This window comes from Pedobacter sp. Leaf41, assembly GCF_001422545.1.
Classification (GTDB): Bacteria; Bacteroidota; Bacteroidia; order Sphingobacteriales; family Sphingobacteriaceae; genus Pedobacter.
This window is the reverse complement of record NZ_LMLE01000004.1, coordinates 1-57,671: the sequence shown is the minus strand read 5'-3', so window position 1 is coordinate 57,671 and position 57,671 is coordinate 1. Positions and strand designations below refer to the sequence as shown.

46 protein-coding genes are annotated in these 57,671 nt (G+C 37.0%); 26 read left to right on the top strand and 20 right to left on the bottom strand.

Annotation, left to right across the window (positions count from 1 at the left end; all coding sequences use genetic code 11):
* Positions 1-159: 159 nt before the first annotated feature.
* The 11 genes from ASE92_RS07130 to ASE92_RS07080 all read left to right on the top strand — a co-directional run bounded on the left by ASE92_RS07130 (position 160) and on the right by ASE92_RS07080 (position 12,546).
* Positions 160-1,104 (top strand): outer membrane protein assembly factor BamD, encoded by a 945-nt coding sequence (locus ASE92_RS07130; RefSeq protein ID WP_056849431.1) that lies wholly within the window; start codon positions 160-162, stop codon positions 1,102-1,104.
* 7 nt (positions 1,105-1,111) lie between these two features.
* Complete coding sequence (locus ASE92_RS07125; protein ID WP_025145617.1) at positions 1,112-1,438, top strand: DNA-directed RNA polymerase subunit omega; 327 nt, start codon at positions 1,112-1,114, stop codon at positions 1,436-1,438.
* A gap of 77 nt (positions 1,439-1,515) precedes the next feature.
* The gene (coaBC, locus tag ASE92_RS07120; protein ID WP_056849430.1) at positions 1,516-2,712 is read left to right on the top strand and encodes a bifunctional phosphopantothenoylcysteine decarboxylase/phosphopantothenate--cysteine ligase CoaBC; all 1,197 of its coding nucleotides are present in this window, start codon (positions 1,516-1,518) and stop codon (positions 2,710-2,712) included.
* Entirely contained in the window at positions 2,709-3,602 is an 894-nt protein-coding gene (locus ASE92_RS07115) for a DUF4835 family protein (protein WP_056849429.1), read from the top strand. Before coaBC ends, ASE92_RS07115 begins: the two co-directional genes overlap by 4 nt.
* A 278-nt stretch (positions 3,603-3,880) precedes the next feature.
* Entirely contained in the window at positions 3,881-4,216 is a 336-nt protein-coding gene (locus ASE92_RS07110; RefSeq protein WP_369817397.1) for a BlaI/MecI/CopY family transcriptional regulator, read from the top strand.
* Between the two features lie 84 nt (positions 4,217-4,300).
* Complete coding sequence (locus ASE92_RS07105) at positions 4,301-6,082, top strand: M56 family metallopeptidase (protein WP_056849427.1); 1,782 nt, start codon at positions 4,301-4,303, stop codon at positions 6,080-6,082.
* A gap of 95 nt (positions 6,083-6,177) precedes the next feature.
* Positions 6,178-7,830: a DNA repair protein RecN gene (gene recN, locus ASE92_RS07100; RefSeq protein ID WP_056849426.1), complete on the top strand. Its 1,653-nt coding sequence runs from the start codon at positions 6,178-6,180 to the stop codon at positions 7,828-7,830.
* A gap of 128 nt (positions 7,831-7,958) precedes the next feature.
* Positions 7,959-9,194, top strand: coding sequence for a carboxypeptidase-like regulatory domain-containing protein (locus ASE92_RS07095; RefSeq protein WP_056849425.1), 1,236 nt, complete (start codon positions 7,959-7,961; stop codon positions 9,192-9,194).
* Positions 9,195-9,264: 70 nt separating this feature from the next.
* Positions 9,265-10,515, top strand: coding sequence for a carboxypeptidase-like regulatory domain-containing protein (locus ASE92_RS07090; RefSeq protein ID WP_056849424.1), 1,251 nt, complete (start codon positions 9,265-9,267; stop codon positions 10,513-10,515).
* A 52-nt stretch (positions 10,516-10,567) separates the two neighbouring features.
* Positions 10,568-11,629 (top strand): PA0069 family radical SAM protein, encoded by a 1,062-nt coding sequence (locus ASE92_RS07085; protein ID WP_056849423.1) that lies wholly within the window; start codon positions 10,568-10,570, stop codon positions 11,627-11,629.
* A 35-nt stretch (positions 11,630-11,664) separates the two neighbouring features.
* A complete protein-coding gene (locus ASE92_RS07080) occupies positions 11,665-12,546 on the top strand; it encodes a RimK family alpha-L-glutamate ligase (protein WP_056849422.1) in 882 nt (293 codons plus the stop codon).
* A 52-nt stretch (positions 12,547-12,598) separates the two neighbouring features.
* Here the strand turns inward: ASE92_RS07080 and ASE92_RS07075 are convergent, their stop codons facing one another.
* Complete coding sequence (locus tag ASE92_RS07075) at positions 12,599-13,126, bottom strand: CAP domain-containing protein (protein ID WP_157255672.1); 528 nt, start codon at positions 13,124-13,126, stop codon at positions 12,599-12,601.
* 184 nt (positions 13,127-13,310) lie between these two features.
* Positions 13,311-15,863, bottom strand: coding sequence for an ATP-dependent Clp protease ATP-binding subunit (locus tag ASE92_RS07070; protein ID WP_056849420.1), 2,553 nt, complete (start codon positions 15,861-15,863; stop codon positions 13,311-13,313).
* 718 nt (positions 15,864-16,581) lie between these two features.
* Between ASE92_RS07070 and ASE92_RS07065 the strand changes: the two genes are divergently transcribed.
* The 3 genes from ASE92_RS07065 (at position 16,582) to ettA (ending at position 20,283) form a co-directional block, all read left to right on the top strand.
* On the top strand, positions 16,582-16,899 hold the full coding sequence (locus ASE92_RS07065) for a hypothetical protein (protein WP_056849419.1): 318 nt from the start codon (positions 16,582-16,584) through the stop codon (positions 16,897-16,899).
* A gap of 53 nt (positions 16,900-16,952) precedes the next feature.
* Positions 16,953-18,476 carry a DUF4394 domain-containing protein gene (locus tag ASE92_RS07060; protein ID WP_056849418.1) on the top strand — a complete coding sequence of 508 codons (1,524 nt, stop codon included), beginning with the start codon at positions 16,953-16,955 and terminating at the stop codon, positions 18,474-18,476.
* A 127-nt stretch (positions 18,477-18,603) separates the two neighbouring features.
* A complete protein-coding gene (gene ettA, locus ASE92_RS07055; protein WP_056849417.1) occupies positions 18,604-20,283 on the top strand; it encodes an energy-dependent translational throttle protein EttA in 1,680 nt (559 codons plus the stop codon).
* Positions 20,284-20,329: 46 nt separating this feature from the next.
* Here ettA and ASE92_RS07050 read toward each other — a convergent pair whose 3' ends face one another.
* From ASE92_RS07050 to ASE92_RS07025, 6 genes are all read right to left on the bottom strand, one after another.
* Positions 20,330-20,722, bottom strand: coding sequence for a hypothetical protein (locus ASE92_RS07050; RefSeq protein ID WP_056849416.1), 393 nt, complete (start codon positions 20,720-20,722; stop codon positions 20,330-20,332).
* Positions 20,723-20,740: 18 nt separating this feature from the next.
* Positions 20,741-21,088 (bottom strand): hypothetical protein, encoded by a 348-nt coding sequence (locus ASE92_RS07045; RefSeq protein ID WP_056849415.1) that lies wholly within the window; start codon positions 21,086-21,088, stop codon positions 20,741-20,743.
* A gap of 176 nt (positions 21,089-21,264) precedes the next feature.
* The gene (locus ASE92_RS07040) at positions 21,265-21,993 is read right to left on the bottom strand and encodes a GDSL-type esterase/lipase family protein (protein ID WP_157255671.1); all 729 of its coding nucleotides are present in this window, start codon (positions 21,991-21,993) and stop codon (positions 21,265-21,267) included.
* Between the two features lie 18 nt (positions 21,994-22,011).
* Positions 22,012-22,242 (bottom strand): DUF1456 family protein, encoded by a 231-nt coding sequence (locus tag ASE92_RS07035; protein WP_056849414.1) that lies wholly within the window; start codon positions 22,240-22,242, stop codon positions 22,012-22,014.
* A gap of 326 nt (positions 22,243-22,568) precedes the next feature.
* Complete coding sequence (locus ASE92_RS07030) at positions 22,569-23,873, bottom strand: DEAD/DEAH box helicase (protein ID WP_056849433.1); 1,305 nt, start codon at positions 23,871-23,873, stop codon at positions 22,569-22,571.
* Positions 23,874-23,916: 43 nt separating this feature from the next.
* Positions 23,917-24,135: a hypothetical protein gene (locus ASE92_RS07025; RefSeq protein ID WP_157255670.1), complete on the bottom strand. Its 219-nt coding sequence runs from the start codon at positions 24,133-24,135 to the stop codon at positions 23,917-23,919.
* A gap of 242 nt (positions 24,136-24,377) precedes the next feature.
* Between ASE92_RS07025 and ASE92_RS07020 the strand changes: the two genes are divergently transcribed.
* Genes ASE92_RS07020 through ASE92_RS07010 form a run of 3 tightly spaced genes read left to right on the top strand, consistent with a single transcriptional unit; the run spans position 24,378 to position 25,926 of the window.
* Positions 24,378-24,851, top strand: coding sequence for a ribonuclease H-like YkuK family protein (locus ASE92_RS07020; RefSeq protein ID WP_056849412.1), 474 nt, complete (start codon positions 24,378-24,380; stop codon positions 24,849-24,851).
* 48 nt (positions 24,852-24,899) lie between these two features.
* Entirely contained in the window at positions 24,900-25,427 is a 528-nt protein-coding gene (locus ASE92_RS07015; protein WP_056849411.1) for a TlpA disulfide reductase family protein, read from the top strand.
* 31 nt (positions 25,428-25,458) lie between these two features.
* On the top strand, positions 25,459-25,926 hold the full coding sequence (locus ASE92_RS07010; RefSeq protein ID WP_056849410.1) for an SRPBCC family protein: 468 nt from the start codon (positions 25,459-25,461) through the stop codon (positions 25,924-25,926).
* Position 25,927: 1 nt separating this feature from the next.
* Here the strand turns inward: ASE92_RS07010 and ASE92_RS07005 are convergent, their stop codons facing one another.
* From ASE92_RS07005 to ASE92_RS06985, 5 genes are all read right to left on the bottom strand, one after another.
* The gene (locus ASE92_RS07005; protein WP_056849409.1) at positions 25,928-26,503 is read right to left on the bottom strand and encodes a DUF4468 domain-containing protein; all 576 of its coding nucleotides are present in this window, start codon (positions 26,501-26,503) and stop codon (positions 25,928-25,930) included.
* A gap of 82 nt (positions 26,504-26,585) precedes the next feature.
* On the bottom strand, positions 26,586-27,602 hold the full coding sequence (locus tag ASE92_RS07000) for a porin (protein WP_056849408.1): 1,017 nt from the start codon (positions 27,600-27,602) through the stop codon (positions 26,586-26,588).
* 37 nt (positions 27,603-27,639) lie between these two features.
* On the bottom strand, positions 27,640-29,028 hold the full coding sequence (locus ASE92_RS06995) for an ammonium transporter (protein ID WP_056849407.1): 1,389 nt from the start codon (positions 29,026-29,028) through the stop codon (positions 27,640-27,642).
* A 344-nt stretch (positions 29,029-29,372) separates the two neighbouring features.
* The gene (locus tag ASE92_RS06990; RefSeq protein ID WP_056849406.1) at positions 29,373-30,320 is read right to left on the bottom strand and encodes a TIGR01212 family radical SAM protein; all 948 of its coding nucleotides are present in this window, start codon (positions 30,318-30,320) and stop codon (positions 29,373-29,375) included.
* A 433-nt stretch (positions 30,321-30,753) separates the two neighbouring features.
* A complete protein-coding gene (locus ASE92_RS06985; protein WP_056849405.1) occupies positions 30,754-32,193 on the bottom strand; it encodes an APC family permease in 1,440 nt (479 codons plus the stop codon).
* Between the two features lie 307 nt (positions 32,194-32,500).
* Between ASE92_RS06985 and ASE92_RS06980 the strand changes: the two genes are divergently transcribed.
* From ASE92_RS06980 to ASE92_RS06965, 4 genes are all read left to right on the top strand, one after another.
* Positions 32,501-34,747, top strand: coding sequence for a sodium-translocating pyrophosphatase (locus ASE92_RS06980; protein ID WP_056849404.1), 2,247 nt, complete (start codon positions 32,501-32,503; stop codon positions 34,745-34,747).
* A gap of 130 nt (positions 34,748-34,877) precedes the next feature.
* The gene (locus tag ASE92_RS06975) at positions 34,878-36,335 is read left to right on the top strand and encodes an amino acid permease (protein WP_056849403.1); all 1,458 of its coding nucleotides are present in this window, start codon (positions 34,878-34,880) and stop codon (positions 36,333-36,335) included.
* A 95-nt stretch (positions 36,336-36,430) separates the two neighbouring features.
* Entirely contained in the window at positions 36,431-37,768 is a 1,338-nt protein-coding gene (locus ASE92_RS06970) for a hypothetical protein (protein WP_056849402.1), read from the top strand.
* Positions 37,769-37,826: 58 nt separating this feature from the next.
* On the top strand, positions 37,827-38,408 hold the full coding sequence (locus ASE92_RS06965) for a MarC family protein (RefSeq protein WP_056849401.1): 582 nt from the start codon (positions 37,827-37,829) through the stop codon (positions 38,406-38,408).
* 336 nt (positions 38,409-38,744) lie between these two features.
* Here the strand turns inward: ASE92_RS06965 and ASE92_RS06960 are convergent, their stop codons facing one another.
* The 5 genes from ASE92_RS06960 to ASE92_RS06940 all read right to left on the bottom strand — a co-directional run bounded on the left by ASE92_RS06960 (position 38,745) and on the right by ASE92_RS06940 (position 44,896).
* Entirely contained in the window at positions 38,745-39,911 is a 1,167-nt protein-coding gene (locus tag ASE92_RS06960) for an RNA methyltransferase (RefSeq protein ID WP_056849400.1), read from the bottom strand.
* A 21-nt stretch (positions 39,912-39,932) separates the two neighbouring features.
* Positions 39,933-41,147: an ABC transporter substrate-binding protein gene (locus ASE92_RS06955; RefSeq protein ID WP_056849399.1), complete on the bottom strand. Its 1,215-nt coding sequence runs from the start codon at positions 41,145-41,147 to the stop codon at positions 39,933-39,935.
* Between the two features lie 111 nt (positions 41,148-41,258).
* Positions 41,259-42,788 (bottom strand): glutamine-hydrolyzing GMP synthase, encoded by a 1,530-nt coding sequence (gene guaA, locus ASE92_RS06950; RefSeq protein ID WP_056849398.1) that lies wholly within the window; start codon positions 42,786-42,788, stop codon positions 41,259-41,261.
* A 139-nt stretch (positions 42,789-42,927) separates the two neighbouring features.
* A complete protein-coding gene (locus ASE92_RS06945) occupies positions 42,928-43,401 on the bottom strand; it encodes a dCMP deaminase family protein (protein ID WP_056849397.1) in 474 nt (157 codons plus the stop codon).
* Positions 43,402-43,462: 61 nt separating this feature from the next.
* Complete coding sequence (locus tag ASE92_RS06940; RefSeq protein WP_056849396.1) at positions 43,463-44,896, bottom strand: MFS transporter; 1,434 nt, start codon at positions 44,894-44,896, stop codon at positions 43,463-43,465.
* Between the two features lie 144 nt (positions 44,897-45,040).
* Between ASE92_RS06940 and ASE92_RS06935 the strand changes: the two genes are divergently transcribed.
* On the top strand, positions 45,041-45,667 hold the full coding sequence (locus ASE92_RS06935) for a LysE family translocator (protein ID WP_056849395.1): 627 nt from the start codon (positions 45,041-45,043) through the stop codon (positions 45,665-45,667).
* 9 nt (positions 45,668-45,676) lie between these two features.
* Here the strand turns inward: ASE92_RS06935 and ASE92_RS06930 are convergent, their stop codons facing one another.
* Complete coding sequence (locus tag ASE92_RS06930; protein WP_157255669.1) at positions 45,677-46,240, bottom strand: hypothetical protein; 564 nt, start codon at positions 46,238-46,240, stop codon at positions 45,677-45,679.
* Between the two features lie 231 nt (positions 46,241-46,471).
* The gene (locus tag ASE92_RS06925) at positions 46,472-48,373 is read right to left on the bottom strand and encodes a class II glutamine amidotransferase (RefSeq protein WP_056849393.1); all 1,902 of its coding nucleotides are present in this window, start codon (positions 48,371-48,373) and stop codon (positions 46,472-46,474) included.
* A gap of 211 nt (positions 48,374-48,584) precedes the next feature.
* Here ASE92_RS06925 and ASE92_RS06920 point away from each other — a divergent pair, with 211 nt between their 5' ends.
* From ASE92_RS06920 to ASE92_RS06905, 4 genes are read left to right on the top strand one after another with little or no spacing between them, the layout of a single operon-like run.
* Complete coding sequence (locus ASE92_RS06920) at positions 48,585-51,380, top strand: TonB-dependent receptor (protein WP_157255668.1); 2,796 nt, start codon at positions 48,585-48,587, stop codon at positions 51,378-51,380.
* Between the two features lie 10 nt (positions 51,381-51,390).
* Complete coding sequence (locus ASE92_RS06915) at positions 51,391-52,716, top strand: DUF4876 domain-containing protein (protein WP_056849391.1); 1,326 nt, start codon at positions 51,391-51,393, stop codon at positions 52,714-52,716.
* A 46-nt stretch (positions 52,717-52,762) separates the two neighbouring features.
* The gene (locus tag ASE92_RS06910; RefSeq protein ID WP_056849390.1) at positions 52,763-54,319 is read left to right on the top strand and encodes a DUF6850 family outer membrane beta-barrel protein; all 1,557 of its coding nucleotides are present in this window, start codon (positions 52,763-52,765) and stop codon (positions 54,317-54,319) included.
* Positions 54,320-54,323: 4 nt separating this feature from the next.
* Positions 54,324-55,463, top strand: a complete 1,140-nt coding sequence (locus ASE92_RS06905) for a cytochrome-c peroxidase (protein ID WP_056849389.1) — start codon at positions 54,324-54,326, stop codon at positions 55,461-55,463.
* The last annotated feature ends 2,208 nt before the right edge of the window (positions 55,464-57,671 follow it).

Here is a 57,671-nt window from a genome sequence, read left to right as displayed (position 1 = left end):
AGTTTTCAAAAATGAATATGTATAGCATATATATTACAGGAGTAGAACTAATGTGTATGTTAAAAATTGTTAACTATATATATGTAGTGGGTTGTATTGCATAGCTTAGCGGCGAATTGTTTTTATTGATGTTATCGTATTATTAATTATCTTTGCAGAATGTTTAAAGTTAAACACTTAATTATTTTAGTATTTGTTGCCGCATTGGGTATTGCGGGTTGTAAAAGTCGTTTTGAAAAATTGAGAGCGAGTAACGACGTTGCGAAAAAATATCAGGAGGCACTTCGTTTATATAATAAGAGAGATTACAGTAAAGCATTAGTGCTTTTCGAAGATCTTTCGCAGAAATATCGTGGACGTGCAGAAGCTGAAGATCTAAACTATTATTATGCTTATACCTTATATAGATTAAGCGATTATACCACGGCCAGATATCAGTTCAAAAGCTTTGCAGATACTTATCCGGCGAGTAAAAATGCTGAAGAGGCTCGCTATATGGGCGCTTATTGCTATTACCTGGAATCACCTGCTTTTTCATTAGATCAAGAAAACACTTATAAGGCTATTGATGCATTGCAATTATTTATCAATTTATACCCAACGAGTGATCGTGCCGCTGCTGCAGGTAAATACATTGCGACATTGCGAGGGAAATTGGAAGATAAGGCTTTTGAGAATGCCAAAATGTACCTGACTACTGGTCCAAGTAATGTTGATAATTACAGAGCTGCTGTTATCGCTTTAAAAAATGCACAACGAGATTATCCAGATATTAAGTATGCAGAAGAGATGGATTATCTCATGATAAAAGCTCAGTATCTGTATGCAAAAAATAGCTATATTATCCGCCAGGAAGATCGTTATAATGAAGCTATAGAACTTTATACAGAATTTACAGAAAACCATCCTGAAAGCAAGTTTACTAAAGAAGCTAAGCAACTTAAACAAGATGTTGAAGATGGCATTGCTACTACCAAACAAGAGCTGGCTTTATATGCGGCTGACCAAGAAAAATATAAGCAAATGTTGATTAGAACTGGTAGATTAAAAGATACCGTTTCTTTAAAACCAACTACTGCCGATAACACAAATATTAAAAATTAATCAATACATGAATACTAACAAACCTGCTGTACCGAACACTACAGTGACTAGAAACGTTCACGATTTAGATAAAACTACAGATAACTTATATGAATCTTTAGTTGTAATTGCCAAAAGAGCAAATCAGATTTCTAACAACGTGAAAGAAGAGCTTCACGGTAAATTGGCAGAATTTGCATCGAGCAACGATAACTTAGAAGAGATTTTTGAAAACCGTGAGCAAATTGAAATCAGCAAGCACTATGAGCGTATGCCAAAGCCTGTTTTGGTTGCAATTGATGAATTTTTAAACGAGAAAATTTATCACAGAAATCCTGCTAAAGAACAAAAATAATTAGCGAAGAGCAAGGGGCATAGCGCTTTCTTAAGCATGTTTAGTGCTCTAAGTCTAAGCTTTATGCCAAACAGTTCATGCTAAAAAATAAAAATATTATCCTTGGCGTTTGCGGTAGCATTGCAGCTTATAAGTCGGCCATTCTGGTTAGATTACTGGTTAAAGCTGGTGCAAACGTTAAGGTTATCCTCACCTCCGATGGCGCAAATTTCATTACGCCACTTACCCTTGCTACGCTTTCTAAAAACCCTGTTTATACCCGATACTTCGAAGAGGAAACCGGTGTTTGGAGCAACCATGTTGAATTAGGTTTATGGGCCGATTTAATTATCATTGCACCTATTAGTGCGAATACGCTGGCAAAGCTTGCTTCGGGTATTTGTGATAATTTGCTAACTGCTGTGTATCTTTCTGCAAAATGTGATGTTTACGTTGCACCTGCAATGGATTTAGATATGTGGAAACATGAAAGTACACAAACCAACATTTCAAAAATTTCTAGCTTTGGCAATACAGTTATTTCTCCTGCTAGTGGTGAATTAGCCAGTGGACTTTACGGTGAGGGAAGAATGGCGGAACCAGAGGAGATTATCTCTTTTCTGGATGAATCAATCAAAGCTTCGCAGCCATTATATGGTAAAAAAGTAATGGTTACCGCCGGCCCAACCTACGAAGCTATTGACCCTGTTAGATTTATTGGGAACCATTCGTCGGGTAAAATGGGTTTTGCTTTGGCTGATGAGTTGGCAAACCTTGGCGCCGAAGTAACACTAGTCGCCGGACCAACCGCTCAAAAATCGTTAACAGATTTAAAAAGAGTAGATGTAGTAAGTGCAGAAGAAATGCTGAACGCCTGTATGTCAATTTCTCCAGCTATTGATATCATAGTGATGTGTGCAGCTGTTGCAGATTATCGTCCAAAAGTTGTTGCTAGCCAAAAAATTAAAAAGGAAGAATCTGAATTGACTTTAGAACTGGAAAAGACGGTTGATATTTTGGCAACTTTAGGAAAGAATAAAAAAGACAATCAGATATTAGTTGGATTTGCATTGGAAACCAATGATGAAGAAAACTATGCTAAAGGTAAGTTGGAAAAGAAAAATCTGGATTTAGTGGTTCTGAATTCCTTAAATGATAAAGGTGCAGGATTTAAATCGGATACGAATAAAATTACTATTTTTAACAAAGCATTAGAGCGATCTGTTTACGAAATGAAGTCGAAAACAGCTGTAGCTAAAGACATTTGTGCTGCTATTTTAAAGATTTCAACATGATAAAAAAAATTGTTTGGATATTGCTATTGATGGGTTTGGGGAAAGTGCAAGCACAAGAACTAAATGCGAGAGTAACAGTTTTGGCTCCTCAGGTTTCAAATATGAGTAAGCCGACACTGGAAGCATTGCAAAGAACAATTCGTGATTTTTTAAACAATAATAAATTTAGTAGCGAAAGTTATAAACCACAAGAACGAATTGATTGTAGCTTCGTAATTACAATTAACTCTTGGGACGGTGGTTCTGGATACATAGCCGAGGCACAAATTCAAAGCAGCAGACCGGTTTTCAACAGTTCTTATAACAGCACTTTATTGAACATGAGCGATAAGAATTTTGATTTCAGTTACAATGATGGCTCTACGATTGATTTTTCCGATCAGAATTATATTTCTAACATTAGTGCACTTCTATCCTATTATGCCTATACCATTATCGGATTAGATAAAGACAGCTTTGCAAAAATGGGCGGTAATAATTACTTTAAAAAAGCACAGAATATTATCAATCTTGCTCAAGCATCAGGTAATACCGGATGGAAGGCGGCAGATGGTTTGCGTAATCGTTTCTGGTTTAATGAAAACGTATTGAATCCAGTTTTCATCGAATTGAGAGCCTTTATTTATGCTTATCACTTAAATGGTTTAGATCAACTTACAGATAACGATAAAGGCTTAACACAGATTGTCTCTGCACTACCAGCTTTACAGCAAATGGATAAACAGAAGTTGGGATCCATCTTTCCAAACGTTTATTTCGCTTCTAAAGCTGAAGAAGTAACCAATGTATTATCAAAGCTGAATACTCAAGAACGTATGAAGGCTTATAACATGCTTGCTGAAATAGATCCAGCAAATATTGGTAAATACGAAGGCTTGAAGAAAAATTAATATTTTTTATCTTCTCAAATCTTTAGTTGAATAATACTTGCACAAGCTTTGGTGGATATCAGTATTGTGTTCTTGATCGAATTTTAACTAAAGATGCAACACTTTAAACTTTCCTGCGTCTTATCTCCAAGAGAGGCTTCTGGTTTTCCGGTTATTCCCCTATTTTAGAAAAATGTTAAAATATTTTGAATATACGAATATCTTCGTACATTTGATTACGAAATAATTCGTAGAACGGTAATATGACGCATAGCAACATCAAACCCACAGAAGGCGAAATGGAAATTTTACAAGTACTTTGGCAAAAAGGCTTGGCTACAGTAAGAGAGGTACATGAGGCTTTGAATAAAAAAGATTCTGGTTATACCACCACTTTGAAATTAATGCAAATTATGCATGAGAAAGGCCTGGTAGAAAGGGATACCAACCAAAAGACGCACATCTACAAAGCTATTGTGAGCAAAGATAAAACTGAGAAACAAATGGTGAGCAAGATGATTGATAATGTATTTAATGGTTCGGCAGCTCGGTTAGTTATGCAGGCTTTAGGTAACCACAGTGCTAGCGCCGATGAGATTGATGAAATTAAAAAATATTTAGATGGCCTTAAGTAAGTCAAGGTTCAAACGAAAAGGTGTAGGGTTTAGATCCCTAAAATTTATCAGCGGAAAAAATCAATAAGAAATAAAACCACCATTATGGAAACTTTATTACAACAATTTATCAAAGCATTTGGCTGGAGCATTTTAAACTCGCTCTGGCAAAGCGCTCTTATTTACGGAGTTCTGTTTATCATCCTACTAAGTGTGCCAAAAATGGCTGCAAGATATAAACACAATTTGGCTTTCGGTTCTATCGTATTAATGTTCATCGGTTTTGTATACAATTTCTTTAGCAAAATCACATTTAACACCCCAAAAGATACAATTACAGGTAATCTTGAATCAGTACAGCTTCACCAATATTTCAATAACCTCCCTCCCAGCTTTAGTAGCAAGGCAGAGCAGTACTTCCCTATGGTTGCGGCTTTTTACATTATCGGAATCTTTTTACAACTTTTTGTAATTAGCAAAGGTTATCACCAGCTAGCTAAATTTAAGAAAGATAGCTTAAGTGCTATCCCTGTAAGTTGGAGAATAATATTTGACGAAGTTACCCTGAAACTTCAAATTAATAAAGCTGTCAAATTCCATTTGTCGTCAATTGTGAATGTTCCGTTAGTAATTGGCTATTTAAAGCCGGTAGTTCTATTTCCGGTGGCACTGGTAAATCAGTTGGATAATGATCAAGTTGAGGCTATTCTGATCCATGAATTATCCCATATCAGAAGAAATGATTACTTACTTAACCTAATTAAAACTGGAATCGAAACGTTGTTGTTCTACAATCCCTTTGTGTGGATGGCGGGGAGATTTATCCATATCGAACGCGAACATGCCTGCGATGACCTGGTAGTGAGGCTGACTGGGAAGCCTCTAAATTATGCTCATGCATTACTTAAGTTGGAACTTTTAAAAGATAAAAGCAGTCCGGCTTATGCTTTAGCAGCAACCGGAAAGACACAAAATTTATATCAACGTATAAAACGAATCACGAATATGAAAACGAATTATTTAAATGTTAAACAGCAGATGGCTGCGCTAACTTTAGGAATTGCATGCTTATTTTCTATCGCATGGATTAATCCTGCAACAACGAAAAAGGTAAATAAAACCATGGTTAGACAACAAATGGTCGCTATTTCTCATGATCAAGAAATTTTAAAAACTATTGTTTGCCTTGATACGACTAAGAAGCGCAAGATTAAGATAGTAACGATAGATGCCAATGGTAAAAAAACGGAATATAACTCCGTAAAGGAAATGCCAGACAGTTTAAAAAGAGATTTTTATAAAGATGAAGTTTTCTCAGGAAATAGATTTTTTAGAATGAATATTGATTCCGGATTTAGATTTAAAGATTCATTGTTTCAAGCTAAAATTTATAAAAAATTCAATTCACCAGAGGCACAAGCGAAATGGAAAAAAATTGGTGAAGATGTAGCAAAACAGTACAACTCGCCTGAGGCTCAGGCAAAATGGAAGAAATTCGGCGAAGATATCGCGAAAGAATATAACTCTCCAGAGGCACAAGCTAAATGGAGAAAGCTAAGTGACGGTATGATTGCTAAAATGAACAATCCTGAGTTTAGGGCACAACTTGATCATGCTCGGATTAAAGGCTTAAAAGGGATTGATCGTACTAAATTAGCTGAGTTAGCAAGAATTAATCCAGACTCATTATTTATCAATATGAATGATAATATTGCATTTGGAATGGATGGAACATCGATTTATATGAATCAAAACTCAAGTAATAATACTAATAAGGTTAAACAAACAAAAGAATATAAAAGGTTGAAGCAAAAATTCGACAATGAAGTGAAAGAGCTTAAAGAGAAAATGGAAAAAGCGGAGCGTAAAGAAAGAAAAGAGAACTAAACCAAACATGCAAATATTAAACAGCGAAGATTATTCTTCGCTGTTTTTGTTTTTAGGCATTTGTTAAAATAACTTTTTTTAATTTCGTACTCTGTATGCTACAAAAACTTTCTATTCGTAATTACGCATTAATCGATAGCTTGGATATCGAATTTGATAAAGGTTTAAATATTATCACTGGTGAAACAGGTGCTGGTAAATCGATTATTTTAGGTGCGCTGTCATTGATACTGGGTCAGCGGGCAGAGAGCAAATACTTTTTTAACCAAGATAAAAAATGCGTTATTGAAGGTGTTTTTGCATTGGCTGACGAACACTTAAGAGAAATTTTTGAAGAAAACGACTTAGACTTTTCTAATGAGACCATTTTAAGGAGAGAGATTTCGATTGATGGAAAAACAAGATCCTTTATAAACGATACGCCGGTTAATCTATCCATTTTGAAGCAAATTGGCGAAAAGTTAATCGATATTCATTCACAACATGCTACGCAAGAAATTAATGATGCCGATTTTCAATTGCTCATTGTAGATTCGTTGGCTAATCATAAAGCTTTATTATTAGAATATCGCAACGGTTTTAAAAAATTAAAGCAAGATAGCAGCCGTTTAAAAAAAATAATTAGTGATGCTGACGAGGCTCGAAGCAAACAAGATTACGAACAGTTTTTGTTTAACGAGTTAGAACAAGCTAACTTAAAAGAAGGCGAGCAAGAAGATTTAGAACTAGAGCTAGAGAAACTTACCCATGCAGAAACAATAAAAAGAGCTTTACTCAATTCCAGCGCCTTGCTAAATGAAAGTGAACCGTCGGCAATGCAAATATTAAAGGAAGCTCAGCTACAACTACAAGGAATAGAAAAGTTCGATCCAGCTATCAATATACTTTTTGAGCGTTTAAAATCATCGATAATCGAAATTAAAGATATTGCAGATGAAGTTTCTAGCTTGGAAGAAAATACTGTGCACAGCGCTGATCAATTAGAAATTATTAATCAAAGGCTGGATCTATTCTATTCTCTACAGCAAAAACATCGCGTAAGTAACAATAATGAGCTATTGGCTATTCAAAGCCAATTGGAAAATAATTTAAATCAGTTGTTGAGTTCTGATGAAAACATTGAAAAACTTCAACGAGAAATCGAGCACCTTAAGCTTGAGTTAACAAAAAAAGCCAATCAATTAAGTTTAGACAGAAAAAAAGCAATCAAAAATGTTGAAGATCAAACCGGCGATACTTTAAAAAAAGTGGGTATGCCAAGTGCGAAATTGGTTTTGAAGCAACAACAACAAGCAGAATTAGGCAAAGATGGGCTCGACGAAATCGCCTTACTATTTTCTGCCAATACTGGTCAAGCCCCTGCTCCGGTAAATAAGGTAGCATCTGGAGGAGAATTATCAAGGTTGATGCTCGCCATTAAAGCTTTGCTTGCTCAACACACTTCATTACCGACCATAATTTTTGATGAAATTGATACGGGAATTTCCGGAGAAACCGCATTAAAGGTGGGCGAAGTAATATCAGCACTTGGAGGAAATATGCAGGTAATTTCCATTACTCACCTACCGCAAATTGCGGCCAAAGGTAAATCTCACTATTTTGTGCATAAAAATGAAGCTGGAGGAAAAACCACCACTGGCATTCGTAAACTAAAACAGGAAGAAAGAGTAGCAGTTATAGCTGAAATGTTAAGTGGTAAAGACCCAGGCGCATCGGCAATTGAGAATGCAAAGGAACTTTTGGGATAGATTCAGCTCATCCGAGATTGTCAGGTGAAGATTAGTTCGGAAAAAGAGCACATAAAATTTCAGTGGCTGCATCGCAAAATTCGCATTAATCCAAATTAACTATTAACTTAGTTGATATTTTTGGCATAATGAGATCTTTCGTATTCCTATTCATTCTATTATTTATAGTTCAATTTTCTTCTGCTCAGCAAAGTTTTACCCTGTCTGGCTCCATAAAAGACAAGCGTGGAGAAGCTTTACCTGGTACCGGAATTTTTGTGAGCGGCTACAAGATAGCCACGGTTGCTGATAATAATGGGGCTTATCTGTTACTACTTAAACCAGGAAACTACGATATTTTATTTCAGTTAATTGGTTATAAAGCCGTAAGTAAAAATGTAATCATATCGGATAAGCCTATTAAATTGGATGTTTTTTTAGAAGAAAGCATTACCCAATTATCAGAGGTAACGATTAAACCAGATCCAAACCGAGCTTACTATATAGGCATGTTTCGTGATTTTTTTATAGGAACAACAGAAAACGCTGCTGATTGTAAAATAATGAATCCGAATGTGTTGCTTATTGATTACGATAAGGAGTTAAATAGGCTTAGCGTAAAAACAAATGAATTTTTGATTATAGAGAACCAGGCTTTAGGCTATAACATTAAGTATTTAATTAAACAATTTGAATGGGATAGTAAAACAAGGGTGATCTACTATGAGGGCTTTCCATATTATGAAGATTTGAAAGGTTCGGAAAGAAAACAAAAAATCTGGGCAAAGAAACGTTTGACTGCTTATTTGGGTTCACCGCAGCATTTCTTTAAATCTCTTTATCAAAATAAACCAACAGAGGAAGGTTTCATCGTCAATAAAATAATCACAAAAGTTAACCCCGACCGACCTTCGGATAGTTTAATCAATGCCAATTTGAAACGTTTAACCAAAACGCAAATGAGCCTAACAGGCAAAATTGTTATCGGCGGTAGTAAGGATGATTCTTTAAATTATTGGATGAAGAAAAAAAACTTGAATAAAGGAATTTCGATTTTAAATCGAGCTCCGATTTTACAAGACACACTCGTCAAAACCTTTAACGCGAACATTAAGGCCATCAATTTCATCGATAAGCTTTATGTCATTTATACAAAAGATACCGAGAGCCCACTTTTTACAAATCGACTTGGGCAATCTATTTCCAGGCCCTTAGACATGCCAAACTATCAGATTTCGACAATTGATTTACAGGTGGCTCCTGTTTATTTTTATGAGAATGGAGGAGTTTACAATCCTCGATCGATGTTATATTCTGGTTATTGGGCTTGGGAAAAAATTGCTGATAGTGTTCCGATGGATTATATCCCAACCACTAGGCGCTAAACTAATATTAAAATTGTTAAAATAATTTTCTGAATTCGTAATATAACGGCTTTTGGTTACATTCGCTCTCATGATTAAAAGCCTGTTGGCATCGTTATTTTTCATTTTTATTGGTATCTGTGCCATTGCTCAAAATACATTTACCATTAGCGGAATTGTTAGAGATAATAAAGATGGATTGCCTGGCGCAAGTATTTATTTAAGTGGTTATAAGATTGCAACTGTAGCAGATAATGACGGGAAATTTAAACTCACAAACTTGAAGCCCGGCAGTTATGATCTGCTTGTTCAGATTGTGGGTTATCTCCCCTACTCTAAAAGCGTTATTATTTCGGATAAATCAGTGGTTGTTGATCTGGTTTTAAAAGAAAATGTAGCACAATTAGACGAAGTAGTTGTTCGGGCAGATCCAAATCGTCAAAAATACATCAACCAGTTTAAAGAGTTTTTTATTGGCAAATCGCCAAATGCGCTTCAGTGCAAAATACTAAATCCCCAGGTACTTAATGTAGATTTTGATATCACTAAAAGCACTTTGACAGTAACTACAACGGAATTTTTGGTGGTTGAAAACAAGGCGCTAGGCTATCGACTGAAGTATATGCTTGATCATTTTGAGTATAACTCCAGAACACACATCATTTATTATTCTGGCCATCCATTTTTCGAAGAGCTAAAAACTTCTACAGCAAAAAAGAACAAATACATTGCTGCTCGTGAAATTGCCTATTATGGCTCCTCTCAACATTTTTTCAGATCACTGTATGCTGGAAAAAGTAAGGAAGAAGGTTTCATCATCAACAAAATGATCAAAATTCCCAACCCAAATCGGTATCCAGAATACGTAATTAATAGTACACTTGAGAAGATAAAATCCCTTCCAGGAAAAACAGGCATAAGAAAAACTGCTGGCAAAATTGATACTGCCTTGCTTAACTTCTGGACAAAGCAACAGGCTATGCCCCGAACCATTGATAAGTTTTCGAGAGGCGATGTTTTGCCCGATACTTTGGTACATGATTTTAATGAAAACATGAAATACCTAAGTTATACCGATGCCCTAATTATTCAGTATACCAAAGAAAAAGAATCTCTTGCTTATTCTAACACTGGTTTTTGGATTTTCAGACCATTAGATGTTCCAGAAAATGAAATATCGGTTGCCAATTTAACAGGCCCCGGTGTACGATTTTATGAGAATGGTGGTATTCATGATTCCAGAGCACTTTTATATGAGGGATTTTGGGCTTACGAAAAGGTCGCAGATATGGTCCCGATGGACTATATACCACTTCAAAAGAAAGAAACCAATTCAAAATAATTTTAATCAATACTACTATTACTAATTTTTTTAGTAATTTCATCCTCAGATCATGGAGGATGAAAAGAAATATTTTAAAGGACGAGGTGCACAAGTTAATCCTCATAACAAATTCTTAAAAGATGTTTACGTAAAGGAACACGATGAAGGCATTGATGATTGGGAAGAATCAGATCGAAAAACATCCTTTATTCTTGAAAATTCAAAGTCTATTGTCAACAAAGTAGATAGTCCGGATGTTGGAATGGCTTATTCCTTAAATCCATATCAGGGATGTGAACATGGTTGCACCTATTGTTATGCCCGAAATTCTCATCAATATTGGGGATACAGCGCTGGGCTGGAGTTCGAACGGAAAATTATTGTAAAAAAAGATGCTCCCTTACTTTTCAAAAAGTTTCTGGAGAAAAAAGGATGGGATGCTGCTACCATCTCCTTATCAGGAAATACCGATTGCTATCAGCCCGCGGAAAGGAAGTTTAAACTGACCAGGCAATTGCTAGAAATTGCTTTAGAATATAAACAACCTATCGGGATGATTACCAAAAATTCGCTGATTCTTCGTGACAGTGACATTTTGCAAGAAATGGCAAAACTCAATTTATGCATGGTCTATGTATCCATCAACAGCTTGAACGAAGATTTGCGGCAAGTGATGGAGCCTAGAACAACGACTGCAAAACAACGACTAAAAATTGTAGAAGAGTTGAGCAAAGCTGGAATACCAATGGGCGTAATGGTTGCCCCGCTTGTACCGGGTTTAAGCGACCACGAAATCCCAACGATATTAAAAGCAGTTGCAAATGCTGGAGCCATAAAATCAGGATATACCATAGTACGTCTAAACGGGGCTATTGGCCAAATTTTCGAAGATTGGTTAAGGAAAAATTTCCCTGATCGGTTTGACAAAGTTTGGCACATGATTCAAAGTTGTCATGGCGGAGCGGTAAACGACAGTCGTTTTGGTGACAGAATGCGTGGAGAGGGAAATATAGCAAAGATGATCAGCGATAATTTTAGATTGCATGCTAGACTGAACGGCTTGAATAAAAAGGAAATTATCTTAAACCATGCACTTTTTAAGGTACCTAACGATCAAATGTCACTCTTTTAATTTGTCTGTTTAAATGATAAAACATAGTTTTAACCATGAATATTGCATTAGTGACTTACCTTGATCAAGGGAAATATGATTCAGATACCGTTGAAAGCGAAGATGATAGACTCTTAGATTTTCTGCAGGCAAAAGGATTAAACATTCAAAAAGTAATATGGAATGATCCAAATACCAACTGGGAAAATTATCAACTAGCCATTTTAAAATCGCCGTGGGATTATTTTGATTTAATAGAGCAGTTTCACCAGTGGCTCAGCTTGCTCGAAGAAAAGAAGATAAAACTGCTCAATCCAATTGATGTAGTAAGGTGGAATACCGATAAACATTACCTAAATGAAATTCAGGAAGCTGGCTTAAAGATTACACCAAGCATTTTTCTTGAAAGAGATGAAAAAATTGACTTCAATGTATTTTTCGAAGAATTCCAAACCAAAAAACTAATTGTAAAACCCTGTGTAAGCGGCGGCGCCAAAAATACCTTTAAGGTTACTCCAACAAATGCAAAAGAAATTGAGGAGAAATTAACAGAATTGATCAGAGCAGAAGACTTTATTATTCAGCCCTTTCTGCCAGAAATTTTAGAAAGCGGAGAATGGTCTTTTGTTTTTTTTAACGGCGTCTACAGTCACGCTTTAATTAAACAAGCCAAAACCGGAGATTTTAGGGTTCAACCTGCACATGGCGGTTCAGTCCATCCTCAAAATCCGGATCAAAAATTAATTGAAACCGCAGCCAGATACGTTCGCCAATTTGCAAAAAATTGTCTTTATGCTAGAGTGGATGGTGTTTTTGTAGATGATGATTTTTTATTGATGGAACTGGAATTAATTGAGCCGTTTCTTTTTTTAAATACCGATCAACAAAATTATGAGCGTTACTATAAAGCATTGACTGAACTAACAGAAGATTTATAATGGAATAATTATTCTCGAATCAATATTTAAGAAGTAGATACGTTTTGGCTGGTTACATTTTTGCTGCAAAAACCTGCGTCCAGAAAGTTCCGGATCTGGCAGCTCCCATCTCTTTGAAATTTGCATTCATCATATTCTTGCAATGCCCTTCACTTTTCAGCCAATCATTAAAAACCTGCAGCTCGCTAGTTTGTCCCGACGCGATATTTTCTCCAACGACTTTCCAAATATAACCTGTGGCCGTTACCCGATTGCCAACGCTAGTTCCATCTGCAGATTCATGCTGCATTCTATTAATGGACAACATGTATTTGCTTTGCGTAATCGCAGCCAGCGTCAAATTAGCATTCCATGTTACACCATTAACGGGTGGCATTTTTGTAGTGCCACAGTTGCAACCCGCCAAACGCGTATCATTTACTAATTTTAACATTAAATCGTTGTTTAAGTTAGTCTGGGCAGCACTCTCCGCTTTCGCTTGAGGTGTCAGATTTTCATCATTAGCAGTATTGATATTTTTCTTACAGGATGTAGCCAGGCAAATCATTGCTAAACACATCATCGGGACAAATGATTTCATTAGATAGGATTGATTTCTGAGCGAAATATACAGCGAAATCAAACAACAAAAGATTTAAATTCTCATTATTTTATTGCCATACAACCTATTTAAAGCATTATTGATGCATTTTGTAATCCTACAAATACAGTCCACAAAAAACTTTGTAAAATAAAAAACTCCCAATTTTCATTGGGAGTTTCATTTATTTACTGGAAGAATCTTCTTCTTTTTTAGGCGCTTCTTTTTTCGCTTCGCCTTTTTTGTGATTGATTGAAATCAGTTCTGTTTCCTTATCGTAATCGATCTCTAAAACATCGCCCTCAGTTAATTCACCTTTAAGAATTTCTTCTGCAATTGGATCTTCTAAATACTTCTGAATGGCACGTTTTAACGGACGGGCACCAAAGTTACTGTCGAAGCCTTTATCTGCAATATAGTCCTTCGCGTTTTCAGTTAGTGCAATTTCGTAACCTAAAGTATGTACACGACCGAATAAAGCTTTTAATTCAATATCGATGATTCTGAAAATTTCATCTTTACCTAAGCTATTGAATACCACTACATCATCAACACGATTTAAAAACTCAGGAGCAAAAGCACGTTTCAATGCACTTTCAATTACACCGCGGCTGTGAGAATCGGCCTGATTGGTTTTTGCAGAAGTAGAAAAACCAACACCCTGACCAAAATCTTTTAGCTGACGGGCACCAATGTTTGAGGTCATAATGATGATTGTATTTCTAAAATCAACTTTTCTACCTAAACTATCAGTTAATTGTCCTTCATCTAAAACCTGTAATAAAATATTGAATACATCTGGGTGCGCTTTTTCAATCTCATCCAATAAAATTACTGCATAAGGTTTTCTTCTAACTTTTTCAGTTAACTGGCCACCTTCTTCATAACCTACGTATCCTGGAGGCGCTCCCACTAAACGTGATACGGCAAATTTCTCCATGTATTCACTCATATCAATTTGAATTAGTGAATCATCACTATCAAACATGAAACGAGCCAACTCTTTTGCTAATTCTGTTTTACCAACACCTGTAGGGCCCAAGAAAATAAATGAACCGATTGGTTTTTTAGGATCTTTCAATCCAGCTCTTGTACGTTGGATGGCTTTTGTCAATTTCTTAATTGCATCATCCTGACCAATAATTTTTTCAGCCACTTTATCGTACATGTTCAATAGCTTTTGGCTATCAGTTTGCCCAACACGTTGCACCGGAATACCAGTCATCATTGCAACCACTTCCGCTACGTTATCTTCAGATACTTCGTAACGTTTAGTTTTAGTTTCCGCTTCCCACTCCGCTTTGGCTTTATCTAATTCTTCAATTAAATTTTTCTCTGTATCGCGAAGTTTAGCTGCTTCTTCATATTTCTGACTGCGAACAACTTTGTTTTTCTCTAACTTGATATCTTCGATTTTTGCCTCGATATCAATAATGTTTTGGGGAACGTGAATGTTTGTTAAATGAACTCTCGAACCTGCTTCATCTAAAGCATCAATCGCTTTATCTGGCAAGAAACGATCAGAAATATAACGAGAAGTCAAAGTTACACAAGCCTGAATCGCTTCATCAGTGTAAGTTACACCATGGTGTTCTTCGTACTTATCTTTAATTCTTGTTAAAATTTCAACAGTTTCATCTGGCGTAGCCGGTTCAACCATTACTTTTTGGAAACGACGATCTAAAGCACCGTCTTTTTCGATATACTGACGGTACTCATCTAAAGTAGTTGCACCAATACATTGAATTTCTCCCCTTGCCAAAGCCGGTTTAAACATGTTCGAAGCATCAAGAGAACCCGATGCGCCCCCTGCTCCAACAATGGTGTGAATTTCATCAATAAATAAAATTACATCAGTAGATTTTTCAAGCTCGTTCATTACGGCTTTCATACGCTCCTCAAACTGACCACGGTATTTTGTACCAGCCACCAATGATGCTAAATCCAATGTAACTACACGCTTGCCAAACAGCACACGCGAAACTTTGCGTTGAACAATGCGTAAGGCTAAACCTTCTGCAATTGCAGATTTACCTACTCCAGGCTCTCCAATCAAAATTGGATTGTTCTTTTTTCTACGAGATAAAATCTGCGATACACGCTCGATTTCTTTCTCACGGCCAACAATCGGATCTAAACGACCTTCTTCCGCAGCCTTTGTTAAATCACGACCGAAGTTATCTAAAACCGGAGTTTTTGATTTAATATCCGAAACCTTTTTAGGTGTACTAAAGCTCTCTTCCTCACGATAATCATCATCGCCACCTGTTGATGCGCTGTTTGAAATATCGTCTCTGAAACCATTTTTATTCACTTCAACCTCCTGTTTAAAAACATCATAAGTAACACCATATTGTAATAGAATTTGCGAGGCGATGTTATCATCATCCCTTAAAACCGACAACAATAAATGTTCAGTGCCAATTAAATCGCTTTTAAATATTTTAGCTTCTAAGTAAGTAATTTTTAAAACTTTTTCTGCCTGTTTAGTTAACGGAATGTTACCCAAGTTTACTGTTACACTCGAAGTACCGCGAACAGCATCTTCAATTGAGCGGCGCAATTTACCGGTATCAACTCCTAACGATCGTAAAATTTTTATGGCCATGCCATCGCCTTCGCGAATCAGGCCTAATAATAAATGCTCGGTTCCAATGTAATCATGCCCTAAACGGAGCGCTTCCTCCCTACTAAAAGAGATTACATCTTTAACCTGTGGTGAAAATTTTGCTTCCATAATACCTTTCTTAACAGCTACGTCCCTAAACTATAAAATATATTATAAAAAGAGTACCTGCTGTTTTCTTTATTTTATCAACAATTGCGCCATCAAGGTGGAGAAACAGGCTTTTGAAAGCCTAATCATCCAGAAATTAACGTAAGAATTTCGTTTAGATAATATTAAATTACTTTATATATATCTACGTAATAAGTGTTTTATAAGTTTTGAGGCAGATTTTTACTACTCACCTTAATGCCGCTTTAAATATTGTCGGTTTTTTGTAAGGAAATTTACACCAACTTATACTGACAAATTGTAACCTTTTACATCAGCAATTTACAAGTTTTGACAGTAAATAAAAAGATATTGACATCATTTATCAATTAAACTACAAAACTTAATGGTGGGCAAATAAAAATTCTGCTTAATTACTGATGAATTAACCTTTTACAAATGATTTTGTTTTCTGGAAAAGGCAGGCCGTTAGTCGCTATTTTGGCCAGCGCCGCTAACACTACAAGTCCGTTGGTATAGAAAAAACACAATCCGGGCTTTCCGCTAATATCGGGTTTAATTAACAAGTATACTACATCTATCAACGTAGACTATTCAAGGGGCAGAACGAATTTTACGCGGTTTGAAAAGCCACCCCATCAGTAGTCAAAAATAATTTATTCCAAAAAAATCTAACCCCAAATAACTAACGTATATGTAACTGATTTTGACAATTAATATGGCACCTCTCTACCAACGGTTTTTTATTATACCATTTTTGCTGCTTGCTTTTGCCGGCAGAATAGTGGTATATGCAACTCCGGTTACGCAGATAGCCAAAGAAGTCATCAAGAAAAATTCGACTGATGAAAGTGATAAGTCAGCTTCAGAAAAACAAAACCAACTGGAAGAAAAAGTGAAACTAACAGATCTTGATTTGAACAAGATTTTAAATTTTGCATTTTCCGATTTCAACACTGCCAATAAGCTTTCATTCTCAGGCAATTTCATTTTAGCTTATTGCCATCTTCAGATCCCTGAACAACCCCCAAAATAGTAGCCTACCTAACTCCTATTTTTTCAATTAAAATAATTACTAAAACTACAATCATGATGAAATCTAGACATTTCTTCATAATGGCACTTTTTGCCCTTATGACCCCAATTTTATTCTCTGCCTGCAAAAAAGACAGAAAAAACCCAATGGAAACGCTTGTTCCAGGCCCGGATTTAAATTTTTATGCGTTAACATCCGACAGCAAATTGTTGATGATCAATGCTAAAAACCCTTCGTCTGCAACGTCGACAGTGAATATTTCTGGCTTACAACAAGGTGAAACGCTTTTAGGGATAGATTTTCGCCCCGCTACAGGACAGCTTTATGGCCTAGGCAGCACTAGCCGTTTATATGTTATCGATCAGAAAACGGGCGCAGCAAGATCCATTTCTGCCACTCCATTTACTACATTATTATCTGGTACAGCTGTAGGTTTCGATTTCAATCCAACGGTAGATCGTATTCGCGTGGTAACCAATAATGGTCAAAACTTACGCTTAAACCCGGAAACGGGTACAGTAATGATTGTAGATGGCGCCATCAACGGTGTTGCAAACGCAAAAGTTACTTCGGTAGCTTATACACAAAATAAAGCCGGTGCTACAGCAACCGTTCTTTTTGATATTGATGCGGCTACGGATAAACTTTATAAACAAGATCCACCGAATGATGGGAAATTGGTTGAAGTTGGAACCTTGGGTTTCGATGTTGAGGAGGCTGGCGGTTTCGATATCAATCCTGATGGAACTGTGGCTATCGCAGCATTATCGGTTGCAGGAACTTCATCTCTTTTCACTATTGATATCAATACTGGTAAAGCATCAAAAATTGGAAACCTTCCTTCAAATATTACAGGTTTAGCTATTCCAACTGAGCCTGTTGCTTACGCAGTTTCTAACAATAATGAGTTATTAATTTTCAATCCAATGGCTGCAACACCAACAATTGCGGTTAAAACGATTGCTGGAATTCAAACTGGAGAACAAATTTTAGGGTTAGATTTCCGTCCACTAAACGGCCAACTGTATGCTTTAGGCAGCAGCAGCAGAATCTACACCATCAATACATCTTCTGGCGCAGCTACGGCTGTAGGTACTACTCCATTTAGCACTTTGTTGAGTGGCACACAATTCGGCTTCGATTTCAATCCAACTGTCGATCGCATCAGAATTGTAAGTAATGCTGGCCAGAATTTAAGGTTCAATCCATTGGATGGAAGTGTAATTACAGATGGAACATTAAATCCTGCAACTACCGGAATTACTGGTGCTGCTTACACCAATAACTTTTTTGGCGCAACTACAACCGTTCTATTTGATATCGATTCAAATAGCGATAAGTTGGTAAAACAAGATAATCCAAACGGTGGATTGTTGGTTGACGTGGGTGCTTTAGGTGTTAATGTTGAGGCAAGCAACGGCTTTGATATTGGCGGTACTAGTGGCTTGGCTTATGGTTTATTCACGGTGGGTACAACTCAGAGAGTTTACAGCGTAAACTTAACTACTGGAGCAGCTACTGCTGGTGCAACTATAACAAATGCTTCCAGAGGTTTTGCTTTAGGATTAGGTTTTTAATCATTATATTTTAATGATGAATGGCTGCAGTATAATTACTGCGGCCATTTTTTTTGGTATACTAATTCTGTCTATCGCTTAGATTTTTGTTTCAAAATAAGCATCTTTGCAGAAATAAAATTCCATTATGTCTGACGAAAAAATAATCTTTTCAATGGCTGGAGTGAGTAAAATCTATCCACCACAAAAACAGGTTTTAAAAAATATTTACTTATCATTTTTTTACGGTGCTAAAATTGGCGTTGTCGGTTTAAACGGTTCTGGTAAATCATCTTTACTTAAAATTATTGCTGGCCTGGATAAATCTATACAAGGCGAAGTGGTGTTTTCGCCAGGGTACTCTGTAGGTTACCTCGCACAGGAGCCGATTCTTGATCCTGAGAAAACAGTACGGGAAGTGGTTGAAGAAGGTGTTGCAGAAGTTACTGCTATTTTAAAAGAATACGAAGAAGTAAATGAAGCTTTCGGCTTGGAAGAAAATTATTCTGACGCCGATAAGATGGATAAATTAATGGCTCGCCAAGGCGAACTACAAGATAAAATCGATGCTTTAGGCGCATGGGAAATTGATTCGAGATTAGAAAGAGCAATGGATGCTTTGCGCTGCCCTGATCCGGAAACTAAAATTGGCGTGCTTTCAGGTGGTGAACGCCGCCGCGTGGCCATGTGCCGCTTGTTGCTTCAAAAACCCGACGTGTTATTATTGGATGAGCCAACCAACCACTTGGATGCAGAAAGTATCGATTGGTTAGAGCAATTCCTGCAAAACTATGAAGGAACCGTTATCGCAGTAACCCACGATAGGTATTTCTTAGATAATGTAGCCGGATGGATTTTGGAATTGGATCGAGGTGAAGGTATTCCCTGGAAAGGCAATTATTCATCATGGCTAGATCAGAAAGCTAAACGTTTGGCACAAGAAGATAAAACAGAAAGTAAACGTCAAAAAGCTTTGGAGCGTGAGTTGGAATGGGTACGTATGGCACCAAAAGCACGTCATGCAAAATCTAAGGCTCGTTTAGCAAATTATGATAAGCTCGCATCAGAGGATGGAAAAGAAAGGGAAGATAAACTGGAGCTTTTCATCCCTGCGGGCCCTCGCTTGGGGAATGTGGTAATCGAAGCAACGAATGTAACTAAAGCTTATGGCGATAAAGTTTTGTTTGATAACTTAAACTTCTCGTTGCCACCGGCTGGTATTGTTGGAATTATCGGGCCAAATGGTGCAGGTAAAACAACTTTATTCCGCTTAATTACCGGACAGGAAGAACCAGATAATGGAACTTTCCGTGTAGGTGAAACTGTTGAACTGGGTTATGTAGATCAAATGCACAATGATTTGGATGCAGATAAAACCGTTTACGAAAACATTACCGATGGTTTGGATAACATTCAATTAGGAACCAAAGCCGTTAACGGTCGAGCTTATGTTTCAAAATTCAATTTCAACGGGGGCGATCAACAGAAAAAAGTAGGCATTTTATCGGGTGGAGAACGTAATCGAGTTCACCTGGCCATTACTTTAAAGAAAGGTGCAAACGTACTTTTGCTCGATGAGCCGACGAACGATATTGATGTGAACACTTTACGGGCATTAGAAGAAGCTCTAGAAAACTTCGGCGGTTGTGCCGTGGTTATTAGTCACGATAGGTGGTTTTTAGATCGGATTTGTACACACATTCTTGCTTTTGAAGGCAATTCGGAAGTCTATTTCTTTGAAGGAAATTATTCTGATTACGAGGAAAACCGAAAGAAACGCCTGGGAGATGTAGCACCGAAACGAATTAGATATAAAAAACTAAACTAGTAGCAAAAAGTCCCGAGTAAAATCGGGACTTTTTGTTTTTATCAATTTAATGTGAACTTGTAATAAACGGAACATTTGGTTGCTGACTTTCTTTAGCTTTTCTCTTTCCTCTAAAAAAGAAATAAAGATTAAGAAACAGCATAACTCCTAAGTAAATAGAAAATCCACCGATTTTGGAGCTTAAAGCTTCAACTAAGTCCTGATAGCTATTTGAGTAGATGGTTATTTTCATGATTAAAAGCGCAAAACCAACATTTAATAAATAAAATCCTGTTTCGAAAAGTTTATTTGTTGCATTTGCAATCTCTTCTCTTCCTTTAAAAATATCGAGCATGTAAATCTTGCTATTTTTAAATAATGTTTTTGAAACATAAAAAGTTAAGAAAAGTGCTACTGGTAAATAGACAGCATAACCGATTAAAATTTTGGTAGTTTCCATGACTAAATTTTTAGATTGTTATTTAATTAATTTATGAATGGTATTGGTAAGCAAAAAAATATTTGAATAATGTAGGACTGAAAGTATGCAGATGATTATGGCCACTTTACTAGCCAAAACTTCTGCGAGTTGCAGTGGGTTGTTAATGGTTTCCCAACCTATCAGCGTCATAGCGCAATAGCCGATATTAACCAAATAGTAAGAAACCAAAAGCGATTTGTTAATTTGTTGGCACAATTCCAAATGATTAGGAATCAGCGCAGCGACAAAAATATTACCGTTTCGATAGCAAATTTTTCCCACTATAACGATGATAAAAACAATTACTGAAATGAAGATGCCGTAACCTAATAAATTGTAATTCATTTTACCAGTTTTTAATGATCATCAACCCCCATCCTATCCAGTCAAAATTCAGTAGCAGTAAATCTAAATACTTTCATTTTGATGAGGTAAATGTAAACACTATTTTCTGTATTTTCAAATATTATTGAAAGTTTAAATAAAAAAATAAACCCATGACTGTTAGCCATGGGTTTATTTTATTTTCTTCTTCTTAATATTTTATCTATGGCTTGTTCTGTTACGGTTTCCATTACCTTGTAACCAGCAAAATTTGGATGTACTCCATCTTCAGTATATTCGGCTTTTTGTCCATTTCTTTCGTCTACCAATGGCGTCCAATAATCCAATACAGTAAAACGGTTGGCTTTTGCATAGGCAACAATTTCATCATTGAGAGAAATAATCTGATCTGCTACGCCTTTTAAATTTTTATTCCACGGATACTCGTAAATAGGCAAATATTTGCAGAGAATAACTTTAATGTGATTTTTCTTGGCCAATTCTGCCATTGATTTGATGTTGTTTAGTACCGTTTCATTACTTACGTGCCCCTTGTTTCCAGCCAAATCATTGCTACCTGCTAAAATGATAACTACCTTCGGTTTCAGGTTGATAACATCCTGCCTAAACCTAATTAATAATTGGGGAGAGATTTGTCCGCTTATTCCTCTATCTATATAGGGGTTGCGCTTAAAATATTCGGGATCTTTCTGTTTCCAGAATTCGAATATTGAACTACCTAAAAACACTACTCTTTTCTCGCCCTTTGCTGCCGGGGCCAACAATTCGTTTTCTCGCTTATATTTGGAAAGCGCCGCCCAATCGTCGGAAAAGTCTTCTTTTTTATTTGGATCGGATTGTTGGGCAAATAAGGTTAAAGAGCTTAAGCCAAATAGGAATATTAATATCTTAATTTTTATTAACATGGGATGTTGTTAATCAATTTACTTTTGCTCTTCTCTCGGGCCTCTTTTATAGATTACCAAACCATTTAAAAAATTACGCAAAATCTGATCTCCACAGGGCTTGAAATTTTCATGGTCTTCATTCCTAAAAATATCGCCCAATTCGGCTTTTGTAACTTTAAATCCCACCAAATCACAAATGGTAATTATGTCTTCTGTTTTTAATGACAGTGCTACCCTTAATTTTTTTAATATATCGTTATTGCTCATATTTTTTTTTAATTATTGAATTTTGAATAACAGAATTAGGGATGGATTTTAATTACTGAATTTTGAATGAGTGAATAATACACTTAACTTTACAACATTCAACCTTCAACATTCAACCTTCAACCTTCAACATTCAACCTTCAACCTTCAACATTCAACCTTCAACATTCAACCTTCAACATTCAACCTTCAACATTCAACATTCAACCTTCAACATTCAACCTTCAACATTCAACCTTCAACMTTCAACCTTCAACATTCAACCTTCAACATTCAACATTCAACATTCAACATTCAACATTCAACCTTCAACCTTCAACCTTCAACTAACTCGCTATCTCCAGTTTTAATTTCTTTCCTTTAATTTTCTCGCCAGCCAATGTGCGCATCAATTGATCAGCTTTTGCTCGCTTTACAGCTACATAGCTGGTGTTATCTTTCACTTCTATCAGTCCCAACTCCTCTTTGGCAAGTCCACCTTTTTGCAAGAATAAACCTACTATATCTATTTTATTAACTTTATCTTTTTTTCCGTGAGCCAAATACAAGGTTACCCAATCACTGGCTTCTGGAATAGCATAATTTTCTTTAAGCTCTTCTTCTTCTATGTTCTCAGGAAGGTACTTATAATTTTCTTCAGGGGTAATTACGGCATAGGCAGTTCCCGTCGCATGCATCCTGGCTGTACGTCCATTTCGATGAATATAGGCATCTTCAGTATAGGGCAGCTGATAGTGAACGATGTGTTCAATTTCAGGGATATCGAGCCCACGGGCGGCCAAATCTGTTGTAATTAAAATTTTATGACTGCCATTTCTGAATTTCAAAAGCGCTTTCTCCCGATCAATCTGCTCCATTCCGCCATGAAAAACATCGTGTCCCAAACCATGCTCAAACAAAATATCACTAATTCGATCTACCGTTTCACGGTGATTACAGAACACTAGCGTATTTTTATCCCCTATCTTACTCAATAACCTAAATACGGTTTCCAACTTATCTGCCGCTGGTGCTGTTACCTTTTTTAATATTAAATCTGGCTTGGCTTGCAAGTTTTTTGAAAAATCGATATCTACAGGGTTTTTCAATTTTACAAAAGCAGGAATTTCCTCCATTTTTGTAGCCGAAGTAAGAATGCGCTGCCTCAAAGATAATAGCTTACCGATGATGTAAGACATATCCGATTCGAAACCAAACTCCAAAGATTTATCAAACTCATCCAGAACTAAATTTTCAACGAAAGATTCATCAAAATTCTGGTGTTCCAGATGATAAGCAATCCGACCTGGGGTACCGATTAATACAGCCGGTGGATGAGTCAGATTATTCTTTTCTACCCGTACGGCATGGCCACCATAGCAACAATTAACCTTAAATGGAGTTCCCATTTGTTTAAAAACCTGTTCGATTTGCAAAGCAAGTTCTCTTGAAGGAACCAAAATCATCGCTTGAACACCTTTAACTTCAGGTTTTAATTTTTGCAGCAAGGGCAATAGAAAAGCCAATGTCTTGCCAGATCCGGTTGGCGCAATTAGCAATACATCGTTACCGGATCTTACCGCCTTTAAAGCAGCCTCCTGCATCTCATTAAGCTTGGTAATATTTAATCTTTTTAAGGCGTCCTCTATCATTTCGCCAAAGATAAGCATTTCGATTGGCCCTGATAAAATTCAATTAGAACTTAAATAGCCTAGATTTAAGTTTTCTAATAGCAGAAAAGCTGAAACGTTTTTCCAATAACATTAACATGCTACCACGTTTGGCCATTGATGAATTAACTTTTTCCGTTACAAGATCAACAGATGATTTTAGTCTATCAGTTAAATCATCCGCAAATTTATTGGCTCTGCTGTTTTGCAAAAGCTGAAGTTCATGAATTAATTCTGCGCTCATAATCATTGATTTTTAATATAAAATGTAACAAGTAAAACGTCCGTTAAGTTGTAATTAATATAAATCAATTGATATTAATCACACTTAAAACACTTAACTTGTTGAAAACTAAGTTTTTGTTAACAAATAAATAACCTAGCTTAACATCAATTTAATTTCTAGCTCCTATTTTTATATAAACCCAAGTACCATTTGTGCCAAAGGGATTCCTTTGGAATTAACCTTAAAAAACAATTTAGTGTATGACCTGGAAAAAATTTAGTGGAGAAATCATCCAATCTTCTATCCTTGAAGAAGTAGAGCAAGCCATTATCCGAGAAACAGAAAATGGCTACAAACTGAAAGTCTGTATCGGAACCGATTCGCAAGTTAAGGGACTGACAACCGATTTTGCAACCGTTATCGTACTGCTAAGAGAGCATCATGGCGGATTCATGTACATCCATCAAGAAAAAAGCACTCAACAAGTGGGTATCAAAGAAAGAATGTTGATGGAGGTTCAAAAATCAATCGAAACCGCTTATTCTATTTGCGATTTGCTGGATATTTATGATGTTGCTCTGGAAGTTCATGCAGATATTAACACCAATCCTTCTTTCAAATCGAACAAGGCACTGAACGATGCCATGGGATATATTTTGAGTATGGGTTTTATTTTCAAAGCCAAACCTGAAGCATTTGCCAGCTCTACCTGCGCAGATAAAATGGTACACTAGTTTTGCAAAGAAAATTTATAAGAGTATCTTTAACATAAATCATTTTGTATGAAGAAGATCTTACTTTTATTATTTCTGGCTTTTTCGATTAACACATTTGCGCAGACAAGCGATGAAGGCTCGTACACAAAAGTTGGCGATACAGCTCCAACTTTTACATTCGAAATCGAAAAAGGTAAAATTGTAGATTTAGCCGATTTTAAGGGTAAATTAATTTTAATTAACCTTTTTGCCACCTGGTGTCCACCCTGCAATACCGAGTTGCCACTGGTGCAAAAACAAATTTGGGATAAGCATAAAAACGACAAAAACTTTCAATTTTTTGTATTTGGAAGAGAGGAAGGATGGGATAAATTGATACCTTATAAAGCGAAACGAGGTTTTACATTTCCTATTCTTCCTGATGTAAACAGAAGTATTTTCAGCAAATTCGCAAAACAATCTATCCCTCGAAACATTTTGATTGATCAAAATGGGAAGATCATTTATCAATCTATTGGCTATGAAGAGAAAGAATTTCAGCGCCTGGTAAAATTGATCGATGATAAATTAAATGCTGCATCCAACACAAAATAACGCTGAATGTGTTTATGTATAAAAATCTGATTTGAAATTACATAGGACAGAATTCACTCAAAAACTTCCCATTAGCATAGAAAAAGCCTGGGATTTCTTCTCTTCGCCATTAAATCTGGCAGAAATTACGCCAGCTGATATGACTTTCGATGTTACTTCGCCTAATATGGAGAACACAAAGATGTATCCAGGTTTGATTATCACTTACAAGGTATCACCGCTTTTGGGAATAAAGCTCGATTGGGTGACGGAAATTACCCACGTAAAAGATCTGGAATATTTTATAGATGAGCAGCGTTTTGGGCCGTTTGCCTTTTGGCATCACCAGCACCATTTTAAACCAATAGACAGCGGTGTTTTAATGCATGATATTTTGCATTACAGCGTAGGTTGGGGGCCAATCGGTAATGTAGCAAATGCAGTTGTGGTGAAGAACAAAATCAAGGGTATATTTGATTTTCGTTACCAAAAGGTAGAAGCACTTTTTGGAAAACCATAACCTACCACTTCTTGGTAGAAATGGTCTTTTCTTTTGCAGGTAATGGTGCTTTTTTATCTGTAGCCAAATATTTTTTAAACGCATCACTTAATTTTGCAACTTTTGTATAGGCTGCCGCTTGCACGTCTTTCCAAGAACCTGAATTTAATTTATCGGCTTGTTTTTCGAGTGGCGTAGTAATATTTGTTTTGGCTACGAAATTACCATAGCGATCTCTTTGATAAGGAATGTAGGTAAAATCAGTTAACCAATAGCGATACTTCCCTTCCTTAACCTGGAAAGAAAGATTATAGTTCAGTTCACCGCTAGGATGACCAACAACTAAAACAGTTTTATCGATTATCAATTTTCCTGTAGCTAAAATAGAAGTATCTGTGCGCTCTGTTATTTTTAATGAATTTTTGTTAGCAGAAAAAAAATCTGTTGCCCGATCTATCAATACTGACTTATCGAGGTTTTGTGAATCAACAACTTTATAATAAATAAACTTACCATTTTCATCTTTAGAAAATTGCTTTTCCTGAGCCGAGAGCTCAATTGTTAAAAGTAAGAGAAAAATTGCGAGTGTATATTTCATATTAATGGTGTTAATCGGTACCTAAGGTAAAAAAAAGCCGCCAGTTTAGATGGACTGGCGGCTTAGTAAATATTGATTGCCTTTAGAAAGCGTAAACTGCTGCTAATGAAAACTGCCCGGCATTTGGAGCAGCCATTCCATTTTCCTTTGCAAATGGTTTAGTTCCGCTATGATCTAATCTAACTTCGGGAATGAAAGTTAAGCCTCCAGATTTTATGTTGGCTGTTAGCGTAACCGAAGTATACTTTTCACCCTCAATACCACCTACATTTTTGTATTTAAAATACTCACCTCTTAAACCCAATGCAACTGCATCTGTAAATGAATATTGAGGATATAGTGCTGCACCAGCATAACCGCCAGCATCATCATTGATATCATAGTTGGCTGCGTTTAAACCTAACTTGAACTTATCTGTAATTTGATAAGCAGTAGTTAAATCAGCAATTGTACCATAACCACCACCACCAGCACCAGATAATACATTTAAATATGCAGTCCAGCCCTCAACAGGCGAAACCATTAACTGACCACCAATACTTGATACGCCACGGGTTGCCGTATAAACATTCCAATCGTTAAATAAACCAGCCATTAAACTTACTTTATCAGAGAATTTATAGGTTGCTTTAATTCCCGCATTTTGGAAAGGGCCATTGGTGAATAAGTACGAAGTAGAGTAATTAAAATTTCCTACCGGAGATATTACTTCATAACCAATAAATGTTCCCATGTAACCGGCCGTCATCGAAAACTGATCTGTAAAATCGTAGTTTACGTATAAGTTTTGGATATGGAAAGATGATCCATCATCAGAAGCATCTAAAATTGATTGCGTTTGGCCTCTTGGTCCGAATGATAGTTCACCTACGAATGATGCTTTTCCGGTTTTTTTCTTCAAAACCAAATCAATCATCCCTAATGATACTGAATTATGATCTGATGCAAATGAAGTTCCGATATTGGGTTGTTTAGCAAAATCGTACTTAAAATAGGTATCAACCGAGCCCGAAATTTCGAGTGGAGATGTTGGCGTTTCTTGAGCGAGGGCGCAGCTAGCGCTGGCCATTGCGAAAATAGCAGTTAAAAATTTCTTCATGTTTGAGCTTTATTTGGGTTTAGATATTATTAAAAGGTTAGGCTATTGGTTCTGTTAAAGGGCTATTTTTTTCAATGTAGATAGCTCTCTCTTCCACTAACAATGTACCTTGAGAATACTTTTCATTATGCTGCGACTCATCAAGTCCCATTTCTTCTTCCTCTTCTGATACACGAATTGGTTGAATTAGGTTGATGAATTTAAAGATGATGAAAGACACCACAAAACTGAAGATGATTACGATTACGGCACCTTTAACTTGAGTAAAGAAAAACTCAGTACCGCCATACAATAAACCGTCAGCACCAATGCTGTTTACCGTTTTAGTTGCGAAAACACCTGTCAAAATCATCCCAACAATACCACCAACACCGTGGCAAGGAAATACATCCAAAGTATCATCTAAGCTTGTTTTTTGTTTCCATGAAACAACCAGGTTAGAGATTACTGATGCAATAACACCAATAAAGATACTTGAAGGAATACTTACAAAACCAGCACCTGGAGTAATGGCCACTAAACCAACTACCGCACCAATACAGAAACCCAGAACGGATGGTTTTTTGCCTCTCGCTACATCAAAGAACATCCACGATAAACCTGCCGCACCAGCCGCAGTATTGGTGGTCAAGAAAGCTGAGACTGCTAAAGAGTTTGCTCCTAAAGCCGAACCTGCGTTAAAGCCGAACCAACCGAACCAAAGTAAACCTGTACCTATTAATACGTAGGGAATATTTGCAGGTGGAACTTCTTTATGCTCTAAGTGAGATTTTCTACGTTTTAATACCAACGCCCCCGCTAAAGCAGCCATACCAGCCGAAATGTGAACAACTGTACCACCAGCAAAATCAAGAACGCCCATTTTCAATAGAAATCCTTCTGGCGACCATGTCCAGTGTGCCAATGGCGAGTAAACGAAAATGGCAAACAATACAATAAACAAAATGTATGAAGTAAATTTGATACGTTCAGCTACAGCACCAACAACCAAACCTGGGGTGATGATGGCGAACATAAGCTGGAACACAGCGAAAAGCGATAAAGGAATAGTACCCCAAGCTGGTCCAGAGTTTACACCTTGAAAGAACAAATAAGTTGAAGGATTTCCAATAAATCCACCTATTGATTCTCCAAACGCTAGACTGAAACCTACAACTGTCCAAAGAACAGTAATAACCCCCGCAGCAACTACACTTTTAATCATAGTTGATAGTACATTTTTACGGTGAACCATACCACCATAGAAAAATGCAAGACCAGGAGTCATTAAAAACACCAAAGCTGCCGAAATTAAAACGAAGGCAATATCAGGTGCACTGTATTTTCCATCGTCAAAATTTGGAAGTAAAGGAATAAATAGTGCCGCAATTGCCACAATCATTAAGACTGCGAAGGGCGCATACTGTTTGAGGGAAAATTTACTCATGTTTTTTAGTTTAATTTGTTTGTTTTAATAAATCTCTTAATAATTCAATAATTATTTCGATAAAAATACGACATATTGTAATTTTTACACCATTAAATTAGATAATTATAACAAAAACAGCAAATTTTTGTAAAACAAGGCAAAATATAACGCTAAAAATGAAACGATAACAAAAAACGACACTTTTTATAGGCGCATTTTAACAAAAATAAAATCTCCTATTTTGAAAGAATAATAAGTTTTTATCAATTTTTTGAAGAATATTATCACATTAAAGCTGCAAAAACAAAAAATCCTGTGATAATTCGCAGGATTTAATAAAAAAATTAACAAAAAGTAAATAATTAACCTAAATAAAGAGAACCTTGAACAACCTCTCTTTTTTCTAGCGCTTTATCTATATAGGTTTGAATTGCCGATTTATTTAACCCCCAATTTGGCGCAATTAGCAAATCCCAATCAGAAATCCCAAATAAACGCTGAATTACAATATCTGGTCGTAGCATCGGAATAAGTTCGCAGAGCAAATCTGTATATTCTTCCAGGGTAAAAAGCTTAAAGGGTTCTTTTTTATATTTCGCACCCATTATAGAGCCCTCTACGATATGAAGATGATGAAATTTAACAAACTTTATTTGAGGGAAACGGTTGATTTCATGAATATAGCCATGCATCATTTCTTTAGTCTCCCAGGGGAAACCAAAGATGGTGTGTACACAAAGATCGAGTTTACTATTTTCCAGAAGCTTAACCGCGGCTACAAATTCTCCATGGCTGCAGCCTCTATTAATCTTTTCTAAAGTTTCATCGTAAATAGATTCCATTCCCATTTCCAAATCAACGTCGAAACGATCGGCGTAGCTTTCCAGCAAAGCCACCTTTTCGGCGTCGATACAATCAGGACGAGTACCTACCGAAAAACCAACAATATCTTCTGTATTTACCGAAAGCGCTTCATCATACATCATCTTTAAATAATGCGTTGGCGCATAAGTATTGGTATTTGGCTGGAAGTAAACTATAAACTTATCAGCTTTATAACTGGTTCTAGCTCGTTTAATCCCCTCCTCCAATTGCTCTCTAATGGTAGGCATCTTGCGAGACGGCTCGGGCGTAAAAGAATCTACGTTACAATAAGTGCAACCACCAAAACCTTTACTACCATCTCTGTTAGGGCAGGTAAAACCACCATCTACAATTACTTTAAATACACGCTGGCCGTTATATTTTTCACGTAGATGTGTGCCGTAATTTTTATATCCCTTTATACCTAAATCAACCTGTGTTCCCATTACCGCAAAAATACACAAATAGATTTAAGTATAAGTTTTTAGCTTTTAAGTTTACATATCGATCATAAATATTAAAAATCAAAACAGTATTCCATTTGAAGGTGGATTTCCCTCTGGCTACCGTGGCAGGCAATCTTTAAGATGATTTTGTGGGTTGTGGGGTTTACTGATTGAGTTTCATACAATTGTTGAAATTAACTAAACCCGACTGTTGCGGAAATCCTTTTTATAAACCTAATAGGTTTCGGCGTAGCCGTTTGAAAACCTATTAGGCTTAAATAAAAAGATTGGAGTGAAGGCGGGACTTCCGAAACCGATGGACACAGAAACCTGCTTTTCGAATAAAAAAATAGCGTAGAGACATTATTACACAAAAAAGGAGCAAATAAATCTGCTCCCTTACCATGTTAACTTTCTAATATCAACTTTAAACTCAACCTTCTTTTGTTCTATTGATAAAGAAATATACCGGAACACCAAGTAAAACAATGATAAGCCCAGGCCAGGTATATTGTTGTTTATAAATCAAAAGCAAGATGCAAAATGCAGCACCAATTAATAAGTAAATAATTGGCGTTACTGGATATAACCACGTTTTATATGGCCTTTCTAAATTGGGTTGCTTCAATCTTAAATATATAACCCCGAAAACGGTGATCATATAAAATAGCACGATAACAAAAGAAATCATATCTAACAAGTTGCCGTATTGGCCACTCAAACATAAAACCGAGGCCCAGATCCCTTGCATCCAAAGTGATTTTTCAGGCACTCCGTTTTTATTGTTTTCAAGAGCAGCTTTAAAAAACATTCCATCTTGTGCCATGGTTTGAAAAACCCTTGCTCCTGCCAGCACGATACCATTTACACAGCCGAATGTAGAAACCATTACCAGAACAGCCATTACAATTGTTCCGATCCCACTTCCGAAAATTTGTTCGGATGCAGCAACTGCAACCCGATCATTAGCAGCAAATGCAATGCTATCTCTACCTAAGGTATTTAGATAAATGAAGTTAACCAATAGATAAAGAATCATTACTGCCGAAGTGCCCAAAACCATCGATCGGACTACGTTTTTCTTTGGATTTTCAATTTCTCCCGAAACGAAGGTTACATTTTCCCATGCTACACTCGAAAAAACCGAGCCCACCATTGCAGCGGCAATACCACCCATAATTGTCATTCCGGAAATAGATTCCCAGCCCGATTTAGTCAAATTGCCAGCCGAATCTGTTTTAAGATTATTAAAAGCATCCCAACCGAAGCTCATGTTTTCAGACCAGAAGTTGCTCTTCACCAACAGAAAACCTAAGATAATTAAGCCGATTAAAGCCACAATTTTAGATCCTGTAAAGATATTTTGCAATATTTTGCCACTTTCTACCCCTTTCGTGTTGATATAAGTGAGCAATAAGATTACACCAATGGCTAAAATCTGGATCCAGGTAATTTTATATCCACCGCTTTGAAAAATTGGAGCGGCGTCATTTAAAGCGGGTACTAAATAGGCGGTAAATTTTCCGAAGGCTACCGCAACAGCTGCAATGGTACCCGTTTGAATTACAGTAAAAAGTCCCCATCCATAAAGGAAGCCCATCATTTTACCAAAAATTTCTTTGAGGTAAGTGTATTGACCTCCTGCTTTTGGAAACATTGCAGATAACTCCCCATAACTAATGGCAGCAGCTACCGTCATTACCCCTGTAATTACCCAAACCACAATTAACCAGTAGCCAGAGCCGAGGTTTCTCATGATATCGGCACTCACAATGAAGATTCCGCTACCAATCATTGATCCCATTACCAACATCGCAGCATCAAAAAGACCTAGTTTTCTTTTCGTAGATCCCTTTTCCTGAAGATTTTCCATTTTAAATTTTTAGTTTGGTTTTTAGTTGTAGTTAGCGGCTAATTTATTTATAAAAATACATAAAGCAACTTCTTGCTTTGTATTATTTTAATGAAGATGAAATGCCTGAATGACATTTAGCCTTAAAAATGTGTTGAAAATTCCGCGCTTCAGTCATTCCTTCATTCTCTATTATTTTATTTAACCACAAGGAAATAAAATTATTATATTGCTAAACTAATAACCAAAATACCAAAATCAATGTTCTTTACTGATGAGGGTAATTTTATGAACTTGATATCAACAAACCAATAACCAAATATTAACTATGAATTTTTTACAAGACAACTTAATTTACACTATTCCGGCGTTGGGCCTAGTTGGAATAATTGTGATGATGATTAAAAGCGCCTGGGTAAACAAGCAAGATGCAGGCGATAAAAACATGCAGGAACTTGCTGGCTATATTGCCGATGGTGCAATGGCTTTTTTAAAAGCGGAATGGAAAGTTTTGAGCATTTTTGCTGTATTTACAGCGGCTTTGCTTGCCTATTCAGGAACCATTACCGAAATCAATGGTGTTCCCATGCATTCTAGCTGGATTATCTCGATTTCATTTTTAATCGGCGCATTCTTTTCTGCAAGCGCTGGCTATATCGGGATGAAATCCGCCACAAAAGCTAACGTGAGAACTACACAAGCTGCAAGGACTAGCTTAAAACAAGCGCTAAAAGTTTCGTTTACCGGCGGCACGGTGATGGGTTTAGGTGTAGCTGGCTTAGCAGTGCTGGGATTGGGTGGTTTATTTATTGTCTTTTTAAAATATTTTAATGTAGTATCGGTTAACAGCGTAGAGATGAAAACCGCTATCGAAGTATTGACCGGATTTTCGTTAGGAGCTGAATCAATTGCTTTATTCGCCCGTGTAGGTGGCGGCATTTACACAAAAGCTGCCGATGTAGGTGCCGATTTAGTGGGTAAAGTGGAAGCGGGCATTCCTGAAGATGATGTACGTAACCCGGCAACAATTGCCGATAATGTGGGTGATAATGTGGGTGACGTTGCCGGAATGGGCGCCGATTTATTTGGTTCATACGTGGCAACCATTTTAGCAACGATGGTTTTGGGCCAGGAAATAGATGTGAAAGATAATTTTGGCGGGATGTCTCCTATCCTTTTGCCGATGGTTATTTGTGGGTTAGGCATTATATTCTCTATTATCGGAACATGGTTTGTTACCATTAAAGATGAAAAATCAAATGTTCAAAATGCGCTGAACCTGGGAAACTGGTCGTCGATTATCATAACCGCAGTTGCTTCATTTTTCATTGTAGAATGGATGTTGCCTGAAACTTTGAATTTACGTGGATATCAGTTTTCTAGCATCAATGTTTTCTATGCGATCATGGTAGGTCTTGTAGTGGGTACCATAATGAGTATCGTTACCGAGTACTACACCGCTATGGGCAAAGGTCCTGTAAACTCAATTATTCAACAATCGTCTACAGGTCATGCTACGAATATCATTGCTGGTTTATCTGTAGGAATGAAATCGACGGTTATCCCTATTTTGGTATTAGCGGGTGGCATCATGTCATCTTACTACTTTGCCGGGCTATACGGAGTAGCTATTGCTGCTGCCGGAATGATGGCAACTACTGCCATGCAATTGGCCATTGATGCTTTTGGTCCGATTGCGGATAATGCAGGTGGTATTGCAGAAATGAGCCAGCTCCCTCCCGAAGTTAGAGAAAGAACAGATAATTTAGACGCAGTTGGAAATACTACTGCAGCTACTGGAAAAGGTTTTGCTATTGCCTCTGCTGCTTTAACATCCTTGGCTTTATTTGCTGCATTTGTTGGAATTGCTGGTATTAGCGCTATAGATATTTATAAAGCACCGGTTTTGGCAGGCTTATTTGTGGGCGGGATGATCCCTTTTATTTTCTCAGCATTATGTATTCAGGCGGTTGGAAAGGCTGCTATGGATATGGTTCAAGAAGTTCGCAGACAGTTTCGTGAAATCCCAGGCATTATGGAGTATAAAGCAAAGCCTGAATATGAAAAGTGCGTAGCGATCTCAACAAAAGCTTCAATCAGAGAAATGATGCTTCCGGGTGCCATTGCACTAATTACACCTATTATTATTGGATTTGCTTTCGGCCCGGAAGTTTTAGGCGGCTTGTTAGCTGGGGTTACAGTAACGGGCGTATTAATGGGGATTTTTCAGAGTAACGCTGGCGGTGCCTGGGACAATGCCAAAAAATCTTTTGAGCAAGGTGTAATGATTAACGGCGAAATGTTTTATAAAAAGTCAGAACCACATAAAGCTTCGGTAACCGGCGATACCGTTGGCGATCCTTTCAAAGATACTTCTGGCCCATCAATGAACATTTTAATCAAATTGATGTCGATTGTTTCATTGGTTATTGCTCCATACATCGCAGTTAAGGCAATCCCTGGCAATCATCAGCAAGAAGTTAAGAAAGAAATCAAGATTCAGCAGAAAATCGATGCATCTGGCAATACAATTACAGATACTTTAATCAATAGTACCGATACTTTAACACACTAACTGTAAAATCATAGAGAGATTAAGACTTAAAAGGGGTTTTTAGCAAAATCCCTTTTTGTTTTTCGCAATTTTTATTTAGGTTTACCGCTTATTATCATAAAATCAACAAACATAAAAGACTAAACAAATTATGAATCTAAAAAAGCCTATTGATGTGCTTATAGCAGAATCTGCTGAAAGTGGAGAGGGCACACTCAAACGTACACTAAGCAGTACGAGCCTTGTTGCATTGGGTATTGGAGCTATTATTGGGGCAGGTTTATTTTCTTTAACTGGTATCGCTGCTGCAGACCACGCTGGTCCGGCTGTAACCTTATCATTTGTATTGGCTGCTGTAGGCTGCGCTTTCGCTGGATTATGTTATGCAGAATTTGCATCTATGATTCCGGTTGCGGGTAGTGCTTATACTTACTCTTACGCCACCATGGGCGAATTTATGGCCTGGGTAATCGGATGGGATTTAGTATTGGAATATGCACTCGGAGCGGCCACAGTTGGTGTATCCTGGTCTGGGTATTTTAATAAACTCCTCCACGAGTTCGGAATGGAAATGCCGCTCTATTTAACAAAATCTTTTGCTGAAGTTGATGGAGGAGGAATTAACCTTCCTGCTGTTGTTATCGTTTCATTATTATCACTCATGTTAATCCGTGGTACCAAAGAATCAGCTAGTCTTAACAATATTTTGGTAATTGTAAAAGTTACTGTTGTAATTGTATTTATTGCGCTTGGATGGAAATTTATCAATCCTGCTAACCACACGCCATATATTCCAGAAAATACAGGTGTTAAAGGTGAATTTGGTATCTCTGGTATCGCAGCTGGTGCCGCTTTAGTATTCTTCGCCTTTATTGGTTTCGATGCGGTTTCTACTGCAGCTCAGGAAGCTAAAAACCCTCAAAAAGGAATGCCGATCGGTATTTTAGGTTCATTAGTAGTTTGTACCATACTTTATGTATTGTTTGCTCACGTAATGACAGGATTAGTTCCTTATTCTATCTTTAAAGGTGATGCATCTCCTGCAGCTACTGCATTTAAAGTAACGGGATATGGCTGGTTGCAAATGGGATTAATCATTGCCATTTTAGCAGGTTATACTTCGGTAATTTTGGTAATGTTGATGGGACAATCTAGAGTATTTTATACCATGTCTAAAGATGGTTTATTGCCTAAATTCTTCAGTAGTATTCACTCTAAATTCAGAACGCCATTTAAAACCAACATTTTCTTTATGTTCTTTGTGAGCATATTCGCTGGTTTTGTTCCGGTAACCGATTTAGGCCACATGGTTTCGATTGGAACTTTATTCGCTTTCTCATTGGTTTGCATCGGCGTAATGTTGTTACGTAAAACTGATCCAGATAGAGCAAGACCATTTAGAACTCCGTTGGTGCCATTTGTGCCAATTATGGGCGTAATTGTTTGTGTTTATTTAATGTCGTCGTTACCAATAGAAGCATGGATTCGTTTAGCAATCTGGATGGCTTTAGGTGTAGCGATTTACTTCTTCTACGGAAAAGGAAATTCAGTACTTGGAAATAAAGGAAAAGTGGTTACTCCAGTTGATCCTCCAAAACCAGAATTATAGAAATAAATATTTAAAGCCTCGATAAATCGGGGCTTTTTTGTGCCATTTATTTTGGTAAAGATTTTATTGATATACCTTTGCAGAAAATCAGCTACATGAACCAACCATTTTTATCGGCATTTGGTAAATACATTATTGGTATTTTATTTTTGTTCGTTATTTCTTCAAATGCTTTTGCACAACGCACTATAAATGATATCATGGATTCCACAACGGTGAATCACCTGTTAATCATCTCCAAGAAATATGGTTCATTATCATTTAGCGGTTACATGCAACCTCAGTTCCAGGTGGCTCAAACAAACGGTACACAAGCAGAATATCAGGGTGGCAATTTTGGCGAGTTCACCAATAATCGTTTTCGTTTAAGACGTGGCAGGTTAAGGGCCGATTATATGATATTGAATGATGACCAAAGTCCATCTACTTATTTTGTTTTGCAATTTGATGGAACTGAGCAGGGCGTTAATATCAGGGATTTTTGGGGCCGTTATTATGAAAACAAGTGGAAGCTGCTCCACATCACTTTGGGGCTTTCAGGCCGTCCTTTTGGAAATGAATTACAACTCTCTTCTTCAGTAAGGGAAGCACCGGAACGTGGGCGGATGTCGCAGATTTTAATGAAGACCGAACGTGATTTAGGCGTCACTTTTACCTTTAATCCAAGATGGAAAGATGCCACGCTCAAAAATTTCGTATTCGATTTAGGTGTTTACAATGGCCAGGGTTTAGCTGGGCCCGGAGAATTTGATAACAGTAAAGACGTAATCGCAAGACTAAGCCATAAACCTTATAAAATAAAAAGCGTGGGTTTATCCATTGCTGGCGGAATAAGTACCTTACAAGGCGGACTAAACCATCGCTTGCCTGTGAGTTATAAGATGGATAATCAAAATGGCATTTTGAGCATGGTTAAAGATTCGTCTGCTTCAACTATCAATAAGGTTGCTCCGAGGAAGTATTATGGAGCGGACATCCAGCTTGCAACATCAACCAAAAGCTGGAAATCGGAATTAAGAGCAGAGGTGATTTCCGGGCTTCAATCTGCAACGGCCACAACTTCGACCACGCCCGGCTCCTACCCTGTAGATAATAAATCAGTCCCATTGCCTTATTATACCAGAAACTTTAATGGCGCATATTTCACTTTTGTGCAAACCTTAAATAGCACCGATAACCAACTTATTTTTAAATATGACTGGTACGATCCGAATTCGAAAGTTAAAGGCATGGATATCTCAGCAACCAGAGGCTTAACTGCTGCCGACGTTCGCTTCGATACCTTTGGCTTCGGCTTTTTACATCACTTTAATCCACACTTTAAAGCGGTTTTATACTACGATATCATTAAAAATGAATCGACCCAAATACCAGATTATACAGACGATAGAAAAGACAATGTGTTTACTTTAAGAACCCAGTTCTATTTCTAAAGAATTTCTTGATAAGGATTTAATACAAATTGACTTACCTTTATTAAAATTGCACCCTATGAAATTCGATTTTTTAAAGTTCGACTTCAACCAGATTTTAACCACCACAATGGTTATTTTTGCCATTATCGATATTTTAGGTTCAATTCCGGTAGTAATAGAACTACGCAAAAAAGCAGGTCATATCGAATCAGAAAAGGCTTCTATCGTAGCCACAGCCCTGATGATTTTATTTCTTTTTTTGGGAGAATCGCTTCTTAAGGTAATTGGTCTTGATGTAGAATCATTTGCTATTGCAGGCTCATTTGTAATTTTCTTTATTGCAATGGAAATGGTTTTAGGTTTGACCATTTTCAAAGAAGAAGCTCCTGAAACGGTTTCAATCGTACCACTGGCTTTCCCGTTAATTGCAGGTGCAGGAACGATGACAACATTACTTTCCCTGAAGACTGAATATCAAACGCAAAACATTTTAGTGGGCATTATTTTGAATATGCTTTTTGTTTATTTCGTTTTGAAAAATACGGAGAGATTAGAAAAATTATTTGGAAAAACAGGATTAAATATTCTTCGCAAAGCGTTTGGAGTAATTTTATTAGCCATTGCAATTAAGTTGTTTAGGAATAATACGGGGCTTTAAGGATTTCTTTAAAGATTCGTCATCCTCCATTTATTTCAAGGTTCAATACCGCAAAAAAGATGATGTAGCTTCGTTTTTTATTACAAGCTAATTCGTCATTGTATAAATGACAATCCTAAAATCAAATTGTAACAATAATCTCGTATATTCATCTAAACATAAAGCTAACCAAAATGAACAGCTTTGAGGAATATACATTAATAATTGGGGCGATTGCTGTTTTAATCGAAGCGGTGAAGTACGTCAAAAAGAATTTCAAATCATGGTTTGAGCATGTATAGACTATGCACCAAAACAAGTTCAAAAAATTATTTTAAAATAATCCAGTAGTCTTAATTAATCCTGGCGCTTAATCAATCTGGCCACAAACATCGTATCAGCATTGTTCTGATAACCTTTAATAAGCTCCATCTTTTCTAAAGTCAAGGGCAAAGTTTCCAGGAGGTGATTAACAACATCTTCATTTTCGGCAGCAAAAGCTGAGCAGGTAATATAAACCAAAGGCTTTCCAGGCTTAAGATATTTAATCACATTAGTGGCAATTGCCTTTTGTATTGTTGCGAACTGATTGATCTTCCGTTCCTCAAAAAAAGTAAGCATTTCTGGCGTTCTCCCCCAGGTACCCGAACCTGTGCATGGAGCATCTAAAATAATCCCATCAAACTGATAATGATGAAGTATCTGATCATTATTTCTCAAAAGATCGAGTTCTTTTTTATGGTATTTTCTTACGCCTGCCAAACGGAATCTTTCGTCTAAATTTAAAAGAACAGATTCTCGTAAATCACTTACTAACAATTCTATAATTGGCTCCAGACTGTGTAAAAGCAAGGTTTTCCCACCAGATGCCGCACAACAGTCCCACCATTTATCCCATTTGTTAGGGAGAAAATATTCTCCAGTATATTGTGAAGATAAATCCTGAACCTGATAAGAGCCTTCCTTTAAAACGGTTTCAAGCTTTGTGCCATTGGCTAAAGCCAATGCGGTTTTTGATACCTGTCTTACATCAATACGTTCACCCCTTAATTGATCAATAATCTGTCCTGCCTGACCTTCCGCAACCCTGATGAATAAATCAGGTTGTGTAAAAAATGAACTTAAAAAATCTTCTTTATTTAAACTTTTAGATAACTTTTCGTGGTAAGGATAAACATCTGTTAATACAAATGCTGGAAATTTCTCTTTGACTTTTTCTAACTTTTCCAGCAATGGTAATTGTATCTGATCTGTAAATTCTGGAAAGTTTTTCTCTACAATAGGACTTAGCGTGTTATGGCAAAGAAAATCTGCAATGCTTAACCTTTGCTCTTGATTCAATTGCGAAAGCGCTTTGCCCAATCTAAAAAAACTGTAAACATGTCGTGTTGCCCATCGCCTATCGGAAGAACCCATTTGTTTATTTTGCTTAAAATAACCAGGTAAAAATCGATGCAGTGGCAAACTGCCATCGTAATGGGTTAAAATTTGTTCGAACGCACGTAACTGATGATCAGCTCTCATAAAAAACGGGAAGAAATGATATTATTCGATAATATTTAGGGCAAAGTTTTTATACTTTAAAAGCATTAAACTGGTATTAATATAGCCTAATTTTTCATCATGAATAAAAGAAAAATTGTTGTGCAAACCTTTGTACTTTTCTTTGGTAATGTTTTCCAAATAATTTTCACCGTACTGATCTAGCAGTTTACCGAAATAAACCCCGATATCGAAACCTTTAAAAGCATATTCGCCAGGCTCAAAGCCATATTGGCGCCGATATTTTTTTATAAATGAGGTTACAGCAGTACTTTTATAATCAATTTTATAAGATGAACTCACTATCGTATTTAATGCCTGTACCTTTTCTGTTGGATAATTTTGTTTAACCCAGTTTGGATGACCAAATAAACTAATATTATAACCTCCTGCAGGAAGATTTTTTAATTTATAAAGTTTTTCTATGGTAGGTAAAACGAAGGCTCTATCCGCTGAAGTAACAATAACTGCATATTGTTTGCCTTTTATCATTTTGGTTTCGAAGGTATATGCCGATGCATACTCCTGCACAATAAATTTAGGATTACTTTGCAAGTATACCCTCAAAGGAGCAGCAAACTGCTCATCCTCACTTTTTCTAGGGTTGATTAGCACAACAATCGTATTAGCAGGGTTGAAATTTCTGGTGATATAGCCTGCTATTTTCTTGCCATGTAAATCGATGTTGTTCACAATCGAAATGAGATTTGGATTATTGAATTCTGATGGACTTGAAGCCGCTAAAGGCGAAACTACCGGGATATTATTTTCTTTGGAATAAGATGCAATAAATTTTTGTCCGTCAGGAAAAACAGGCCCAACAATTAAGTTGCTTTGCTTAAAACGCTCATTTTTATAAAGCATCGAAATATGGGCATTATCATCCTGTGTATCGAAAACATTCAATTTAAAGTTTAGTCCTGATGCAGCTGCTGAATCAATCCCAAGCTTAAATCCCTGATAAAAATCAATCGGCATTGCATACTTTTCTACATCCGCCTTGGTAGCGGTTTTTAAATTGATTTCATCAAGTCTAAATGGTGCTAATAATGAGATGCTAGCTTGAGTAAACTTTTTTACAGGCTTTTTCTTTTCTTCAGGTTTTTCCTTTTCAACAGGTCTACTGGTTGGTGGTTTGGGTGTTCTTATTTTTGGTGAACAAGCACCTAAAACCAAAGTGAATAGCAGTAATATCCAGTAACCGTTTTTTAAATTCATACCTATCTTTTTAACAAAATATGCCAGCAAAAGTTTATTCAGTTTGCTAGCATACTCCAATACTTGTTTTAAATGATTCTTAAGATTTTAAAAATCAAGATTCTCAAATCTTTATTCCCACTCAATAGTTGCAGGTGGTTTCGAGCTGATATCATATACTACCCTATTAATTCCTTTAACCTTATTGATAATTTCATTGGAAATCTTCGCCAATAATGGATAAGGCAAATGGCACCAGTCGGCTGTCATGCCATCCACTGATTCAACAGCTCTAAGTGCAATTACGTTTTCGTAAGTACGCTCATCGCCCATTACCCCGACCGATTGAACTGGCAAAAAGATAGAACCTGCCTGCCAAACTTTATCGTATAAGCCAGCAGCTTTAAGCTCATTGATATAAATCGCATCGGCATCCTGTAAAATGGCAACTTTCTCTGCTGTAACTTCTCCCAAAATACGGATTCCTAAACCTGGCCCGGGGAAAGGATGGCGACCTAAAATCACATCATCAATACCCAATGCTTTACCAACTCTTCTTACCTCATCTTTAAACAATGTTTTTAATGGCTCCACAACTTTTAACTTCATAAAATCGGGCAAACCACCCACATTATGATGTGATTTTATCGTAGCAGATGGACCGTTAACAGAGATCGACTCAATCACATCAGGATATATAGTACCCTGACCCAACCAGTTTACACCAGTTACCTCATGTGCAGCATCATCAAAAACTTCGATAAAAACACGACCAATCGCTTTACGCTTCAATTCAGGATCGGTAACACCCGCAAGCTGACTTAAAAACCGATCTTTAGCATCAATGCCTTTGATGTTTAAACCCATGTGTTTGTATTGTTCCAACACCTGGGCATATTCATCTTTACGAAGCAAACCATTATCAACAAAGATGCAATGTAAATTTGCACCGATTGCTTTATGCAATAAAACCGCAGCAACACTACTGTCTACTCCGCCTGATAAGCCTAAAACAACTTTATCGTTACCCAAAGTAGCTTGCAATTCTGCAATAGTAGTTTCGATAAATGCTGTTGAAGTCCAATCCTGACTACAGCCACAAATATCTACCAGAAAGTTCTCCAATAGAACTTTTCCATCAATACTGTGGGTTACTTCAGGGTGAAATTGTATCGCATAAGTATTTGAATCTTTAATGTGATAAGCAGCAACCTTAACGCTTTCTGTACTGGCAATTAATTCTGCATTTTCTGGCAAATCTGTAATGGTATCGCCATGGCTCATCCAAACCTGAGAATCAATGTTTATACCCTTGAAAAGTTTATTTTCCTGGTTAACAAAGCTTAGGTTAGCACGACCATATTCGCGTGTTGAAGAGGCACGAACCTGACCACCAGTTTGTTGCGCAATGTATTGGGCACCATAACATACAGCCAGTAATGGATATTTAGTATGATAGTTTGATAGATCAATTTGTGGAGCATCATCCTGACGAACTGAATATGGGCTACCTGAAAAGATAACACCTTTTACATCCTCGGTAATTTCAGGAAGATTGTTGAATGGATATATTTCACAGTAAATATTTAGTTCGCGAACTCTACGAGCGATGAGTTGTGTAAATTGCGAACCAAAATCGACGATAATGATTTTTTCTTGCATCCGCAAAGATAGATAAAGAAAGGGAATTGTTAAATTGTTTTATCGTTATTTATAATCAAATCTATTGCTAGTTAATGGTTTTCAGTTACCAGTTGTCAACAGCAAGCTAGATACTTCCATCATTCATTAACTTTAACAATTACCAATTTAAAGTTTCGCTTTCCATTAACTTCACCTCTACCCCAAACTTCCTCAAGAAATCAACACCTTCATCACTCGGCAAACCTTTGTATGCGGCGTAAGATTTTGAATAGTAAACCAATTTAATTCCTGATGATAAAATTAGTCGGGCACAAGCGATACATGGTGATAACGTGGTATAAAGTGTGCATCCTTCAATCCTGGAGCCATTTTTAGAAGCGTATAAAATGGCATTTTCTTCTGCATGAAGCGCCAAAGAACAGCTTCCCTTGCTGTCTCTTGCACAACCATGTTCTGGCCATTCTTCGTCACAATTATGTGTTCCTGCGGGCGGCCCATTATACCCAATAGAGATGATTCTGGTATCTTTTGTTAAAACCGCACCAACATGGGCACGTACGCAATGCGAACGTTCCGCTAAATCAGTAGCGAGATTCATAAATATGGTATCGAAACTTGGTTTATTAGTCATGCTTAAAATAAAAAGCCACGAAGCAGTTTAACTTCGTGGCTGCAAAAATACTTTATTAAAATTAATGTCCGCCAGAAATTTTCTGATCAAAATTAATTCCTTGTGATCTTAAAATTCCACTTACTCTCCAGGCGTAGAAAGCTAGGTAGGCGAAACACAGAATACCAACAATGTAACTATATTGAATACCAGTATACTCCGATACTGCACCTTGTAACCAGCTGATAATTCCACCGCCCATAATCATCATAATTAGGAAACTACTTCCCTGACTGGTGTGCTTTCCTAAACCACTCACTGCTAAAGTGAAAATACATGGCCACAATGTACTACAAAATAAACCTACGCTTGTGATGGCATAAACACTAACCATTCCAGTGGTAAACATTCCGATAAGTAAAGCAAGTATGCCAATTGCAGAAAATATTAATAGCATTCTTGCCGGATTTCCTTTACTCGCCATATCAGCAATAATCAATACTAAAATGATTAATCCGTAAACGTAGAATGGAGCCAAATCGTGATCGGCAATGGCATTAACCGCTAAGAAAATTCCAAAAGCTAAATATGGCGCAACAAATCTTAATATTTTTTGAGTCTGGATGTTATCGGTGAAAGCTTCTACAGCTCCTGTCCATCTACCAATCATCATACTTGCCCAGTATAGCGAAATATAAGGTGCAATATCATGCAGTGCGAAACCTAAATCTTTCTCCATATAAGCAGGCAAATTACTCGCCGTAGATACTTCAACACCTACATAAACAAAAATTGCAATCATCCCCAAAACCAATTGTGGAAACTTCAAGGCAGATCCTTTTGCCCCTTTTTCTTCTATTTTGGCTTCAACTAACGCTGGTCTATCTGGTAAAGAAGATAGCTTTAAGAATATTGCGACAGCGATAAAGGCAACCCCAAGAATTAGATAAGGGATTTTAACACTTTCTATACTAATATCTGAACTTGCATTTGCTGCCGAACCAAAAATGGCAAAACTTACAATAAGCGGTCCAATGGTAGTTCCGAAGTTATTGATACCACCTGCAAGGGTAAGTCTCTGTGAACCCGTTTTAATTGGACCCAACGCGATTGCTAAAGGGTTAGCAACGGTTTGTTGTAGTGAAAAACCTAGTGCAACAATAAATAAACCAGATAACATTAGCGGGAAAGATGCCAAATTTGCGGCCGGATAAAATAATAGTGTACCTAATGCCGAAATCACGAGACCTAACGCAAGCGAGTTTTTATAGCCTAGTTTATTTACAATGTCTTGCCCGATTAGCACCGAAATTCCGTTATAGATAAGCGCACCCACGGTGTAGGCAATATAAAATGCCAGTGAAACCAACTGACTTTCAGCTTGTGATAAATCAAAAGCTTTCTTGAAAACCGGAATTAAAATATCATTACTTGCGGCAACGAAGCCCCAAAAAAAGAATACGGTTACCAAGGGAATAAATTGGGCCCACTTGGTTTGTGTTTGTTCTGAACTCATGTTTAAAATATAGTTTTAGTGGGGCTAAACTTAGATAAAAAAAAATTAAAAAATAGTAACTTTTATGCAACTTATGCAACAAAAATAAATGTACCATCTTTAGGTATAAAATTGCATATTCGCATATTATAAACAATACAATACATGTTTGAAGCCATATTATTAGGTATTGGGGCAGGGATTATTTCGTCGTTTTTAACAGGTCCGGTATTTTTTGCAATGATTAAAACCAGTATAGAAAGAGGCTTTATGGCAGGGTTTTCTTTAGCTATTGGGGTTATAATTAGTGATGTTATATTAATCGCATTAGTCCTTTTTGGAAGTCAGTTTTTTGATTATAAAGCTAGTTTCGACAAATATGTCGGTACTATCGGTGGGATTTTCTTACTCGCGGTAGGAATATATTATTTGGTTTCGAAAATGAAGGTTAATTACGATTCCGCAACCCTCCAGAAGATCAGTAAGAGAGGTTATGTTTTAAAAGGATTTTTGATGTGTATCCTCACTCCTTCTACCTTAATGTTCTGGATTATTGTAAGCGGAATTATTTCTGTTAAGCTAAATAACATGCTGAACGAAAAATTGGTTTGCTTTTTTATCGCGATGGTTACTCAACTGAGCATAGATGGAGCAAAGAGTTTCTATTCAAGTAAACTCAGATACAAAATAAAGGAAGACGCCCTAAAAACACTTAATAAAATTGCAGGGGTAATTATTATTCTATTTGCATTCTGGCTTATTTACAAAACGTATGTTCAGTTTTATGCATAAAAGCACCTACTAAAGTACGTCATGGAGATTATAAATATCAACATAGTCTAATAGCCTTCCACCTGCGCAGTTTTCCATTTTTTGCAAACGATAATAAGAACGGCTGCCTTTTTTAAAAAATACCTGAGCACCAGTTTTTTCACAAGGCACACCCCTATTATTATCTTTAATATATGTGATTATCGTTCCTTCGAAGGAAATTCTGTTGGCATCTAATCTTTTCAAACGCCCATCAATTTTAAGATATTCATTATTGGTATTGGTTTGCTCCCCCTTTATTGAAAACCATTTACTATCTTTTTTAATGATTTCGGCCGAACCCTTTTCACTTTCAAAACTAATCCATTGTAAACTTATCGGAACACGTTTGCTCACATTTATTTCTACTTTAGGGATATGGCTCTTGATATCTTCTTTTACATTTTTTAAGGTATCATTCAATTCAGAAAGCTTGGTTGAAATACTATCGCTTGTATTGTCGATAGCGTTGGTAACCTGTTGTTGATTACTTTCAGAACAGCTTAAGCCCAAACAAATGGTAGATATAAGGCAAAATTTTATCAGGTTTTTCATAGTGGAATTAACATTTACACCCTTCTAAATGTTTTCCCTGGCCGAGAAGATATAGCAATCTACAAGCAAAAAGAATGATAAAAACGTTTACTAAATGAGGCTAAAAATCTCCAGTAAGGTGGCAAGAATGTCACTTTCTATATAATATCAAACACAAATGAATTCAAATTTTTTGGGCAAAAAAAATAGCCCGCATAAATTTGGGCTATTCTTATTCAAAATATCTTAGGATTAATATGCCCTTTGGTTATTCCCTTCTTTCCAGTTAATGAAAGCTTTGTTCACTACTTTATTGCCGCCTGGAGTTGGATAATTACCAGAGAAATACCAGTCACCTTTGTTTTTCGGACAAGCTTCATGCAAGTTCTCCAAACTTTGATAAATTACTTCTACCTCAGCAACAGTGCCTTTAGGAGTAATAATTTGTGCAATTTTAGCTGAAATTTCTTCCGGAGTGAAGGGTTTGTAAATCTCTTTTACATGATTCACGATTTCTTCTTTCGGAAGTAATAATGAAGCTTTACATTTTGCATAAACATCTTCAATCACCTGCCACATACCACGCTCAGTTAATAACTGAATTGCAGCGTCAAAAGCAACAAACTGGCCCATTCTGCTCATATCAATACCGTAACAATCCGGGTAACGAATTTGAGGTGCAGATGAAACAATGATAATTTTCTTAGGATGTAAACGATCTACGATTTTTATAATACTCTGCTTTAAAGTAGTACCCCGAACAATTGAATCATCCAAGGCTACTAAAGTATCCTGATGGTTATTGATAATACCATAAGTGGTATCATAAACGTGAGCCACCATTTCACTTCTATCCGCATCCTGCGTAATAAAAGTTCGCAGTTTCACATCTTTTACAGCCAGCTTCTCCACCCGCGGTGCAAGAGATAATAATTCCTCCAGCTGCTCATCAGATAATTCCTCCTTTTTATGCAAAAGAATATCTTTTTGATGCCTGCGCACATATTGTTGCACACCATCAACCATACCAAAGAAAGCCACTTCAGCAGTGTTCGGTATAAAAGAGAAAACGGTATTTTTTAAATCGTAGTTAACGGCCTGAAGAATTTTATCGCTTAATAAACGACCTAATTGCTTGCGTTCGCGGTAAATTTCTACATCGCTTCCTTTTGAGAAATAGATGCGTTCGAACGAACAAGATAATCTTTCGGTAGGCTCACGGAACTGCTCCATGCTAACTTCACCGTTTTTCTTGATAATCAAAGCATGACCAGGATCAATCTCCTTAACATCTTTAAACTGGATATTGAAAGCAGTTTGTAGTGCTGGCCGTTCAGAAGCCGCAACTACAATTTCGTCATCGTAATAATAGTAGGCCGGACGAATACCAGCCGGATCACGCATGATGAATGAATCGCCGTTACCCACCATACCGCAGATGGAATAGCCACCATCCCAGGTTTTAGCCGAGCGGCGAAGAATATTCGCGATATCTAAATGATCAGAAATTTTATGCGTGATGGCTACGTTATCGTGTCCTTCTTTTTTATATTGATCGAAAAGTTCTTGATTTTCATCATCCAAAAAGTGACCAATTTTTTCTAAAACAGTAACGGTATCGGCTTTTTCTTTTGGATGCTGACCTAACTCGTAGAGTTGCTCCAATAACTCATCAACATTCGTCATGTTGAAGTTACCTGCAATAACCAGGTTACGGGTCATCCAATTGTTTTGCCTTAAAAAAGGATGGCAGTTTTCGATACTGTTTTTACCATGTGTACCATAACGCAAATGGCCCAATAACACCTCGCCGATAAAGCTAACATTGTTTTTGAGCCACTCTGTATCCTGCATTAATTCAGGTGTGTTTTCTTGTATATCTACGAATTTGTTTTGAACATACTCGAAAATATCTGCTACCGCATTCGAAGCCATGCTCCGGTATCGGCTAATGTACCTACTGCCAGGTTTCATATCTAGTTTAATGGTGGCAATCCCCGCGCCATCCTGGCCCCGGTTATGCTGTTTTTCCATTAAAAGATATAACTTGTTAAGGCCGTAAAGTGCTGTACCGTACTTTTGCTGGTAGTAGGAAAGTGGTTTTAACAGGCGAATAAAAGCGATTCCGCATTCGTGTTTTATCTGATCACTCATTGTGTGGGTTTGAAGCCGCAAAGTTATCCTTTTAAATAATCACAACCTAAACAAAAGTATTTTCTTTTGTCACAATGAGGTTAATTTGGAATACAGTACATCTTGATGAATTGCCAACTTAAAATTGAAAATTATCTGGAATTATTCTAAATAGTTTTGTTAATCCCTGTTAAATTTCCATATTTGCGCCATTATTAAGATTTAGTCTAAATTGAAGAAACTTTACATTTCATTATTAGTTTTGGTTTGTCTTGCCGGGATGGCGCAAGCGCAAAACGTTGTTACCGGAAAAGTGGTAGACCCTGAAAACAAGCCGCTAGAGCTTGTAAACATTAAAGTTGTTGAAACCAATCAGTATACAATAACTGATAAATTGGGTATTTTTAGAATCGATGGGTCAGCAATCAACAATGTTTTAACGCTGGAGTTTTCTTACATTGGTTATCAAAAATTAAGAGTACCTGTAACTGTTAAAGCTGGAGAAACGAACCTTAACAGCATCAGTTTAAAGGTATTGGATTTAAGTTTAGAAAACATCGAAATCAATGCCAAGCGGAATTATACTGGCCAAACCAACTCATCCTTAGTAATCAATCGGGATATAATTGAGCAGACTCCAGCGTTGAGTGTTAATGATCTATTGAATCAAATCCCAAATAGAAAAATAACCGCTCCATCATTACAAAGTGTTCAAAACGTAAACTTAAGAGCGGCTTATGCACCAACCACAACCGGAAAAGGCGCATTCGAATTGAACAATGCTTTTGGCATAGCCATCATCATGGATGGAAATACGCTAACCAACAATGCAAACATGCAAAGTTATAATCCAGGAAGAAGTTTAGGCGTTGGAAATTCTTTTGTTGAAGGTTCATACACGAGTTTGAATGGTTCAACAAGACCATCATTGAACGGTAGTAGTTTAACAACCTATTCTGGGGATTATACTTTTGGTGGTACAGATTTACGCCAGATACCAGCGGATAATATTGAAAGTATTGAGATAATAGCTGGTATTGCGCCTGCAAAATATGGCGATTTGACTGATGGTGCAATTATTATTGAAAGACAAGCGGGCAAATCGCCTGCTTATGTTCGCATGCAATTGAGAGATAATGCAACATCTTATAATATATCTAAAGGCTTTGAATTAAGTCCAAAATTAGGCGCAGTGAATGTTGGAGTAAATTATGTTAACTCTTTCCAAGATAACCGCGATAAATTAAAAGCATATCGAAGAGTAAATACAAATGCGATGTGGAGCAACACGTTTGGTAATACCAGGCAGTTGAAAAATACTTTTAGCGTTGATTATGGCAGAAACCTGGATGGAATAAAACAAGATCCAGACGATGTTACCAGTACAAAGACCAGATTTGATAGTTGGAATTTTAGCGTAGCCAACAGAAGTAATTATCGTTTTGAAAATGGCTTCCTAAAAAATATCGGCCTTAATTTAAGGTATTCTGAAGGTCATCAGGTAAGTTATGAAGAACAAATAATGAACCAGCCTTATGTGCTTTACACCAATGCCGTAACCACCGGAATACATGAGGGAACCTATGATACTGGGGTATATACCGCAAGATCATTAATTGATGGAAGGCCTATTACAGCCTCAGCGAATTTGGATTTTACAGGCGGTTTCTCTACCGGAGATATTGTTCATAACTTATCTTTCGGAGGTGGTTTCAATTACAGTACTAATAGAGGTTTAGGGCAAACTATCGACCCAAATGCACCAAGAAGTGGTGTGGCAGTTTCAACTTCCACTTTAAGCACGCAAAGCTCTGAGCGTTATTACGACTTTAAATTGGCGATAGCGCAAAAAGATTTGGGTGTATATATAGAAGATGTTTTCACTACGGATGTTTTCGGCAAACCACTAAATGTACGTGCAGGTTTAAGATCTGATATTCAAAACGGTTATGGTTCTTTCTCTCCAAGAACAAACATTAACTATGAGGTAAGTAAAAATTTAAGATTTGGCTTGGCATATGGCTTATCTTACAAATCGCCGGCCTTAGCTCAACGTTACCCTGGGCCTACTTTTTTCGAAATCCCCCTTCTAAATGCTTATAACGGAAAGGTTAACGAAAGCACATATTTGGTTTATGTTGAAAGATACGAACCAACAAATACTGACTTAAAACCTTCAAAAAGTGAAAGTATTGAGTTATCTGCCCAATTAAAGCTAGATAAGTTTAACCTTTCTCTAACTGCATTCAATAAAAAATCGAGAAATGGTATTACCACCGTTCAAAATTTGCAGAGCATATTACTACCAACTTATACTGCCACATTAAATCCAAGTGCAAAACCAACTGTTGTGCAAACAGGTAATAAATACAATGCTATAAATTATTACACTTTCAAAAATGATCTTTCATCAGACAATCAGGGGTTTGAGGTAATTTTAAGTAGTCCCGAAATAAAAGCAATAAAAACATCATTTAATATGAGTGGTGGTTTATTTAGAACAGCCTATCATTCTGAATCTCCAACATTAAGCAATAAAATCCCTACAACAATAAATACCGATCCTGATTATGCTTTCATAGGTCAGTATGAACCGACTAATAGAAAGGCCTATTTCAGTAATGGAAGAATTTCAAGCAGTACACACATTCCTAAACTCAGTTTGATTATTCAATTTACCGCAGAATTTGATATTCTTAACAAAACCGTGAATACAGAAAGTTCACGAATTCCTCTTGGCTATTATACCAGAACGAACCAATATATACCTATCACCAATTTTGATAGAACCAACCCTTCTTATGGACATTTGTATATTACACCTGAAGAACAATCCGAAACAAATTTGCCAAAGATCATTTCAAACTACCATTTAAGTATCGCAAAAGAGATTAAAAAACGTTTCAAGTTCGCTTTTAATGTATATAATCTTTTTAACTATCAACCATACTACGTTACACCGGCAGGGAGTTATGTGTTCCCTAATAATGTTCCAACTTTTGGAGCCGAGTTATCCATTAAACTTTAATTAGTATAAGATGAAAAAACTATTAATATTTCTTTTTTCTACAATCATATTCTTTGGTTGCAAAAAAAATCAAGAACCTGAAATAACTCCAATTAATGTTAACATTTCAGCTAAATACGCCTCGGCTGAATTAGGAAAAGTTCTTTCTTTAAGCCAAGTTAGGATTGAATTGAAAAACATCAATACCAATAAATCTAATATTGTTGAAACTGATGTTAATGGAAATGTATCATTGGCTAATATTGCGCTAGGAATTTATGATATCAATGCCAGTATTGAGATAAAAGCGGCAGATTACACTAAATTAACTGGTGAGATTGTTAGTGAAAATGTAGTTTTTAATGCTTCGCAAAAAAGTAAAGCACTTACCTTATCTAATGCGGGTAATATTGAATTAAGTTTGGTATCGGGCATAATTGGTAATTGGCTAATCAAACAAATTCATTATGCTGGCTCTAATACAACCACTGGTGCCAGTTTTAGAGATCAGTTTATCGAAATTTATAACAACACCGATTCGGTTTTATATGCTGATAGTTTATTTATTGGTGAAATAATTGGCAGACAAAGCTTTACCAATACTGGTTATAATACATTACCTAATGGTCAATACGACTGGAGCAAATCTTTAGGTATGCCATCAAATATAGATGCAAATAATAGTTATGTATATCCTAGAGCTTTATTAATGATTCCGGGTAATGGCAAGCAATACCGTGTACAACCTGGCAAAAGTTTTATTATTGCTCAAACTGCACTTAATCATAAATCACCTTTTACCGGAAATGATGGCAAAAGTATTACTGTAAGAGATCCTTCACTTACTGTAGATTTAAGCGGGGCAGAATTTGAAGCATACTATGCATCGTTCCTAGCAAAACCACTTGCATCTGATATTGATAATCCTCAAGTACCTAATGTAGAAGTTTTATCCTATTTTGGTACAGATTTAATTTTAGATGCGCTTGGCAGAACCGGGGTAATTTTGTTTAAAGGAAATGGCATTACCCAGGTTAAAAGCCTACCACAGTACAATTTCCCAACAGTTGCACCACCATCATCAAGTGCCGATAAGTATTTTCAAATACCAAATGCGCTAATTATTGATGCAGTAGAACTACAACCTAATACTGCCGCTGCAAGAATACCTAAAAAACTCGGTGCATCTCTTGATGCAGGCTTTACTTATGCACCTAATGGCTCATATAGTTCACAATCTGTAATTAGAAAAACGCTAAGAACCGACAATAACCGAATCATTTTAAAAGATACCAATAACTCAACAGAGGATTTCGATTATTTCACATTAGCAAACCCAAGAGGATTTAAACAATAATTAAATTTTAATCAATGATTTAGTCATTGATTATTTAAGATACACAATGAGAAAAATATTTCTATCGATAATAGTGCTTCAAATAATATTCAGTACAGCATTTAGTCAGAAAATTGATACCGCATTATCAAATTTAAGTTTACAGAATAAAATTTTCAGTGCTGATTCCGCTTCTTACGCAGGATATGAGTTTGCAAAAAAAAGTCCTTTCAATATTGGCGAATTAATGCCAGCAAAATTTAGCAAAATTAGCATTGGTACCAATTATGAAAAAGGACATTTGATTACGGCACAGAATGCAACTAAAATAAGTCAAATATACTTGGCAACAGAAGGTAGTACCAGACTTAAGTCCGTTAACTTGTGGGGTTCTTTCGAGTATGATAAAAGTGTTGAGGATAGTACGATGTACAATCATCAAACCAGAAATAATATGTCTGCACCATACTATTATGGTTCTCCAATTAATCTCAACTATGAGAGAACTTTATATAATTTAAAGGCTTTCGCAGAAAAAAACCTTATTGGTAAGAATCTTCCTTTAGGTATTGGTGCTGATTATAGAATTGGGAATCACTTTTCAACAAACGATCCCAGAGGAAGTGTTGATGACTTTCAATTAAATATGATTGCAACGATTGGCTACACATTATTTGAAAAAATCAAGATTGGTGCAGCATACAGATATGGATATGGACAGGAGAGAGTTAATGTGGCCTACAAAAATCAAAGTTTGTCTCAAAATACATTGAAACCAGAATATAATAATTACTTGGTTAATGGCTATGGAGAAGCTTACGTTTATAATACCAATCGAACTTATCAAAATGATCAGAAAAGAAATGGCTTTGACGCTTATCTGAATTATACAAAATCCAATATCGGCGATTTTTTCTTTTCTTATAGTTATATTGAAGAAAAACAGAAGTTCACTAGAAGAAGCGGCGAAGGTTTTGCAGACTACAATGACTACAATTTAGAAAATAACAACTTCTCTTTATTTTGGTTAAAGAAAATAGACAATAAAACGTTGTCTACTTTGATCAATTACAATAACATCGATGGAAAGGATTTGAACTATATCTATATGGCAAATAATTACATCTATAATCGTAACAGTTTATCATTCAAAACCAATTTAAGTATTACATCAAAAGGCAATTTGTATAACCTTTATGTTTCTGCCAATCAAAATGAGGAGCAAAAGCAAGATGGATTGACAGGTAATAATGTAAAGTATAATAGATTGGATTGGACTGCAGGCTTTGGTTACTCAAAGACGACCGATCAATCAAATGTTTGGGGTTTAAGTTTATCAGGATTGTATAGTGTTCCGTTAAGTGATTACTTTAATGTACCAAACTTCAACGTAGGCCAGTTTACCCAAAAAGTTATTTATTTTGACTACATCTACAATACTTCAACCAGGCTTGGCGGAAGTTTATCAGCAGATTATAGTTTTAATTTTTTTAATCAGATACAGGCGGGTTTAAAGGCTACTGCTACATATTTAAATAAGCAAAAAGTAGTAGACAACAGTTTCACTTTTACCCCCGGCAAAGACCGCTTTTCTTCCAATATCAGCTTAAATCTGTATTTTTAGCCTTATGAATAAAGTTTTCCTCACGCTTGCCCTAATCTTTACCGGATTAATCCTATTATCATTTCAATCAACAAATTTCAACGATGATGATGAACTGAGTATAGATAGCTTGCGCAAAGTTTATTCAAAACCTACTGACCAATGGCCAAAACCTACAGTTGATAAGGGAGCTGTTTTCCAGGAATTGGGAGAACTTCCGCCCTCTCCTGTCGATTTAAAAAATGATTCCGTTAAAAAGGTAGTTGAACTGGGTAAAATCTTATTTTTCGATCCTCGTTTATCAGGATCAAACCAGATTTCCTGCTCGAGCTGCCATGCGCCAGATTTACATTGGTCTGATGGTCGTCAGGTTTCTGTTGGTCATGATCATTTAACAAACATTCGCAATGCACCCTCTTTAGAAAACGTTTGGTTCTACAAACGTTTGTTTTGGGACGGACGAGCGGCTAGTTTGGAAGAACAGGCAGAAAGCCCGGTAGCAGCACACAATGAGATGCACCAGGATATGAAAGCTTTACCTAAAAAGTTGAGCAAAATAAAAGGATATCAACCATTCTTCTTTAATGCTTTTGGATCAAAGACCATCACCAACAAAAAAATATTCGAAAGTCTCGCCACTTTTCAACGCAGCCTTGTAAGCAGGAGAACCCCATTTGATCGTTTCCTGGCCAGAGATAAGAAGGCATTGACCGATCAACAGTTAGTGGGTTTACATTTATTCCGCACTAAAGCCCGTTGTATTAATTGTCATAATGGCCCGTTATTTACCGATAATGAGTTCCACAACGATGGATTAACTTATTTCAAACGTAAATATGAAGACTTAGGCTTGTACAATGTAACCAAGAAACCAGAAGATATAGGTAAATTTAAAACGCCTGGATTAAGAAATGTAATGAAAACGGCGCCTTGGTTCCATAATGGTTTATTCCCAGATATGGATGGTGTGATGAACATGTACAATGTGGGCATGCCCGTTCAAAGGGTTAGGGCAGAACAAGTAAATGACCCACTATTGCCTAAAAACGATAAGTTGTTGAAAGGCTTAATGTTGAGTAAAGCAGAAAAGGATGCGGTGGTTTCTTTTCTAGAGGCGCTATCCTCGCCTACAATTTTAGTTAGGGTAGAGAAATTGCCGCAGTAATCGGTTTCGAGTTACCAGTTATCGGTTATGACTTACAAATTACGAGTCTAGTCGTACAAAAAGTGCATCAATTCGTAGTGAGCGCATTAAGATTCCCACCTGCGTGGGAATGACGGATGTTTTCATGAATTGGCCAAACTCCAGACACAGCCACCAACAATGAATGGTCGTCATCCTCAGCTTGACTGGGGATCTTAAACCGAAAAACAAGCAAACGCAATTCTAACAGCAACGCATTAAGATTCCCACCTGCGTGGGAATGACGGGATGATCTAGTGAACTGGCTAAACTCCCGACACAGCCACCTACAATGAACGGTCGTCATCCTCAGCTTGACTGGGGATGTTGAACCAAGAAACAAGCAAACGCAATTTTAACAGCAACGCATTAAGATTCCCACCTGCGTGGGAATGACGGGATGATCTAGTGAACTGGCTAAACTCCAGACACAGCCACCAACAATGAACGGTCGTCATCCTCAGCTTGACTGGGGATCTTAAACAAAGAAACAAGCAAACGCAATTTTAACAGCAACGCATTAAGATTCCCACCTGCGTGGGAATGACGGGATGATCTAGTGAACTGGCTAAACTCCAGAANCGATCGTCATCCTCAGCTTGACTGGGGATCTTAAACAAAGAAACAAGCAAACGCAATTTTAACAGCAACGCATTAAGATTCCCACCTGCGTGGGAATGACGGGATGATCTAGTGAACTGGCTAAACTCCAGAAACAGTTACCAACAATGAACGGTCGTCATCCTCAGCTTGACTGGGGATCTTAACCCGAAAAACAAGCAAAGTACTTTCAACAGCGATGAATAAAGATTCCTAAGTTCATGGAATGACGGATGTTTTCATGAATTGGCCAAACTACAGATACAAACACCTACAATGAACGGTCGTCATCCTCAGCYTGACTGGGSATCTTAACCCGAAAAACAAGCAAACGCAATTTTAACAGCAACGCATTAAGATTCCCACCTACGTGGGAATGACGGATGTTTTCATGAATTGGCCAAACTCCAGACACAGCCACCAACAATGAACGGTCGTCATCCTCAGCTTGACTGGGGATCTTAAACCAAGAAACAAGCAAATGCAATTTTAACAGCAACGCATTAAGATTCCCACCTGCGTGGGAATGATGGGAAGGTTTAGCGAATTGGCCAACCTCCAGACACAAACACCTACAATGAACGGTCGTCATCCTCAGCTTGACTGGGGATCTTAAACCAAGAAACAAGCAAACGCAATTTTAACAGTAACGCATTAAAATTCCCACCTGCGTGGGAATGACGGGATGATCTAGTGAACTGGCTAAACTCCAGACACAGCCACCAACAATGAACGGTCGTCATCCTCAGCCTGACTGGGGATCTTAAACCGAAAAACAAGCAAACGCAATTTTAACAGTAACGCATTAAGATTCCCACCTGCGTGGGAATGACGGGATGATCTAGTGAACTGGCTAAACTACAGACACAGCCACCAACAATGAACGGTCCGAAAAACAAGCAAACGCAATTTTAACAGTAACGCATTAAGATTCCCACCTGCGTGGGAATGACGGGATGATCTAGTGAACTGGCTAAACTACAGACACAGCCACCAACAATGAACGGTCGTCATCCTCAGCTTGACTGGRGATCTTAAACCGAAAAACAAGCAAACGCAATTTTAACAGCAACTCATTAGGATTCCCACCTGCGTGGGAATGACGGGATGATCTAGTGAACTGGCTAAACTCCAGACACAGTTACCAACAGTGAACGGTCGTCATCCTCAGCTTGACTGGGGATCTTAAACCAAGAAACAAGCAAACGCAATTTTAACAGCAATGCATTAAGATTCCCACCTGCGTGGGAATGACGGGATGATCTAGTGAACTGGCTAAATTCCAGACACAGCCACCAACAATGAACGGTCGTCATCCTCAGCTTGACTGGAGATCTTAAACCGAAAAACAAGCAAACGTAATTCTAACAGCAACGCATTAAGATTCCCACCTGCGTGGGAATGACGGGATGATCTAGTGAACTGGCTAAACTCCAGACACAGCCACCAACAATGAACGGCCGTCATCCTCAGCCTGACTGGGCATCTTAACCCGAAAAACAAGCAAACGCAATTTTAACAGCAACGCATTAAGAYTCCCACCTRCGTGGGAATGACGGGATGATCTAGTGAACTGGCTAAACTACAGAC

Excerpts from the sequence above, each read along its gene's own strand:
- ettA (WP_056849417.1), top strand. The coding sequence starts at position 18,604 with ATGTCTGACGAAAAAATAATCTTTTCAATGGCTGGAGTGAGTAAAATC.
- ASE92_RS07040 (WP_157255671.1), bottom strand. The coding sequence starts at position 21,993 with ATGTTAATAAAAATTAAGATATTAATATTCCTATTTGGCTTAAGCTCT.
- ASE92_RS07030 (WP_056849433.1), bottom strand. The coding sequence starts at position 23,873 with ATGATAGAGGACGCCTTAAAAAGATTAAATATTACCAAGCTTAATGAG.
- ASE92_RS07075 (WP_157255672.1), bottom strand. The coding sequence starts at position 13,126 with ATGAAATCATTTGTCCCGATGATGTGTTTAGCAATGATTTGCCTGGCT.
- ASE92_RS07130 (WP_056849431.1), top strand. The coding sequence starts at position 160 with ATGTTTAAAGTTAAACACTTAATTATTTTAGTATTTGTTGCCGCATTG.
- ASE92_RS07110 (WP_369817397.1), top strand. The coding sequence starts at position 3,881 with ATGGAAATTTTACAAGTACTTTGGCAAAAAGGCTTGGCTACAGTAAGA.
- ASE92_RS06935 (WP_056849395.1), top strand. The coding sequence starts at position 45,041 with ATGTTTGAAGCCATATTATTAGGTATTGGGGCAGGGATTATTTCGTCG.
- ASE92_RS07015 (WP_056849411.1), top strand. The coding sequence starts at position 24,900 with ATGAAGAAGATCTTACTTTTATTATTTCTGGCTTTTTCGATTAACACA.
- ASE92_RS07005 (WP_056849409.1), bottom strand. The coding sequence starts at position 26,503 with ATGAAATATACACTCGCAATTTTTCTCTTACTTTTAACAATTGAGCTC.
- ASE92_RS07025 (WP_157255670.1), bottom strand. The coding sequence starts at position 24,135 with ATGAGCGCAGAATTAATTCATGAACTTCAGCTTTTGCAAAACAGCAGA.
- ASE92_RS07070 (WP_056849420.1), bottom strand. The coding sequence starts at position 15,863 with ATGGAAGCAAAATTTTCACCACAGGTTAAAGATGTAATCTCTTTTAGT.
- ASE92_RS06960 (WP_056849400.1), bottom strand. The coding sequence starts at position 39,911 with ATGAGAGCTGATCATCAGTTACGTGCGTTCGAACAAATTTTAACCCAT.
- ASE92_RS07065 (WP_056849419.1), top strand. The coding sequence starts at position 16,582 with ATGGCACCTCTCTACCAACGGTTTTTTATTATACCATTTTTGCTGCTT.
- ASE92_RS06980 (WP_056849404.1), top strand. The coding sequence starts at position 32,501 with ATGAATTTTTTACAAGACAACTTAATTTACACTATTCCGGCGTTGGGC.
- ASE92_RS06990 (WP_056849406.1), bottom strand. The coding sequence starts at position 30,320 with ATGGGAACACAGGTTGATTTAGGTATAAAGGGATATAAAAATTACGGC.
- ASE92_RS06930 (WP_157255669.1), bottom strand. The coding sequence starts at position 46,240 with ATGAAAAACCTGATAAAATTTTGCCTTATATCTACCATTTGTTTGGGC.
- ASE92_RS07115 (WP_056849429.1), top strand. The coding sequence starts at position 2,709 with ATGATAAAAAAAATTGTTTGGATATTGCTATTGATGGGTTTGGGGAAA.
- ASE92_RS06975 (WP_056849403.1), top strand. The coding sequence starts at position 34,878 with ATGAATCTAAAAAAGCCTATTGATGTGCTTATAGCAGAATCTGCTGAA.
- ASE92_RS07095 (WP_056849425.1), top strand. The coding sequence starts at position 7,959 with ATGAGATCTTTCGTATTCCTATTCATTCTATTATTTATAGTTCAATTT.
- ASE92_RS07090 (WP_056849424.1), top strand. The coding sequence starts at position 9,265 with ATGATTAAAAGCCTGTTGGCATCGTTATTTTTCATTTTTATTGGTATC.
- ASE92_RS06915 (WP_056849391.1), top strand. The coding sequence starts at position 51,391 with ATGAAAAAACTATTAATATTTCTTTTTTCTACAATCATATTCTTTGGT.
- ASE92_RS06955 (WP_056849399.1), bottom strand. The coding sequence starts at position 41,147 with ATGAATTTAAAAAACGGTTACTGGATATTACTGCTATTCACTTTGGTT.
- ASE92_RS06965 (WP_056849401.1), top strand. The coding sequence starts at position 37,827 with ATGAAATTCGATTTTTTAAAGTTCGACTTCAACCAGATTTTAACCACC.
- ASE92_RS07000 (WP_056849408.1), bottom strand. The coding sequence starts at position 27,602 with ATGAAGAAATTTTTAACTGCTATTTTCGCAATGGCCAGCGCTAGCTGC.
- ASE92_RS07045 (WP_056849415.1), bottom strand. The coding sequence starts at position 21,088 with ATGAATTACAATTTATTAGGTTACGGCATCTTCATTTCAGTAATTGTT.
- ASE92_RS07125 (WP_025145617.1), top strand. The coding sequence starts at position 1,112 with ATGAATACTAACAAACCTGCTGTACCGAACACTACAGTGACTAGAAAC.
- ASE92_RS06925 (WP_056849393.1), bottom strand. The coding sequence starts at position 48,373 with ATGAGTGATCAGATAAAACACGAATGCGGAATCGCTTTTATTCGCCTG.
- ASE92_RS07035 (WP_056849414.1), bottom strand. The coding sequence starts at position 22,242 with ATGAGCAATAACGATATATTAAAAAAATTAAGGGTAGCACTGTCATTA.
- recN (WP_056849426.1), top strand. The coding sequence starts at position 6,178 with ATGCTACAAAAACTTTCTATTCGTAATTACGCATTAATCGATAGCTTG.
- ASE92_RS07060 (WP_056849418.1), top strand. The coding sequence starts at position 16,953 with ATGATGAAATCTAGACATTTCTTCATAATGGCACTTTTTGCCCTTATG.
- ASE92_RS07020 (WP_056849412.1), top strand. The coding sequence starts at position 24,378 with ATGACCTGGAAAAAATTTAGTGGAGAAATCATCCAATCTTCTATCCTT.
- ASE92_RS07085 (WP_056849423.1), top strand. The coding sequence starts at position 10,568 with ATGGAGGATGAAAAGAAATATTTTAAAGGACGAGGTGCACAAGTTAAT.
- ASE92_RS06970 (WP_056849402.1), top strand. The coding sequence starts at position 36,431 with ATGAACCAACCATTTTTATCGGCATTTGGTAAATACATTATTGGTATT.
- ASE92_RS06905 (WP_056849389.1), top strand. The coding sequence starts at position 54,324 with ATGAATAAAGTTTTCCTCACGCTTGCCCTAATCTTTACCGGATTAATC.
- ASE92_RS06945 (WP_056849397.1), bottom strand. The coding sequence starts at position 43,401 with ATGACTAATAAACCAAGTTTCGATACCATATTTATGAATCTCGCTACT.
- ASE92_RS06995 (WP_056849407.1), bottom strand. The coding sequence starts at position 29,028 with ATGAGTAAATTTTCCCTCAAACAGTATGCGCCCTTCGCAGTCTTAATG.
- ASE92_RS06910 (WP_056849390.1), top strand. The coding sequence starts at position 52,763 with ATGAGAAAAATATTTCTATCGATAATAGTGCTTCAAATAATATTCAGT.
- guaA (WP_056849398.1), bottom strand. The coding sequence starts at position 42,788 with ATGCAAGAAAAAATCATTATCGTCGATTTTGGTTCGCAATTTACACAA.
- ASE92_RS07080 (WP_056849422.1), top strand. The coding sequence starts at position 11,665 with ATGAATATTGCATTAGTGACTTACCTTGATCAAGGGAAATATGATTCA.
- ASE92_RS07050 (WP_056849416.1), bottom strand. The coding sequence starts at position 20,722 with ATGGAAACTACCAAAATTTTAATCGGTTATGCTGTCTATTTACCAGTA.
- coaBC (WP_056849430.1), top strand. The coding sequence starts at position 1,516 with ATGCTAAAAAATAAAAATATTATCCTTGGCGTTTGCGGTAGCATTGCA.
- ASE92_RS06985 (WP_056849405.1), bottom strand. The coding sequence starts at position 32,193 with ATGGAAAATCTTCAGGAAAAGGGATCTACGAAAAGAAAACTAGGTCTT.
- ASE92_RS06940 (WP_056849396.1), bottom strand. The coding sequence starts at position 44,896 with ATGAGTTCAGAACAAACACAAACCAAGTGGGCCCAATTTATTCCCTTG.
- ASE92_RS07105 (WP_056849427.1), top strand. The coding sequence starts at position 4,301 with ATGGAAACTTTATTACAACAATTTATCAAAGCATTTGGCTGGAGCATT.